Here is a 56,843-nt window from a genome sequence, read left to right on the forward strand (position 1 = left end):
TCGAGCGGCTCCTCGTCGACAAAGTCGCCGAGGTCGAGCGTTTCGAGGGCGCCGAGTTCTTCGAGGAACGGCAGTCCGGTCTCGACGGCGCCGACGAGCTCGTCCTTGATGGTCAGGTCGAAGGTGACCGCGCCGCCCGGTCCGTTGTACAGGTAGACGACCTCTGGCGGCAGGCCGGTGGCTTCGGCGACCGTCATCGCGGCTTCGAGGGGGTGCTCGTAGAGGTATTCGGTGGCCTCTTTCTGTGCGGCCAGGAACGCCTGCAGGACTTCGGGGTGTTCTTCGGTGTAGGCCTCCGACGCGACCACGCCGTGGAAGGTGGGGACGCCGGTGTCGCCGTCGTGGAGGAGGCGGCCCTCGCCGGAGAAGATGACCCGCTGTGGGAAGGGCACGAACTGGGCCAGTGCCGCGACCTGTTCGCTTTCGAGGGCGGTGACGCCGACCGGGGGGTCCTGGCCGAGGATCTCGACGTCCTCGGGCGACATGCCGTCCGCGTCGAGGGCGCTGACCAGGTTGCCGTGTGCGGTAGAGCCGAGGCTGGTCGAAATGATCCCGCCTTCCAGGTCGGCGAGGGTCTTCGCGTCGGACGAGGTCGGGACCACGATCTGGTTGAGCGAGCCGCGGAGGTTGTAGCCGGTGACGCTTACCCAGTCGGTCTTGACGTCGCCGAGTTCGGCGGTCTTCGCGCCGTTGACCGACAGCGGGTAGTCGCCCATCGAGCCGATGTGCACCTTCCCGGCGATCATCTCGGCGGTCAGCGGCGGGCCGGAGGCGAAGTCGTGCCAGGTCAGGTCGTAGGTCTTGCCGGTCTCCTCAGCGGCGGCGGCGAGGTGCTCGTCGAGCAGTCCCAGCTCCCGCATGAGGGTGCCGGCGGTGACGGTGTTGATGGTCTTCGACTGGTAGCCGATGGCGACCGGGACGGTGCCGTCCTCGGCGCCGCCTGCAGCGCTACAGGCGGTGGTGCCGAGCACGGCCGCGGCGGCGAATGCGGCGGCGGCCTTTCGGGTGATGTTCATGTGAGGAGTCCTTCAGCGCAGGAGGTAAGGGATGTTGACGGTCACGGCGTCGACGGGGCAGCGGGCGGCGCAGGGGCCGCAGTACCAGCACTCGTCGACGTGCATGTAGGCCTTGCCGGTCTCGGGGTGGATCGCCAGGGAGTCCAGCGGACACATGTCGACGCAGAGGGTGCAGCCGTCGATGCACTTCTCTTCGTCGACGGTGACGGGTACATCGGCGCGGGAGTTCGCTTGAGCCATGGGGGGTGTCCTCTCGAAGAGTCTCGGTTGGAAATCAGGCGTGATGGTCGGGGTGGTCTTCCAGGGCGATGCGGGCGAAGGCGCGGACGTCGGCGTCCACGTCTCCTTGGGCGCGCAGCAGGGCCTCGCGGACGTGCGGGTGTCCGGCCAGCCGCGGCATGAGCGCCTTCACCGCGGCCTTGCGCACGTCGAGGTTCGGATCGGTGGAGGCCGTGATCAGGGGGTCTACTGTGGCTGAGACGTTCGATGCGGCCAGTGCGGTGGCCGCGGCCTGCCGGACTTCCCAGGAGGGGTCGTCGAGGGCCCGCACCGCGAGTCCGGCCGCGTCGTCGGTGCAGCCGGTCTGTGCCAGGGCGGCCAGCGAGGCGGCTCGGACCAGCGGGTCGTCGTCGTCGTGCATCCGGGTGAGCGTGGCGATCCCGCGCGGGTCGCCGACGGCGCCGATGCCGCGGGCGGCGGCGATCCGCACCCATGGCGAGGGGTCGCCGGAGGCGGCGGCGAGGCCGTCGAGGTCGTCCAGGGAGACCATCCCGAGCACTGCCTCACGGCGCGCGCGCTCGTCGGGGTCGCGCAGGATCGAGCCGAGTTCGGCCGCGCCGGTGAGTCGGTGCCGCCACAGGGCTCCGATGGCCGCGACCCGGATCGCGGCCTCCGAGTGGTCGAGCGCCGCCCTGAGGCCGGACTCGAACTCGGGGCTCGGCTCGATGACCTCCCGCAGTTCGCGCAGCAGATCGGCGGCGCGGTCGCGCACCGCGGCGTCGGCGTCGAGGAGCGCCGCGGCGAAGACCGGTGAGGCCTCCTTCCAGTCGTCGGCGGCCTCGCTGAGCACCGAGAGGGCGGTGCGGCGCACCTCGGGGTCGGGGTCGGCGAGATAGGAGGCCAGCTCCTCGACTTCGGGGGCCTCGTCGACGAGTTCCAGCAGGGCCAGGATCCGGCCGCTCTGCGCCGCGCTCATCGCCATGCCTCCGCGAGCTCGGTGCCGCGCGGTGCGGGCGCGTCGGGGACGCCGTCGGGCCGGACGAAGCCGGGCACCGGGACGATGTACGGCGCGACCGGCCGCCGGTCGAACCGCATCTGCTCGTTCGACGGGTCCTTGCTGAGGTTGAGGTGGCAGAACCAGTTCGCGTCGTCTTGGACCGGCAGGTCGTCGCGGGAGTGGTAGAGGCCCCAGCGGCTCTCGGTGCGAGTGAGCGAGGCGCGGGCGGCCATCTCGGCGCAGTCGCGAATGAAGGTGACCTCGGCGCACCGCATCAGCTCGTGCGGGGTGCGGGCGCCCATCTGGGCGATGTCGACACGCATCCGCTCGAACGCCTCGACTCCGAGTGTCAGGTAGCGCTCGGTCTTGGGCGGCTGGAGGTAGTCGTTGACGAAGCGGCGCAACTTGTACTCCACTTGGGGCTGGGGTGGTCCCTCCGGGTTGGACGCCGGCCGGTAGATCAGGTCGTGAGCGGCCTCGATCTGATCTTCGGGGAGTTCGGGACGGGCCGCGGTCTTGGCGTACGACGCGGCGTCCTCGCCGGCGATGTCGCCGTAAACGAACGCGCCGATCATGTAGTTGTGCGGCACGCAGGCCATGTCGCCGGCGGCGTACAGGCCTGGGACGGTGGTCCGGGCGTGCTCATCGACCCACACGCCGGAGGCGGAGTGGCCGCTGCACAGGCCGATCTCGGAGATGTGCATCTCGATGTCGCGCTCGCGGTAGTCGGTGCCGCGGCCGGCGTGGAAGGTGCCGCGCGTGGGCCGCTCGGTGGTGTGCAGGATCCCCTCGATCTCGCCGATCGTGGTGTCGGGTAGGTGGCTGAGCTTGAGGTAGATCGGCCCGCGGGAGCTGTCGAGCTCACGCTTGACCTCGGCCATCATCTGGCCGGACCAGTAGTCGCAGTCGACGAACCGGTTGCCTTCACCGTTGACCTGGTAGCCGCCGAACGGGTTGGCGACATAGGCGCAGGCCGGTCCGTTGTAGTCCTTGATCAGCGGGTTGATCTGGAAGCATTCGATTCCGCTGAGCTCGGCGCCCGCGTGGTAGGCCATGGCGTAGCCGTCGCCGGCGTTGGTCGGGTTCTCGTAGGTGCCGTAGAGGTAGCCGCTGGCCGGGAGGCCGAGCCGTCCGCAGGCGCCGGCGGCCAGGATGACCGCGCCGGCCGAGACCGTGACGAACTCGCCGGTGCGGGTGTCGAACCCGACCGCGCCGACCGCCCGGCCGTCCTCGGTGAGCACCCGGACCGGCATCACCCGGTTCGTCATCATGACGTTGGCGCGCACCTTGCGCGAGCGGAGCTCGCGGTAGAGGACCTTCTTGACTTCCTTGCCCTCCGGCATCGGCAGCACGTAGCTCCCGGACCGGTGGACCTTGCGGACGGCGTACTCGTCGTGCTCGTCCTTCTCGAACTTCACGCCGTAGGACTCCAGACGCTGCACCATCTCGAAGCCGCGAGTGGCGGTCCGGTGGACGGTCCGCTGGTTGACGATGCCGTCGTTGGCGACGGTGATGTCGGCGACGTAGTCCTCGGGGGTGGCCTTGCCGGGGACGACGGCGTTGTTGACGCCGTCCATGCCCATCGCAAGCGCGCCGGAGTGCCGGACATGGGCCTTCTCCATGATCAGCACCGACGCGCCGTGACGTGCGGCGGTGAGCGCCGCCATCGTGCCGGCGGTGCCGCCGCCGACGACGAGCACGTCGCACTCTAGGCGGCGCCGGTCGTCTACCTGCGGGATCTGCATCTGATCACTCACTTTCTTCCGGGAGTTCAACGGGCTCGGGTAGGAACGGGTTGTGGACGGGGTGGCGGACGAGGAGGGTCGAGAGCGATATCCGGTCGCCGCGGAAGCGGAGGAATTCGAGGTCGACCGGGCGCCCGTCGTCGGTGTGGGCGAGGCGCTCCACATAGAGCAGCGGTGAGCCGACACGGGCTTCGAGGACGCCGGCCACGGTCGGGTCGGCCGCCACCGATTCGATGACGACCCGGGCCTCGCCGAGGGGCAGCCCGAGCTCGGACTCGATCAGCGAGAACACGTCGCGGTGCTCCAGGTCGTGCATGAGCAGCGGCTCTCCCACGTCGGCGGGCAGGTAGCTGGCGTCCAGCGACACGGCCTCGCCGTCGAGCATCCGGAGCCGCTCCAAGGCCATCACCGGTGCGCCCGGCTCGATGCGCAGCCGCTCGGCGACCAGGGGCACGGCGGGGACGAGCTCGGCGAGCAGGATCCGGTTGGTGACCCTCGGGTACCGGGAGTCGAACGTCTCGGCCAGGCCGCGGAGCCGGTCCAGCCCGTGGTCGGCCTTCGCCGAGACCACGAACGTGCCGGAGCCTTGGATTCGGGTGACGAGGCCTTCGTCCCGCAGCAGCGCCAGTACTTCGCGGACGACGTTGCGGCTGGCGTTGAACTCCAGGGCCAGGTCGGTCTCCGACGGCAGCGGCAGGGCGCCGTAGACGCCCTCGAGGATCCGGGTGCGCAGTACGTCCCGGATGCGGCGTACCGGCCCGGAGCGTCGGCCGCGGGCCGCCCTCGGTACCGTCTTGGTGGCTTTCATGGAAGTGATCATTCGTGTGGCGTATTACACATCCGGGTTCCCATCAATTACTCGGCTGTTACGCCACCCTTGCGTGGCCTCAATGACCTGCGTGAACGGTCTGCAGACGGCGAATCCGCCGCGAATTCGCCGGTATACGCCGGGGCATTTCGGGGATGCGGACCGTCCCGGGGCGTCAGGCGAGGGCGAGAACGCCCGCGAGGGAGGCCCCGGCGATGAACAGCGTCGAGACCGAGGCCACCACCAGCGCCGGGCCGCTTCTCGCGGCGAGCGCGCGCAGCCGGACCGCGGTTCCCATCCCGAACAGCGCGGCCGCCAGCGTCACCTGTTGGAGCACCTCGGCGACCGCCAGGAACCATTCGGGCAGCAGCCCGGTCGAGCGCAGGGCGACGCAGAGCACGAACCCGGCGACGAAGACCGGCACCACCGGCGGCACGGCGCCCCCGGTGCGCCGCGCCCTTCGGCGCCGCCAGGCGGCGACCGCCAGCACCACCGGGGCCAGCAGGAGGACCCGGGTCAGCTTGACGACGACCGCGAGCCCCAACGCGAAGGCGCCGGCGCCGCCGGCCGCGCCGACGACCTGCCCGACCTCGTGCACGCTCGCCCCGACCCAGATGCCGAACGACGTCGCCGAGAGCCCCAGCGGCTCCTGCAGCAGGGGCAGCCCGACCATGGCGACGGTCCCGAAGAGGGTCACCATGCCGACGGCGACGGCGACGTCCTCTTCGTCAGCCCCGGCGTGCTCCTCCATCGCGGCGATCGCGGAGGCCCCGCAGATCGCGAACCCGGTCCCCAGGAGCAGGCTCCGCGGACCGCCGAGCCCCAGCCGGAGCCCGAGCAGCGTCGTACCCGCCAGGGTGAGCCCGAGGACCGCGGCCACCAGGCCGAGTACGGGCAGGCCGAGCGAGAGCACCGCGCCCGCCGAGAGGCCGAGGCCGAGGAGTACGACGCCGATGCGGAGCACGCGTTTGGTCAGGGCGGCCAGCGGGACGCGGGTGCCGGTTCGGATCACGGCGATGTTTCCCGCCACGAGGCCGAGCAGGACCGACCAGGTCAGCAGGCCGACCACCGGCACGAGCGAGTGCGCGGTCCAGGCGAGGAGGACGCCGAGCGCCAACCATCCGACCGCGACCGTGGAGCCGCGCGTGACCGTCTGTTTCAGGGGCGCCGTCATGCGCTCAACGTACGGACGGCCCCGGCCATGCGGTAGCCGTCGATTCGGCATCCCTGCCATACACTTCACGCATGGCAAATGTCCCCGACCTTGCGGATCTCCAGTTGCTCGCCGATGTCGTCGCACACGGGAGCATCGGAGCGGCGGCCGCCGCTCACGGGCTGTCCCAGCCCCAGGCGAGCCGCCGGATGACCCGTCTCGAACGGCAGCTCGGCGTGCCTATCCTCGTCCGCTCGAACCGGGGCACGACTCTCACTCCCGCGGGAAAAGTGGTGGTGGACTGGGCGACGCTGCTGCTCAACGCCGCGCAGAACTTCTCGGCGTCGGTCGCCATGCTGCGCACGACGCAGCGGAACGACACGTCGGTGGCGGTGAGCATGACGATCGCGGAGCATCGCGCGCCGAAGTGGCTCGCCGAGATGGCGCGGCGGCACCCCGAGATCCAGGTGACCGTCACCGTCGGGAACTCCACAGAGGTCGCGGCCATGGTCCGCGACGGTAGGGCGGCCCTGGGATTCGTGGAGACCTCGACGCGGCTGCCCGGCCTGCGCAGGCGCCGGATCGGCGGGGACCTGCTGCGGGTGGCGGTCCCTCCCGCGCACCCGTGGGCCGCACGGGAGTCGATCGGGCCCCGTGATCTCGCGGAGGCGGGGGTGCTGGTGCGCGAACCCGGCTCGGGCACAAGGGACACGCTGGAGTCGGCTCTCGGCGCGCACGGCCTGGAGCTGACGCCCGGCACCACGCTCGCCTCGAATGCGGCGTTGAAGGCCGCCGCGGTGGCGGGTGTCGGACCGGTCGTCCTCTCCGAGCTGAGCCTGCGAGAGGAACTCGCCGACGGCCGGCTCGCGGCCGTCGAGGTCACCGGTCTCGACCTCGGCCGGGACTTCTGGGCGGTGACCCGCCCGCACGACACGCCGACGGACGCCGCGCGAGCGGTGCTGCAGGCCGCACTCCACTGAGTCCACAAGAGGCGGCACGTCTTCGAACCGGCGCGTGGCCGAATGCGAAGCGCCCCGCTAGCGCGGGCCGAGCAGCACCGCCGTGGCGTCGTCGTGGCGCTTGGCGAGGTCGCCGAAGCGCCGGTCCGATCGCTCGGCTGCGCGGACGGTCGCGATCAGGCTCGCGGGCCCCTGGGACAGGCCGAGGTCGAGCAGCTGGGTCCAGGTGCGGCCGTAGCGTTCGACCAGGCGGGTCAGGCCGTCGCTCAGGAGCGCGGCCGCTTCGAGGCCCGCGAAGGGCTCGGTTCCGGTGAGCGCCTGGTCGGCGGCGTCGGGGTCGGTCGACGCGACCCAGAAGCCGCCCGGTCGGTTCCGGACCCGGGCGACGTACTCGATCGAATAGCGGCGCAGGCCGCCGACCACGATCGGCCGCGGCGGGTCCGCGAGGCGGGCCAGTCGGTCGTCCGAGCGGGCTTCGACCGGTCGGCCCGGCCGTCTCCAGGCGATCGCGCAGTCGCCGAGGACCAGCCATTCGAACCGGTCCTCGGCGAATCGGGCGATGGCGACCGTGGCGGCGGGCGAGACCGGGTTCTCCAGGTCGCAGGTGGCACGGTGGGCGTCCGCGACCACTTCGATCCCGCGCGCCAGAGCCTCCCGCAGTGCCGGTCCGGTCGCCAGCGCCGATGCCAGAGCGGCGCCCAGACGCGCGACGTACCAAGGCACATCGTGGACGCAGCCGTCGTCTGGATAGCGGGTCACGCCGTCGAGCACGACCGCCCAGGAGTTCGAGGCCAGGAAGTAGTCCTCGTTCGGATGATCGCCGCCAGCGGCGGTGGCCGCCCGGATCTGGAGCGCCATCCCTATCCGATCGCCGCGACCAGGGCTCCGACCTGTGATTTCAGGCCGCTCGTCATGGCCAGCACCGAGGTCGACCCGGCGCCGTACGGCTCGCCGTGCCGGTCGAGGACCATCGCGCCCGCCTCCCGGGCGACCACCACACCGGCCGCGACGTCCCACAGGTTGGCCTGCGGGAGCATGGTGGCGTCCAATCGGCCGACCCCGATCCAGCACAGGTCCAGGGCCGCCGAGCCGATCATCCTGATGCGCTGGACGCGAGGGACGAGTTCGCCGATGAGCCTCAGCCGGTCGGCGTTGTCGCGCTCGGCCCGCTCCCCCACGGCGAAGTCCGGCAGTGAGACCAGGGCCTCCGAGAGCTCGCCGGTGGTCGAGCAGGCGACGGTCGAGCCGTTGAGCACCGCGCCCAGGCCCGTCGCCGCGCTGTACCGCTCGCCCAGACGCGGTGCGGCGACGACCCCGACCGCCGGGTCGCCGTGGCGGGTCAGCGCGAGCGAGACGCAGTACATCGGCAGCCCGTGGACGAAGTTGACGGTCCCGTCGATGGGGTCGAGCACCCATTCGTAGTCGGAACCGGTGTCGCCGGTGACGCCGCGCTCCTCACCGAGCATTGGAATGTCCGGTGTGGCCTCGGCGAGGTGCTCCCGGAGGCGGTCCTCGACCGCCAGGTCGAGATCGGAGGCGAAGTCGCGGTCGCCCTTGCCGCTGAGCGTCCGATCGGTGCCGAGTCCGGCCTCGATGACCTCGACTGCGAGATCCACTGCGCGCTCGGCGATCTCCAGGAATTCGGGAAGCTGACTCAAAGCGGGCCCCTCGGCTGTGTCGTTCACGGTCTCGGGTGCGGGGTGTCCGCCCCCTCGATGAGGATATGCGTCCGCGTCGCCTCAGCGCCTGCCCGACTCGGAATCCGCCGGGCGCCGAGGCGCCCGGCGGTGCCGCATGCTCAGCTCGCTACATGCTCCACTGCTGGTTAGTGCCGCCGTAGCAGTCGTACTGCTGGATCCGGGTGCCGTTCTCTGTCGAGGAGTTGATGACGTCGAGGCACTTGCCGGAGTGCCGTGCGACGATCTCGACGTAGCCGCTGTCGGAGTCGCGCAGCTGCCACTGCTGGTTGGTGCCACCGTTGCACGACCACTGGATGATCCTGGCGTTGTTGGCCGTCGAGGCGGCGTCGACGTCGAGACACCTGCCGGACGACTGGGAGACGATCGTGTAGTAGCCCTCGCCGGCGTCCTGGAGTTCCCACTGCTGGTTGAGCTCGCCGTGGCAGTCCCACTGGATGATCTCGGCCCCGTTCTCGGTCGAGCCGCTCACCACGTCGACGCACTTGTCGGAATTGCGGCTCACGAAGGCCGTGGACTGGGCCTCGCCGTCGCCCCAGGCGTACTGGAGGCGGTCGGCGCCGGTGCTGTTGCGGACGGTCAGGGTCAGGTCGGTGCCGCTGCCGCCGAGCGCGAACATGGAGTACCAGTCATAGCCCCGGTCGGCGGGCTTGCCGCCGAGCGCGGGCCAGTAGGTCCCACCCATGTCGTTGGCGCGCATGACGTCGGTGACCGCGCGGATGTGCCGGACGAAGTTCTCGGTGCTGTTCGGGTCGCTGTAGTCGAGGCCGTTGTCCATCGGCGCGCCGAACTCGGTCACGACCGCGCGGGAGGCGCAGTTCCCCAAGCGGGTCTCGACGTGGCTGCGCCAGCCGGCGTAGTCGTTGTCGCCGTAAAAGAACGCGTAGTGGTGGAAGGACAGCAGAGTGCCGTCCAGGCGGCTGTCGTCGCACACCGGCCTGAGGTCCTGGCTGTAGCCGGTGCCGCCGATGAGGATCCGACCCCTCGGGACCGACGATCGGGCGTCGACCCAGTCGACGGCGACGTTCGTCCACTCGCTCGCGCTGTAGCCGTGGGGTTCGTTCATCGGCTCGAAGTAGACCCGGTCGTTGGAGCCGTACTGGGACACCACGGTGTCCCACATCGAGTTGAAGGCGCCCATATCGGTGATACGGCCGCCGGAGGCCGCCCCGTCCTCCCAGTACGCGAGGATGACCTTGAATCCTCGGTCGGTCGCGGCGTCGATCGTGCCGCGGTAGGCGTTCCACCACGACGAACCGACCGTGTGGGTGTTGATCGGCAGCCGGACGGTGTTGGCGCCGAGGTGGTTCTCGAACCCGTCGTAGACGGCGTCGGCCTTGGCCCGGACGGTCGTGTAGCTGTCGGAGGAGCTCAAGCCGTCGATGACGAGCTGTCCGGTGCTGAAGTTGTCCCCCAGCACGGCCCAGTTGAGACCCCTGAACTGGCTGGTGTCCGCGCTGGCCGGCGCCGCCCCGGCGAGGACGGCCATCGGCACCAGGACAAGTGTGGCCAGGACGCTGACCAGGACGCGACGAAGGGAGCGTCGAGGGGGAGGTGGCGAATGGACGGAACGGGTGGGATCCATGACCTTGACCAATCTCGTGCGAGGGCGCACGCAAAGCGGAAATTTTAATCGATCACCTTCGATGTTTTCATAGGAACGAAGGTTTGTGAAGGCCCTTTGTCTAATGGATCTAAAAAGTAGGCGATGGGAGCGCATCCAATGCTCTTGCCACCGGATCAGCCGTGGAGTCCCCCGGCGAGGAAGTCGAGGGACCGGTCGATCGCGGGCAGTCGCGGCAGGTGGTTCAGGTGTCCGTGGGTCATGCCGGGGGCCAGGTACGACTCGACCGGGACGCCGAGTTCGCGCAACTGGCGTTCCAGCAGTTCGGCCGACGAGCGCAAGTCGTCGTACTCGGAGACCACGATCCTGGTGGGCGCAAGCGCGTCCAACCGGGCCGCTCCCGGCAGCGCGTCGGGCGGCAGATCGCTGATGCGGCCCACATAGTTCCTCACCATGTGCTCGATGCCGGCCGAATCGAACCGCATCGGCACGGCCGCCATCTCATCGCCCACCGCCGGGTCGAGCGCCGGATTCGGGAAGTGCGCGAACGGGTAGGCGAGCAGCAGCGCGTCCGCCGGCCGGGGCCCGAAGTCCCTGGCGCGCAGCGCCGTCGCGAGCGCCAGGGCCGCCCCGGCACTCGCGCCGCCCAACGCCACCGGCATCTGGGCCACATCCTGTCCGCACAGCCAGGTCCACGCCGCGTGGACGTCGTCGATCGGCACGGGGTAGCGGACGCCGCCCTGGGCGAGCCGGTAGTCCACCGAGACCACGAACGCGCCCGCGCGCCGCGCCAGTTCGAGGCTCACCACGTGGGCCTCGGGCATGTCGAGGTCGCCGGCCAGGAATCCGCCGCCGTGGGCCCACAGCACCGCGCCGGTGACCGGGCCCTGAGGACGGTAGGTTCGCAGCGGGACGGGGCCGTGCGGGCCGGAGACGGCGGTATCCTCCACGCTGATCCCTCCGGCGTCCCAAGACTCGGCGAGTCCCTGGTAGTCGCGCGTGAACGCTTCCGCCAGCGCCTCCCCCTCCTGTTCGGTCCGGCCCGCCGCGCGCGCCTCCTCCAGGCCTCGGAACATCTCGGCGAAGTACTCGTGGACCGGCATGGGTGACTCCAGAGGGTAGGGGGAACCAACGACCCTCATTGTCCAGCAAGCGGTATCAGCACCGGGAGGCCGGGGCCTCGGAACGGCGGGAGACGCCTACGCTCAGTTCGCGACGGTGAGCCGGAAACCCGAGACCACTTGCGGCTTGATGACGATCACGGTGTTCATGGGGTGGTCGATCCACGTCCGCACCTGCCGTGCGAGCGGTTCGGCGCGACGGCGATCGGTCATCTCCGAGGCGATGCCGGAGACGACGACGCTCCAGCCCAGCCTGTGGTGTGGTTCGATCTCGTCAGCCTGGAAGGCCACTTCAAGGCCCGCGCTCTCGATGACGGCCTGCGCGAACGCCGTGGACTGTCGAGTGTGAACGATGATCTCGCCGTCGACCACGACGTGGTTGTAGGGCCTGATGGTGGGGAAGCCCTCGGAGATGAAGGCGACGCGTCCGAACGGGGCGCGTTCGAGCAGTCCGAGCGCCTGCGCTCGGTCGAGTTCGACTAGGTTTCGCTGTGTCTTCACCATGGCCCTCCAAGGCGACTCGCCTCTCATCGCACGGTAGCAGGCGGCCGGGGATCCGGCCGGTCAAACGGATGCAGTGGCCTGCGGAGCGGGTGCGATCCCCGGTTCCTCCAGGTGCTCGGCCACGTCCGCCGAAATGCGCTCGGCGATGCGGTCGGCCGCCTCGGCCACCGGAGACGACATGCCCCTGCCGAAGGAGTACTCGCCGATCTCGACGGAGTAGGCGACGAGCCGCCCGGGCATCCGGTCGAGTTCGCACGCCAACCGCATCGCGGCGCCCAGTCCGAGCCCGTGCGAGCCGGTCGATCCCCGGTCCGCCTCTCGAACGAGTCGACATCGAGCCGGTGGATCGTCCCGGGCCGCGGACGGCGCAGCGCCAGGGCGTCGATCACGATCGCGAGTTCGGACTGCGCCCACAGCTCCACCAGTCTGGCCGGCTCGGCTTCTGAGGTCGCCAAGGTGATCGAACCGGGAAGAGGGGCCTCGCCGAGCCGGTGCACCACCTCGATGCCCACGGCGTCGTCCTGCCGGTAGACGTTGCCGACTCCGATGATCGTCACTGGCAGCAGCATGGCGGCCTCCTCTTTCTCCTCCGTACCGCCAACCTAGACCGCCCGGGCCGCCGCCGGCGGGGCCGAAGATCCCAGGCGGTCGGGCTCCGGGGCCCTCCCTGGCGAGACTTCACTACACGAGGCTGGACCCGAGAGCGAAGGGAGCGGCCATGAGGACCATCAGCGTTCCGGACACCGCCGCGCGGCGGATCGAGTCGCGCGGCGTCACCCCCGACCTGGCGACTTGCGACGAATGCCTGGCCGAACTGTTCGACCGCGCCGGTCGGCGCTACCGGTACCCGTTCCTCGACTGCTCCTCGTGCGGCCCCAGGGCCAGCGTCATCGAGGACCTCCCGTACGACCGTGAACGCACCACGATGCGGCGCTTCGCGATGTGCCCGGCGTGCCGCGAGGAGTACGAGGACCCCGCCGACCGGCGCTTCCACGCGGAGACCATCGCCTGCCCGGCCTGCGGGCCCCGGCTCTCGTGGCGCGGCGGCGAGCTCGAGGGCGAACAAGCCCTCGCCGCCGCCGTCCGCGCGATCGAGATCGGCGGTCTGGTGGCCGTGAAGGGCATCGGCGGCTACCAGCTGGTGTGCGACGCCACGAACGAGCAGGTCATCTCGCGGCTGCGCGGCCTCAAAGCGCGCCCGGCCAAGCCGATGGCCGTCATGGTCGGGGACATCGGCGACGCCAAGGCCGCCGCCTGCCTCACCGCGACCGAGCGGGACCTGCTGCTCGATTCGGCCCGTCCCATAGTCTTGGCCGACTCGCGCCGCACCCTCAGCGGCAGCCTGGCGCCCGGCTCGGACCGCGTCGGCCTGTTCCTGCCCTGCAGCCCCCTCCACCATCTCCTCGTGAACGACCTCGACCGGCCCCTGGTGGTCACCGGCGCGCACCTGAAGGGTGAGCCGATGGTCATCGACGACACCGAGGCGGCCTCCGAGTTCGGCCTGTCGGTGGACGGGATCCTCGCACACGACAGGCCGATCGCGGCACGCTTCGAGGAGTCCGTGGCCCAGGTCGTCGACGGCCGGCCGCGGCTGCTGCGCCGCGCCCGCGGGTACGCCCCGGCGCCGCCCGCGATTCGGGAGACCGCGGCGGCGCACGACCCCCACCCCGACCACCTGCCGACGCAGTACGCCGGGGAAACGGACGGGACCGGAGGCTTCGGCGTGCAGCACCACCACGCCCACGTGGTCGCCTGCGCCGCCGAGCACGGCGTGCGGGCCCCGTTCGTCGGAGTCGCCTACGACGGACTCGGCTACGGCGCCGACGGATCCATGTGCGGTGGGGAGATCATGGTCGCCGACTACACCGGATTCCAGCGCACCGGGCGCATCGCGCGCGTTCCCATGCCCGGCGGCGAGCGTGCCGTCGAACGGCCCGCCCGTATGGCCATGGGCTACCTGTTCGGCCCCGAACCGGGGCTCGGTTCGGTAGACACCGCCTATGCCGCACCGTTCCTCAACCGCATCGGCGCCTGGGAGGTCGCGGCGGTGCGCCGCATGATCGAACGGGACGTCAACTGCCCCAAGATCTCCAGCACGGGCCGCCTGTTCGACGCCGCGGCGAGCCTGCTGGGCCTGTGCGACGACAACACGTTCGAGGGCGAGGCCGCGATGCGCCTTGAGGCCGCCGCCGGCGATCGCGGCGGCAGGCCGCTGCCGTGGCAGATCACCGAGCGCGAAGGCGTGTGGGTGCTCGATCCGTCGGTGACGTTGCAGGCCATGCTCGCGGACGCCCGGACTCAGCCGATCAGCCTGGTGGCCGCCCGCTTCCACGCTTCCATAGTGGAGTCGACTGCGGCACTGGTGAAGATCGCCGCCTATCGGGCCGACACCGACCGGGTGTGCCTCGGCGGCGGCGTGTTCGCCAACCGCATCCTCGCCCAGGGCCTGATCGACGAGCTGCGCTCCGACGGCTTCGAGGTCCACCTCGGCGAGCAGGTCCCCCCGGGCAATGACGGCCTCGCCTACGGGCAGGCCGCGGTCCTGGCCGCCCGCCTCGCGCCCGGAGGCGAGCGGTGATCTCGGCGTTCCGCTGAGGTCGTCGCCGTCGGGCGCCATCCGTGCCCCATGGGGACCGTCGACTTCGGCGGTCACCGGGCGCGGGGTCCCCGGGGAAAGCCGCGAGTTCCGAACTTCGACATATCGCCCGCGACTTGGGCCTACCGTTCGCATTACGTGACCGACCGGGGAGAAGCCGTGAATACGACACCGTCGCCTCTTGGAGCGGCCGATGAAGGACAAGGCACCGGCGGCGGCGCCGACGCCACGCCGGTGCTGGAGGCATCGGGCATTCGGAAGGCCTACCGACGTGGAGTGTGGCCGCTGCGGCGCGGTCTGCCGGTGCTGCGCGGCGCCGACCTCTCGGTGAGGGCCGGTGAGGTCGTGGGCCTCGTCGGTGAAAACGGCTCGGGCAAGTCGACGTTCATGAAGATCCTGGTGGGCGGTTTGGCGGCGGACGTCGGCACAGTGTCGATCTCGGGCCGGGCGGGCTACTGCCCGCAGGAACCCGTAGTCTACGAACGGCTTACCTGTGACGAGCACTTCGAGCTGTTCGGCCGCGCGTACCGGATGTCCGTGGACGCGGAGCGCCGCGCCCGCAGCGGTCTCTACAAGGCGCTCGGCTTCGAGCAGTACGCGACCACCCGCGCCGATCGGCTCTCCGGAGGCACGCTCGCAAAGCTGAATCTCGGACTGGCGCTGCTGGCCGACCCCGACGTGCTGCTGCTCGACGAGCCCTACGCCGGGTTCGACTGGGACACCTACGTGAAGTTCTGGCAGCTGGTCGCAAGCCGGCGCGCCATCGGCAGAGCCGTGGTGATCATCAGCCACTTCGTCGCCGACGAGGAACGCTTCGACCGCATCATCGAACTGCGCGACGGGCGAGCGGTCCCGCGATGACGATCCTGCTGTTCGCGCGCCGATTCCTGTCCGAATACGCCCGCAACCCGGTCAACCTCATCGTGCTGGTGCTCGTGCCGATCGTGTTCGTGGTCGTGGCGTCCGGATCCATGGCCGACACCGCGCGCCTGCTGGGCGGGCCAGGCGGACTGGAGGTGCAGACTGCCACCGCGGGCTGGGCCGCGGCCTTCCTGGCAGCGGTTGCTATGTACTTCCAGACCCGCGCGGCTCGGGCAGTCGACCGCCGACTGGTGTTGGCCGGCCTGCGCCCCATCCGGCTGGTGTCCGCCCGCCTTGGCGCCGGACTCGCCCTGGCGCTGCTGGTCTCGGCAGCCGCGCTACTGGCGTTGGAGATCCGCGGCGCGGCGGAGCCCTCGTGGCGAGTGCTCGCGGGCACACTGATGTTCGCGGGTGTCTACCTGGCCATCGGTGCACTGGTCGGCGCGCTGGTGCGCAACCCGGTGAACGGCACTGTGCTCATCTTGTTCGTGTGGATCGTCGACGTGTTCTTCGGTCCGGCCATAGCCTCACCCGACCGGCTCGTCACCCGCTGGCTCCCCACCCATTTCGTGACGCTGTGGATGGTCGACCTGCCGTCCCGCCACGGCGGCAGGCTCGGCGACCTGGGCTGGGCGCTGACCTGGACGATCGGCTCCCTCGCCGTCGGGTGGCTGGTCATCGTCGCGACCACTCGCGTCACGCGCCGCCGCTCGCGGTTCCTCCGCACCGACTCCCGGTGGCCTCGGTTTGCGACCGGCGTGCGGATGGGACTGCGGGATTACGGGCGCAATCCGGTGCTGTGGGCGCTGCTGATCATCGTGCCGGGCGTGTTCATCCTGATGGCCGAGGCCGCAACCCCGGAAGAGTCGACCACAATGGCCCTTGTTGACGATGGCGGCAGGGTCGAGCTGACCTTCTGGCTGCCCGATGTTCACGCAGGGACCATGGCTCCGATCGCGATCGCCTCCCTGGCGGCCCTCGCCGGACTGTTCGTGGTACTCGATTCGCGCTCCGGCGACCAGCGCCTCGTCCAGGCCGGATTCCGCGCGATCCCGCTCTTCTCGGCGCGTCTGGCGGTGATCATCTTCGCGGTCCTGCTGGTCACCGGCGTGTCGCTGGCGGTCACCGCAACCGTGTTCGACGCACGTCAGTGGCCGGTCTACGCCGGCGGAAGCGTATTGCTCGGCCTCACCTACGGCCTGCTCGGGGTCTGCCTCGGCCCGGTCTTCGGTCGGGTCAGCGGCGTGTTCATCGCATTCCTCGTGCCGTTCCTGGACGTCGGCATCGGTCAGAGCCCGATGCTCCGCGCAGAACCACCGGCGTGGGCCCGCCCGCTTCCCGGATACGGCGCGAGCCGAGTCCTGCTGGACGGCGGCCTGACCGCCGACTTCAACGAGATCGGTTCGCTGCTGCTCGCACTGGCCTGGCTGCTCGTGCTCGGCGTCGCCGCCGCAATCGTCTGGCGCCACGCACCGGCCGCCCCGGTCCGCCGCACCAGCGGAAGTTGAGAAGAGCCGGTTCCGCGAGGGTCACGCGGACGAGGATCGTCCCTCGCTCAGCTGCGTGCGGAAGGCCCGCAAGGTGAAGACTCCGACGCCGACCGCCGCGGCGGCCAGCAGCGCCAACCCGATCGCGTAGCTGCCGGTCAGCTCGAAGACCACCCCCATCACCAGCGGCGGGAAGTAGCCGCCGAGTCCTCCGGCCGCCCCGACGACGCCGGTGACAGCGCCGACCCTGGACGGTTCGATGAGCTTCGCCAGGAGCGCGAACACCCCGCCGGTGCCGAGACCGAGCGCGGTCGCCATGAGCACGAAGGAGACCCCGGCAGGCAACTCGGCGGGCGGGTGGAAGGCCAGCACGACCGCCGTTGCCGCGGAGGCGAAGAACGAGATCAGGCACACCTTCACCGGGCCTATCCGGTCGGACAGGATGCCGCCGAGCGGCCGGGCGACGACGGCGGCCAGGGAGAACCCGGCCGCGCGCATCCCCGCCTCGGTCTGCGCGAAGTCGTAGGCGGTGGTCAGCATCGTCGGCAAGTAGGTGGAGAACGCGACGAAGCCGCCGAACGCCAGCGCGTACAACATGGACATCTGCCAAGTGACCTTCAGCCTCAGCACCGCGGCGAACCTCGGCAGCGCCGGTTCGTTGTTGGGACGCCAGCCGGGAGCGTTGCGGGCGCACGTCCAGGCGATCGCGCCCATCGCCGCCAGCGCGGCGCACATCGCGAAGTGCGCACCTTGCAGGCCGATCCAGTCGACCAGTCTGGGGGTCAGCATCGCCGACAGCGCGGTGCCTCCCATGCCCGCGCCGTACACGCCGGTGGCGAAGCCGCGCCGCCGCGGTTCGTACCAGGAGTTGACGAACGGGATGCCGACGGCGAACGAGGTCCCGGCGACGCCGAGCAGGAAGCCCGAGACGAGCAGGGCCGCAAAGGAACCGCCCGACAGTCCTACCAGTGCGGTGGGGATGACGCTGACGAGGCTGATCACGGTGAACATGAGCCGGCCGCCGTAGCGGTCGGTCAGGATGCCGACCGGGATGCGGCCCACCGCGCCGACGAGGACCGGGAACGCCACCAGGATCGCCGTCTGGGTCGGCGACAGATCAAGCCGCTCGGAGTAGGTCTTCGAAAGCGGCCCAACGAGGTTCCACGCCCAGAAGGTGAGTGCGAACGTCGCTGTCGCCAATGCCAGGTTGGTGCCGGGCCCGGTGCGCCTGGCGGTGGTCGTCGCTGCTGCCGCAGTGGTCGCTCGCATCGGCGGTCCTCCTATTTATTGGGTGCCTGTCGGAGAGTGCGAACGCAAGCATCCCAACGGCGGCGCGGCATCGCGTCGGGACAGGGCCCCGGGTCAGTATGACGAACGGTTGCACTTCGTGGGACCAAAGACCCTAATCTGTGGAGGCGATCCCTGGTTGCATTCGTTGTCGGCCGTCGCGAACGCGTCCGGTCGCACCTAGACCTGAAGGGGGCGAGCGGTGTGGCTCGACCAGGCAAGTCCGCGCAGAGAGCGGGAGACCTGCTGCTTCGCACGGGAGTGTTCCTCACCCGCGCGGAGAGCACTCCGGACCGGCACACCGTGTTCAAAGAGGGCGGTCGCCACGGCGACGTGTTCTACCGGGACCGCTGGAGCCACGACAAGGTCGTGCGCTCGACCCACGGGGTGAACTGCACCGGGTCGTGCTCGTGGAACGTGTACGTCAAGGACGGCATCATCACCTGGGAGACGCAGGCGACCGACTACCCGTCGGTGGGACCCGACCGTCCCGAGTACGAGCCGCGCGGCTGCCCGAGAGGCGCCGCGTTCTCCTGGTACACATACTCCCCCACCAGGGTTCGCTACCCGTACGGGCGCGGCGTCCTGATCGAGATGTACCGGGAGGCGAAGGCCCGGCTCGGCGATCCGGTGGCGGCGTGGGCCGAGGTCACCACCGACCCCGAGAAGCGCCGGCGGTACCAGTCGGCCCGCGGCAAGGGCGGCCTGGTCCGCATCACCTGGGATGAGGCGGTGGAGATCGCCGCGGCGGCGCACGTCCACACCATCGGCGCCTACGGCCCCGACCGCATCGCCGGGTTCTCGCCGATCCCGGCCATGTCGCAGGTCTCGCACGGCGTCGGCGCCAGGTTCGTCAACCTGCTGGGCGGGTCGATGCTGTCGTTCTACGACTGGTACGCCGACCTCCCGATCGCCTCGCCTCAGGTGTTCGGCGACCAGACCGACGTGCCCGAGTCCGGCGACTGGTGGGACGCGGCTTACCTGATGCTGTGGGGCTCGAACGTCCCGGTGACGCGGACTCCCGACGCGCACTGGATGACCGAGGCCCGCTACCGCGGCCAGAAGGTCGTGGTCGTCTCTCCCGACTACAGCGACGCCACCAAGTTCGCCGACGAATGGCTCGCTCCGCATCCGGGCACCGACGGCGCGCTGGCCATGGCGATGGGGCACGTGATCCTCAATGAGTACTTCGGGGAGGGGAAGCGGGAGGGCTTCGAATCGTATGTCCGCAAGTTCACCGATCTGCCGTTCCTGGTGGAGCTCTCGGAGCAGGACGGGTTCCTCGTGCCGGGCAAGTTCGCCACGCGCGCGGACCTGCCGGGCGAGGAGCCGTACGCCGAGTGGAAACCGGTGTTCATGGACGAGGACACCGGCGAGGTGGTGGCGCCGGACGGCACGATCGGGCACCGCTGGGACTCCGAGCACCCCGGACGGTGGAACCTGGACCTCGGCGACCGGCGACCGAGGCTGAGCCTGTACGGCGAGGGCTCCGAGACCGCCGAGATCCGGCTGCCGCGCTTCGACGGCGAGGGCGACCACCTCGTGCGGGGCGTGCCGGTCCGGCAGGTCGGCGGACGGCCGGTGACCACAGTGTTCGACCTGCTCATGGCCCAGTACGGGGTGTACCGTCCGGGTCTTCCTGGCACCTGGCCGAGCGGCTACGACGACGCGTCCGAGCCGTACACGCCCGCGTGGCAGGAGTCCGTCACGTCGGTGCCGGCCGAGAAGGCGGTGCGCATCGCCCGCGAGTTCGCCGACACGGCCGCGGCCACCGGCGGGCGCTCCATGATCATCCTCGGCGCCGGCACCAACCAGTGGTTCCACGGCGACACCATGTACCGGGCGTTCTTCACGCTGCTGCTGCTCACCGGCTGCCAGGGCGTCAACGGCGGCGGCTGGGCGCACTACGTCGGCCAGGAGAAGTGCCGCACCCAGACCGGTTGGGCCACTTATGCCTCGGCGATGGACTGGACCCGTCCGGCCAGGTTCATGGCCGGGACCGCCTACTGGTACCTGCACACCGACCAGTGGCGTTACGACACCTACGACGCGGGCGCGCTCACCTCCGCGACCGGGCCGGGGCGCCTGTCCGGGCGGCACACCGCCGACTTGGTGGCCGCGTCGGCGCGCATGGGCTGGATGCCGTCCTATCCGACCTTCGACCGCAACCCGCTCGCGCTGGGCCGCGAAGCCGCCGAATCGGGCCAGAGCCCGGGCGAGTACGTCGCCGAGCGGCTCGCCTCCGGCGAACTGCGTTTCGCCGCCGAGGACCCCGACGCCCCCGAGAACTGGCCCCGGGTGCTGACGATTTGGCGCGCGAACCTGCTGGGCTCCTCCGCCAAGGGCAACGAGTACTTCCTGCGGCACCTGCTGGGCACCGCCGCGGCCGTCCAGGGCGCCGAGGCCGGTCCGGAGCACCGCCCGGGCGAGGTGACCTGGCGCGAGGACGCGCCCGAGGGCAAGCTCGACCTGCTGCTGTCGCTCGACTTCAGGATGACCAGCACGACACTCATGTCAGACATCGTGCTGCCCGCGGCGACCTGGTACGAGAAGCACGACCTGTCCACCACGGACATGCACCCGTTCGTGCACGCCTTCTCGCCCGCGATCGACCCGCCCTGGCAGGCCCGCACCGATTTCGAGGCGTTCCACTCGATCGCCGAGCGGTTCAGCGAACTGGCCGAGACCCACCTGGGCACCGGCACCGACCTGGTGGCCGCACCCCACCAGCACGACACGCCCGGCGAGCTCGCCCAGCCGGGCGGGCACGCACCCGACTGGAAGAGCGACGGGACGGTGCCGGTCCCGGGCACGACCATGCCGAACATCATCGCCGTCGAACGCGACTACACCGCCGTCGCCGCGAAGATGTCCGCTGTCGGGCCGCTCGCCGAGTCGGCCGGACTGCCCGTCAAAGGCGTCTCGTTCACACCCGACGCCGAGATCCGGTGGCTCGCCGAACGCAACGGCGTGGCCGAGGACGGCCCGGCGGAGGGAAGGCCCGTCATCGACACCGACGTGAAAGTGTGCGAGATGATCCTGGCGCTCTCGGGAACCAGCAACGGACGGCTCGCAGCGCAGGGCTTCGAGCGGCTCGCCGAGCGCACCGGCACCGACTTCGACGAGCTCGTCCACGGCTCGGCCGAACGGCGCGTCGTCTTCAGCGACACCCAGCGCGGCCCGACCCCGGTCGGCGCCAGCCCCGAATGGTCCGGCAAGGAGGCCCACGACCGGCGGTACTCGCCGTTCACCATCAACGTCGAGCACGACAAGCCCTGGCACACCCTCACTGGAAGAATGCACTTCTACGTCGACCACGACTGGATGCACGAGTTCGGGGAGGCGCTGCCGGTCTACCGGCCCCCGCTGAACATGCGGGACCTGTTCGCCGAGCCCGCGATCGGCCCCACCGGGGAGCGCGAGGTGGCCGTCCGCTTCCTCACGCCCCACTCGAAATGGTCGATCCACTCCGAGTACCAGGACAACCTGCTCATGCTCACCCTCTCGCGGGGCGGGCCGACGATCTGGATGAGCCCGGCCGACGCCGAGGCGATCGGCGCGGCCGACAACGACTGGGTGGAGGCGCTCAACCGCAACGGCGTCGTGGCCGCCCGGCTCGTCGTCTCCCACCGGATGCCGACCGGCACCGTGTACATGTACCACGCGCAAGAGCGCATCATCGACGTGCCGAAGACCGAGACGACCGGCAAGCGCGGCGGCATCCACAACTCGCTGACCAGGCTTCTCATCAAGCCGACCCACCTCATCGGCGGCTACGCCCAGTTCAGCTACGCGTTCAACTACACAGGACCCACCGGCAACCAGCGCGACGAGGTCACGGTCGTGCGCAAGCGGACCACGGAGGTGCGCTACTGATGGCGAAGCAGCGGACAGGCCGGGTCATGGCCCAGGTGGCCATGGTCATGAACCTCGACAAATGCATCGGCTGCCACACCTGCTCGGTCACCTGCAAGCAGGCGTGGACGAACCGCAGCGGCGTCGAATACGTGTGGTTCAACAACGTCGAGACCCGCCCCGGGCAGGGCTACCCGCGCCGCTACGAGGACCAGGAGCGATGGCAGGGCGGGTGGAGGCGCACCGCGACCGGCAGGCTGAAGCCGCGCGCGGGCGGCCGGCTCAAGAAGCTCGCGACGATCTTCGCCAACCCGAAGATGCCGTCCATCCAGGACTACTACGAGCCGTGGACGTACGACTACGAGAACCTCATCACCGCGCCGCTCGGCGACGACGTCCCGGTCGCCAGGCCGCGCTCGCTCATCAGCGGTGAGCCGATGGACATCTCATGGAGCGCCAACTGGGACGACGACCTCGCCGGCGGCGAGGAGCTCGGTTCGTTCGACCCGCTGGTGCAGAAGCTCGGCGAGCGGGTGAAGTTCTCCTTCGAAGAGACCTTCATGTTCTATCTGCCGCGCATCTGCGAGCACTGCCTCAACCCGTCGTGCGTGGCGAGCTGCCCCTCCGGCGCGATGTACAAGCGGGCCGAGGACGGCATCGTCCTGGTCGATCAGGACCGGTGCCGCGGCTGGCGGATGTGCGTCACCGGCTGCCCCTATAAGAAGGTGTACTTCAACCACAAGACCGGCAAGGCCGAGAAGTGCACGCTGTGCTACCCGCGCATCGAGGTCGGCATGCCCACGGTGTGCTCCGAGACGTGCGTGGGCCGGCTCCGCTACCTGGGTGTGGTCCTGTACGACGCCGACCGGGTGAGCAGCGCCGCCGCCGTCAAGGACGAGAAGGACCTCTACCCGGCCCAACTCGACCTGCTCCTCGACCCCGACGATCCGGAGGTTCAGGAGGCGGCCCGCCGCGACGGCATCCCCGACCGGTGGATCGAATCGGCCCAACGTTCACCGGTCTACCTGCTGGCCAAGCGGTTCAAAGTGGCGCTGCCGCTGCACCCGGAGTACCGGACCATGCCGATGGTCTGGTACATCCCGCCGCTCTCACCAGTGGTGGACACCTTGACCTCCACCGGGAACGACGGCGAGGACGCCGGCAACCTGTTCGGCGCCATCGACACCCTCCGCATCCCCGTGGAGTACCTCGCCGAGCTGTTCACCGCCGGCGACCCCGAACCGGTCACCAGGACTCTGCGGCGGCTCGCCGCGATGCGCTCCTACATGCGCCGCATCAACCTCGGCGACGATCCCGACGAATCGATCGCCGAGGCCGTCGGCATGAGCGGCAACGACATCGAGCGGATGTACCGGCTGCTGGCACTCGCCAAGTACGACGAACGCTACGTCATCCCCACCGCCTACGGCGTCGACGAGGCCGACAAGGGCGTCATCGACGAGATCGGGTGCAGCCTCGACTTCGACGGCGGACCGGGCATGGGCGGCATGGGCGGAGCGGCGCCGTTCGGCGAAGCGTCCGGGCGGCAGCAGCCGGCCACCGTGGAGAACTTCCACGCGCTTCGGGACCGGCAGACCAGCGACGAGCGCAGCGGACCGCCGCGCCGATTCAACCTGCTCAACTGGGACGGCAACGGCCGCCCGCCCGGACTGTTCCCGCAGCGGTCCGACACCGAAGGAGAGGAGCGACAGTGACCGCCCCCGACCACCACGCGATCGCGAGACAAGCAGCCGCGATGCTGCTGTGCTACCCCGAGCCGGCGTTCTACGACCGGCTCGGCCCGGTGCGCCGGGCCGTCGCCGAACTCCCGTCCGGACGCGAGCGCCGTGCGCTGGCCCGCTTCTGCGACCACGTCATTGCGACACCGGAACTCGACCTGGGCGCCCACTACGTGCAGACCTTCGACCTCAAACGACGCCGAGCCCTGCACATGACCTACTACACCGACGGGGACACCAGGCGGCGCGGCCACGCACTCGCACGGATCAAGGAGGTCTACACCGGCTGCGGTTGGCAGATCGACTCCGCCGAGCTTCCCGACCACCTGTGCGTCCTCCTCGAATTCGCCGCACGCGGCGACCTCGAGTGGGGCGAGCGGCTGCTCGCCACGTTCCGTCCCGGCATCGAACTGCTGCGCAGTGCCCTGCACGACTACGGGACGCCGTACGCCGACGTGCTCGACGCGGTGACGGCGACGCTCCCGCCGCCCGGCGACGAGGCCCGACTCCAGGCGATCCGCCTGGCCGAGACCGGCCCGCCGTCCGAAGACGTCGGGCTCGACCCCTACGGCGCGGTTCCGCTCGGCATGCCGACGGTCCGACCCGCCCCGACCGGAGGCGCGCGATGACCCCATCCCCACTGGACTACCTGCTCTGGGGCGCATTGCCCTACGTGGTGAACGCGGTGCTCGTGGGCGGCACGGTCTGGCGCCACCGCTACGACCGCTTCGGCTGGACCACACGCTCCTCGCAGCTGTACGAGTCGCGACTGCTGCGCATCGCCAGCCCGATGTTCCACTTCGGATTGCTCGTGGTGATCATCGGTCACGTCATCGGCCTGCTCATCCCCGAGTCGTGGACCCACGCGGTCGGAGTCGGCGACGAGCTGTACCACATCACGGCACTGTCGCTGGGCGTGGTCGCCGGAGTGACCACGCTCGGCGGCATCGCGCTGCTCATCTGGCGGCGGCGCACCACCGGGCCCGTGTTCAGCGCCACCACGGTGAACGACAAGACCATGTACCTGGTCCTGACCGCCGCGATCGTCTCCGGGCTGACGGTGACGCTGCTGTCCGCGTACACGGGCTTCAGCGGCGGCGAGGAGGTCGACTACCGCCAGACGGTGTCGGTGTGGTTCCGCAGCATCTGGATACTGCAGCCCGACGTGGCCGCCATGTCGGCGGCCACCCTCGGTTTCAAGATCCACGTCCTGATCGGTCTGGGCCTGTTCTCGCTGTTCCCGTTCAGCCGACTGGTTCACGCCTTCAGCGCACCGATCGGATACCTGTTCCGGCCGTACGTCGTCTACCGGTCGCGGGACCGCCGGACTGCCGGGACGACACGGCCGATCCGCCGCGGCTGGGGCTGAGGCGGCCCGGTCCGAGCCGGCCGAGCAGGTCGGCGACGCGCGTGAAGCCGACCGTGCGGCGCATCGCCGGGTTCCGCTGCCCGGCCATAGGCGACCTGTCTCGGCCGCTCCGGCCGTTCCGCTTCGGGGTTCTCGGACCCGAGAATTCAGGACGAATGTCCCTGACCCCGACGGTGTCCACCTGGCATCTTCGGAACCGATGGCGCCAACGACACCGGTCGTGAAGACCACATCCTGTCACTGACTCTCGAAAGGACGGTCCCGGTGAACGCACGAACTGCGGAGATGTCCTACCCGATGAAGGCGGCCGGCAAACCCTCCGCCCGGAGGCGTGGGCGGGTCGATTGGCATCGCGTCGCCAATATCGTCGTCCTGTTCTACCTGGTCGCGACCGCCGCACTCATGCCGCTGCACGCCGCCGGGATCATCCAGCGATGGACCGTCGTCCATGTGCTGCTGCTCGGCGCGGTCACCAACGCCATCGTCACCTGGACCGCGCACTTCTCCACCGCCATGCTGCACGCCCCGCGCTCCAATCCGCACTTCGCGGCCCTGCGACTGATCGGCCTCAATATCGGCGTCCTCGGCATCCTCACCGGCATCGGCCACGGCCTCCCGGCGGTCACCGTCGCATCCGCCGCCGCGTTCGCCTCCGTCGTCATCGCCCACCTGGTCGACCTGATGCGCATGAGCCGCCGCGGCATCGGCGGCAGGTTCACCGCCACCGTCCGGTTCTACCGGGCGGCCTCGCTCGCCCTCATCGCCGGCATGACCGCCGGGGTCGTCATGGGCATCGGCGCCGACGGCGACTGGCACGAACGCGTCTACGCCGCCCACCTGAACCTCAACCTGTTCGGCTGGGTCGGCCTGGCCGTGCTCGGGACGCTCTATCTGCTCTGGCCGACCGTGCTCGGCACCCGCATGGCCGACGGCGCGATGCGCGCCGCCCGCCGGTCCCTGCCCCTATGCGCCGTCGGGCTCGCGCTCGCGGTCACCGGGCTGCTCGCGGCTTCCAGCCTGGTCGCCGTCACCGGACTCACCCTCTACCTGGCCGGCACCGTGGTCGGCCTCGTCCCGGCCGTCCAGGCCTGGCGGCGGCGAGCCCCCGAACGGCCCGCCGCACTCATGCTCGCCGCCGCGATCGCCTGGCTCCTCATCGCACTCGGCGTCGAAATCGCGGCCGTCCTCACGGCGAACCCGGCCGAGCGCATCGCTGAGATGCTCCCGTGGTTCCTGGCCGGTTTCGTCGCCCAGATCCTGATCGGCTCGCTGACGCACCTGCTCCCCATGGTGCTCGGCGGCGGCCCCAGCGGCGGCAAAGGCGCCGCACTGCTGATCAACCGATTCGGCCGCACCCGGGTGCTCGCCGCCAATATCGGCGTCGCCCTCGTGGCGCTGCCGGTCCCGGATGCGTTCGAGCTCCTCGGCTGGGCGCTCATCGCCGCGAGCTTCACCGGCTTCCTCGTGCTGGCCCTCGCCGCCGCCGTCACCACCCGCAGAGGGTCCCCCGAGCCGGGCACCGAATCAGCACCTCGTCTCGGCCGCGGCCACCGCACGCTCATCGCCGCACTGGGGATGGCGGCACTGCTGGCGGCGATCACGATCACCGTCGTCAACCTCGGGCCCGCACCGGAAGCGGACGATGAACCGCTGGTACTCACCGAGGGCGGCACCCAGACCGTCGAGGTGTCCCTGGAGTCGCTGTCGGTCGACCCCTCCTCGATCACCGTCGCCCCCGGCACCCGTCTCATCCTGGAAGTCACCAACCACGGCCGGATGCGACACGACCTGGCCTTCGGCGACGAGCTCGCCACGAGAATGCTCTCCCCCGGAGAGAGCGCCGAACTCGACCTGGGCGATATCGTCGGCGACCTGGACGGCTGGTGCACCGTCATGGGCCACAAGGAAGCCGGGATGACCATGCGCATCGGTGTGGACGACGGCAGACCGAACGAAGCCGACGCCCCTGAAGCTCCCGTCGGCGCCGCCGTCGACCCTGGAGCCGAACCTCCGACGGGGTTCGAACCGTATGATGCGGCGCTGCCGCCCGCCGAGGACGGCGACGTCCACGAGGTGACCATGCGCGTGTCCGACGAGACCCTCGAGGTCGCCCCCGGCGTCACCCAGGAAATGTGGACCTTCAACGGCTCCGTGCCAGGACCCACCCTGCGCGGCGAGGTCGGAGACAAGTTCATCGTCACCCTCGTCAACGACGGGGCCATGGCCCACTCGATCGATTTCCACGCCAGCGCGCTCGCCCCGGACGGGCCGATGCGCACGATCGAACCAGGCGAGGAGCTGGTCTACGAGTTCACCGCCGACGCGGCCGGAGCCTGGATGTACCACTGCGGCACTGCTCCGATGGTCCAGCACATCGGCAACGGCATGTACGGTGCGGTGATCATCGACCCGCCCGACCTGCCCGAAGTGGATCGGGAGTACGTAGTCGTGCAGTCCGAGCTGTACTTCGGTGAGGAAGGCGAGCACGGCGACTTCGAGGCCATGGCCGCAGGTGAACCGGATGCGGTGGTGTTCAACGGCTACTACGAGCAGTACCGGCACGCTCCGCTGAGCGCCGCCGCCGACGACCGGGTCCGGATCTGGCTGGTCAACGCCGGCATCGAGCGACCGAGTTCGTTCCACGTGGTAGGCGCCCGATTCGACACCGTGTTCTCAGAAGGCGCCTACCTCTTGCGGCCTGGCGACGGCGTAGGCGGTGCGGCCCAAGTGCTGTCCGCGTTCCCGGGACAGGGCGGATTCGCCGATTTCACCGTTCCGGAGGCGGGCCACTACCCGTTCATCACCCACACCATCGTCGACGCCGGCCGAGGTGCCGTCGGAGTCATCGCCGCCGCGGAATAGGAGATCCACGATGTTCGAGAGCCGGTCCTCAGTGCGGTTCGCTCACAAGGCGTCGGCGGTGGCCTGGGGCGGCCTCCCTCCGCACGTCGCCCGACAGGTCGGGCCGACATGAGCGCAACCGAGCGGCTCGGCCGCCGCGCCCGCGCGCTGCGGGGCCTCCACACCGTGATCGCCGCCGCTGAGCTGGCGAGTCTGGTGCATGTCTGGGCGTGCGCGCTGAGCGGGCGCCGGGACCGGGCGCTGCCCGTATCGATCACGGCTCTCTCGCTCGAAGGCGTCGGACTGCTGATCGGCCGGGGCGACTGTCCCTTGGCTCCGCTGCAGCGCCAGGTGGGAGACCCGGTGCCGCTGTTCGAGTTGGCGCTCCCGCCGAGAGCCGCGAAGGCAGCCGTGCCGGTGCTGGCCGCGGTCGCAGTCGGCGGCATGGTCACTCTCGCACTGCGTTCCACCGGAGTTCGCAGTGTCCTGAATCTCCGCGGTGGGGCGGACCGGACACGTTCGGCGCTCGCGGCGCATGCGGCGCGTGCTCGGGAAGACTAGCCTTCCCGAGAGTCACTCCCGGCGCCGATCGCTCACAGCTCGAATCCGGCGGGGAACGGGTCGTCGGGGTCCAGCATGTACTGGGCGGTGCCGGTGATCCACGCTCTGCCCGTGATCGTCGGCACGACGGCCTCGACGCCGCCGATCTCGGTCTTCTCCACCAGCCTTCCGGTGAATGTCGTGCCGATGAAGGACTCGTTGACGAAGTCGGTGCCGAGCGGCAGCTCGCCGCGGGCGTGCAGCTGCGCCATCCTCGCGCTCGTGCCGGTGCCGCACGGCGACCGGTCGAACCAGCCCGGATGGATCACCATGGCGTGCCGCGAGTGCCGCGCCGTCGAGCCCGGCGCCTTCAGGTACACGTGGTGGCAGCCGGAGATGTCGGGGCGGGTCGGGTGCAGCGGCCGGTTCTGATCGTTGACGGCGTCCATGATGCTCAGCCCGGCGTCGAGCAGCCGCCGCCCTGCGGAGCGCTCGAACGGCAGGGCCAGTCTCTCCAGGTCGACGACGGCGTAGAAGTTGCCTCCGAAGGCCATGTCGTAGTCCACGGTCCCGAAGCCGGGCACCTCCACGGTCTGGTCGAGGGCCAGGACGAACGAGGGCACGTTGCGGATGGTCACCGACCTGGCGCGCCCGTCCTCGACCGCGACCTCGGCCGCGACCAGGCCGGCGGGCGTGTCGAGCCTGATCGTGGTCACCGGCTCGACCACCGGCACCATGCCGGTCTCCACCAGTACCGTCGCGGTGCCGATCGTGCCGTGTCCGCACATCGGGAGCAGCCCGGAGACCTCGATGAAGAGCACCCCGAAGTCCGCGTCGGGCCGGGTCGGCGGCTGCAGGATGCTGCCGCTCATCGACGCGTGGCCCCTCGGCTCGCACATGAGGAAGGTGCGCAGGTCGTCGTTGTTCTCGATGAACCACTGCCGGCGCTCGGCCATGGAAGCGCCGGGGAAGACCCCTACTCCCCCGGTGACCACCCTGGTCGGCATCCCCTCCGTGTGGGAGTCGACGACGTGGATGACGCGGTCGGTTCTCATCCCTCGCTCCCGGTGACGAAGCGGCCGTCCACCGGCCGCGGGACCTCGTACGACGGCGCTCCGCGGGGCTCGGGGCGAACCGCGCGATCGCGACCGCGCCGGTGCCCGGTGCCGTGATCGCCGGGTACGGACCGCCGTACCGTCGAGCGTAGGTCACCGAGACGCCGGTCGGTCGCCGATTCCACAGGAGACGACCGGCCTCGCGTGCCAGGACGGTCGTCGGCGGGGGCGCGATCTCGTCGTCCGCCTCGGCGACCGGGGACGCCGGCCTCGCGCGGGGCAGTGGGGACGAACGCGGCGGTCGCGTCCGACGGGGGATGGCGTCGCGTCATCTGATCACTTGTAGCCCTTGGCGAGTGCGGCCGTGGTATCGACGGCCACGCGCTCGGCGACCTCGGAGGGCAGCGGGCGGCGCGGCGGGCGGCACGCGCCGCCCTTGCGACCGGCCACGTCCATGGACAGCTTGATCGCCTGGACGAACTCTGTCTTGGAGTCCCATCGCAGCAGCGAGTGCAGGTCACGGTAGATCGGGAGCGCCTTCTCGATGTCCTCGGCCCGCCCGGAGGTCGCCAGGTCGTACAGTTCCTTGGTCGCGACCGGCAACGCGTTGGGGTAGCCGGCGATCCAGCCGACCGCGCCGGCGAGGCCGAGTTCGAGCAGCACGTCGTCGCTGCCGACGAGGAGGTCCAGGCCGGGGGCCAGCTCGGCGACCTCGTAGGCGCGGCGCACGTCACCGGTGAACTCCTTGACGGCCACGATCAGGCCTTCCGCGTACAGCTCGGCGAGCAGCCCGGGAGTCAGATCGACCTTGGTGTCGTAGGGGTTGTTGTACGCCACGATGGGCAGGCCGACCCGGGCAGCGGCCCGATAGTGCTCGACCACCGCCTCGCTGTCGGCTCGGTATGCGTTCGGAGGGAGCAGCAGCACGGAGCGGGCCCCGGCCTCGGCGGCCTGCTCGATCCATCGGCAGGTCTCCTGCGAGCCGTAGGCGGCGACACCGGGCATCACGCCGAAACCTTCGGGCGCGGCGTCGACGGCGACCTCGACGACGCGGGCGCGCTCCTCGTCGGTGAGGGTCTGGTACTCCCCCAGCGATCCGTTCGGGGTGACCCCGTCCATCCCGTTCTCGGCGAGCCAACGAACGTGCTCGCCGAAACCGTCGTAGTCGACCGACAGGTCGTCGTCGAACGGCAACGCGGTGGCGACGTGGATTCCGTGCCACGACTTCGCCTGCTCACTCATATGTCTCTCCTGACATCCCATGCAGGTGCATGACAGTAGGTGACATCGCACCCGATCGCAAGAGCAGTCTCGCCCCCTTTCGCGGCCCGCGCAGTCGGTCTTGTCGCCGGGGGTGAGACGGCGCCGCGATCACATCGAGGAGGAGACCGCCTCCTCGGATCTGGTGTTCGCGCCCTCCTGATGGGGGTGGCGGCGCTCCAGTGAGGCGCCCTCGACGTCGACGTCCGGGATGATCCTGTCCAGCCACTTGGGCAGCCACCAGGCCTTGTCTCCGAACAGGTGCATCAGCGCGGGGATGATGAGCATGCGCACCAGGAACGCGTCGACGAGCACGCCGAAGGCGAGGGCGAATCCGATGGGCCGGATCATCGCCGAGTGCGAGAACACGAACCCGCCGAAGACGGAGATCATGATGATCGCCGCGGCGGTGACGACCGACCGCCCGGCGCGCATGCCGTGGACGACCGCCTCGCGGGCCGGGACGCCGTGGGCGTAAGCCTCGCGCATCCCGGTGCCGAGGAAGAGCATGTAGTCCATCGCCAGTCCGAACAGGATGCCCACCAGGATGGTCGGCAGGAAGTTCAGGATCGGCCCCGGAGAGTCGACGCCGAACACGTCGGCCAGCCAGCCCCACTGGTAGATCGCCACCACGCCGCCGAGGGCGGCGTAGTAGCTGAGGATGAACCCGAGCGTGGCGACCACCGGCACGAAGATCGATCGGAACACGACGATCAGGATGATCAGCGACAGTCCCACGACGACCGCCAGGTAGGTGGGGAGGGCGTCGGCGAGCTTCTCGGAGATGTCGATGTTGCCGGAGGCGCTGCCGGCGATCCCGAGATCGTCGACGCCGTCGACGGACAGTTCGCGCAGCGCGTGCACGAGATCCTCAGTGGCCTCGCTGGTCGGCCCCGATTCGGGCACCAGCTGGAAGGCCGCGATGGTGCGGTCGTCGGAGGATCCGATGGGAGCCACGGCCGACACATCGTCCTGATCGGCCAGGGCCTGGGCGATCTTGACCTGCATCGCCTGCAGCCCGGCCTCGTCGGGGCTGCCCGGCAGCTCCGCGACCACGAGCAGCGGCCCGTTCTGGCCCTCACCGAACTTGTCTGCGATGGCGGCGTACGCCTGGTACTGGGTCGTGTCGTGCGCCTCGGACGAGCCGTCGGGCAGGTTGAGACGCAGGTCCATGGACGGGATGGCGACTGCCAGCAGCGCGCCGACGCCGACCAGGACGCGGACGGCGGCCCGCCCGGTGCCCATCGTCTTCGTCGCGCGCTCCTCCTCGCCGCGGGGGTGGAAGCCCTCAGCCTCGCAGGCGGCGCGTTCGGACTTGCGGAGGATGCGCATGCCGACCAGGGAGAGCATCGCCGGAATGAAGGTGACGGCGACCAGCACCGCGGTCGCGATGCTGAGAGCGCCGACCGAGCCCATCAGGCCGAGGAAGGGGATCCCTGTGAGGTTCAGCGCCACCAGCGCGATGACCACGGTGAAGCCGGCGAACACGACGGCGTTGCCGGAGGTGCCGGTCGCCAAGGCGATCGACTCTTCGAGGTCGTAACCCTCCTTGATCTGGCGGCGGTGGCGGTTGACGATGAACAGCGAGTAGTCGATGCCGACGGCGAGCCCGAGCATCAGGCCGAGGATCGGCGTCACCGAGGCCATGTCGATCACGCCCGAGAGCGACAACGCGACCATCGCGCCCACGCCGACGCCCACGAGCGCGGTCAGCATCGGCAGTGCCGCACCGATGACGGTGCCGAGCAGGACGAGCAGGACGATCGCGGCCACGACCAGACCCACGATCTCGCCCGCGCCGAGCAGGGCCGGCGCGGATTCGAACATGTCCGAGGAGTAGTCGACCTCGACGCCGTCGACCGGGGACCCGTCGAACACGTCGGTCACGCCGGACTTGGCCTCCGGAGTGATCTCCATCTGCGGCTCGCTGAACGCGACGTTGACGACCGCGGTGGTGCCGTCGTCGGAGACGGTGGTGATGCCGTCGGCCAGTTCGAGCAGGATCGCCCCCTGTTCGAGCGGCGCGGCCTGCTCCTCCAGGTCGGCCTCCTGTGACTCGAGCTCTGCCAGGCCCAGGTCTATCTGGTCTTGCTGGCTCCCGAACTCCCCGGCCGACGCGTCGGCGGTGCCGGCCGCCTCGGCCTGCTCACGGGCCGCGTCCAGCTGTTCCTGCGCGGAAGTCAGCTCCGTGCGAGCCTCGTCGATCTGGCTCCGGCCCGCCTCGATCTGCCGGCGTCCCTGCTCGATCGCCTGCTCCCGCTCGGCGCGTTCGGCTTCGGTCGCGAACGGATCGATGACGGTCTCCACGCCGTCGGCGTCGGCGGCTTCGGCGACAAGGGCGCTGATCGCGCTCTGCTGGCCGTCGGTGAGCGGCTCGCCGTCGGTCGTGCTCAACACGATGCGGCCGCTGCCACCCGCCGCCGCGGGGAGCGCCTCCCGCAGCTGCTCCGTCACCCGGTCGGTTTCAGTGCCGGGGATCGAGACCGTGTTGTTCAACGTCCCGCCGAACAGGGCGAACGCACCCGCGGCGGCCGCGAGTACCACGACCCATGCGGCGATGACCGACTTGGCTCGGCGGGAGCACCAGCGCCCGACCCGGTAGAGGAACTCAGCCATGAATGACTCCTAATAATGATTCGTTGCGCGCAGTGGACGCGAGTCCGACCGCACGACGGAGGGAACAGAGACGGTTAGGCGCCCGGCTCGCGCAGCACGTCGGTCAGGCTCGACACGAGGTCGTCCCAGACTCTGCGGGAGTGGGGAGTGTCCGTCGCGCCGGTCGCCGCGATCCACCGGTCGACGAGACCGAGGAGGCCACCGCTGAAGGCCGCCACCAGCAAGTCGACTTTGAGGACGTCGACTTCGGGGTGCCGGCGGGCGATCGCGCCGGACATCTGCTGTGTGAACAGCGACAGGGCCCGCTGCATCAGCACGGCCCCGCGGACCGCCTGCCGCTGGTCCTCGCCGTCGAAGATCTGGATCAGGTAGGCCATCGTCGGTACCAGGTGGAGGCCCGAGGCCGTGGCCGCCAGATCCTCCAGAACGGTCCCGACCTCGCGCGACTCGCTCGTCGCCCACGCCTCCATCCGGTCGACGACCTCGCCGAGCAACTCCCCCGCCACCGTGGTCACCACGTCCTCCAGGGAGTCGAAGTGGTTGAACACGGTCCTGCGGGAGACGTCGGCGGCCGCGGCCAGCTCGTCCACGGAGAAGTCCGCGCTGCCGCGCTGCCGCATGAGGTCGGCGGCGGCGTCGAGGATCGCCCGGTGGCTCTTCGCCTTGAGCGCCGCCCGGCGGTCGCCGGAAGGAGGTTGCACTGGCATGATCACTACACTAGATGCAACGATGCACTCAGTGCATTAATTTTTGATGTGTGACGCAACACAGCCAGAAGGCTCCGACCTCGAGGTCGGAGCCTTCTGGGAATGGTTCGCCTATGAAGCGCTCGGCACGGTGCTCGGCGCGCCGAGCAGGCGCGGGGCGATCACGATGCGGTCGATGTCGGGCGCCCAGGAGTTCGGATTGCCAAGACGCAGCGGCTCATTCGCTGTGGAGAGTGTCAGCGGGACGCTCCGCTGCCAGAAGCTCTCCCACGAGTAGGTGTAGCGGAAGTACGCGCGCCCGACCTGCGTCGATCCCTCTTGGATCTCCAGGAGGCGGTCGACCACCTGCGGGTTGTAGTCGTGGGAGCCGGAGAGCTCGGCGTTCGCGTAGTACACGGTCAGGTCGTAGTCGCCCGGAGCCGCGAAGCCGTCGCGGGGGATCTCGATGGCATTGCCCGCCCCGTTGCCGATCCAGCCCACGTAGGCGCTTCCGGAGGCATTGGTGCCGGTGCTGTCCTCGAGGGTCCCGACGGACGCTTCACCGTGGAGGACGGCGTCCTCGGCCTCGATCGAGACCGCGTTGCCGTCGGCGGCGCGGGCGCGGACGGTCGTGAGCGACTGGACGGTCGCCCCCTCCGGCGACCGCAGCTCGATCTCGTTGATGCCCTCTTGGAGGTGGACCCTGGCGGTCGATTTCCAGTGCCCGGCCCCTTCTGCGCTCACGGTGGCGGTCGGCATTCCGTTGACGGTCAGCTCGACCGACGCCGCGTGGTCGGAGGCCCAGTCCACGACCAGATCGTGGTAGCCGGTCTCCATCGCGTTGGCGTACAGGTCGGCCCGGCCGTATTCGAGCGAGACGCCGCCTCGGACCGCCTCGTCGTCCCAGTCGAGCTCCGCGCCGTCGACGAGGCGGAACGTGGAGGCCGGGTACTGCGTCGGCTCGCCCTCCCCCACCGACGTCAGCAAGACCTTGTCGAGGGTGATGTCGGAGTTCGGCAGCGCGCTCTCCCCGTCCTCACTGGCGCGCAACGACAGCACGCGGCTGCCGGCGGTCAGGTCGACCAGGGTCTCGGCGCTGCCGCGGTACTGCCACCGGCTCCTGTCATTGAGCGCGAGGTCGGCGGTGTACTGGACGGTCCCCGCCGCCGCGTCGTCGACGAACAGCGCGTGACGGCCCGGGACGCCGGGGGCGCCGCCGATGATCTGAAGGCGGTAAGTACCGTCCTCGGGCACTTCGACGGTCCACTCGGCGCGGGAGCCGACCTGGTTGAACGAGCCCACATCCCGGCCCCCGGAGGCGAGGAACTTCCAGCCGCCGTTCGCCTGCGGGTCCTGAGCGTAGATCTGGGCGTCGGTGAGGTCCATGTCCTCGGCCTCGATCGACGCCTGCCACGGCTGCGCGGCGGCCGCGGCCTCGACATCGCGGGACTGGGACGGGGTGGCAACCAGCTGATAGGCCGCGTAGCGGTCGTAAGTCGGGACGTCGAACCTCAGGGCCCCGTCCACGAGTTCGGCGCCGTTCACAGCGGTGACGACACGCGGCGTGTCGGCCAGGCCCTCGGCGCCGTGGAGCGCGATCTCACGGACCTCGACGTCGACGCGGTCACCGAAGATCCCGGCGTCGAGTCCGCTCAGGTCCAGTGAGACGTCGCCGTCGGTGCCGCCCCACAGGACGGTCGCGCGGCGGTTGTCGTCGTCGATCGCGCCGATGCCCTGGAGGGTGTCGACGGCGTTCAGCTCCGGCGGGGTGACCCGGACCGTCTCGGAGCCTTCGAGATCGCCGTACCACTTGAACATCCACCAGCCGGCGTTCGCGCCGTTGGGGCGGGCGCTGTTGTCGGAGAAGTTCCCGGCGTAGTTCCAGTAGGCGGTCTGGGCGTCGACCTTCGTGTCCTCGAACATCGCGAACCACTGGACGAGCTGCCCGGGCACACCCATGTCCCGCAGCATCCCGTACTCGTTGATGTTCACCGGGACCGGATCGAGGCCGAGGGAGGCTTCGAGTTCGCGGAAGTCGGCGAAGTGCCCCCGGTAGCGGGCGAGGTTGTCGATGCCCAGCTCGTGCCAGATGACTACGTCCGGAAGCGAGTCGTTCGCCTTGGCGAACGCCAGGATGTCGGCGCTGCGCTCGGGCTGCCAGCGGGTGTCGGCGGGACTGGCGATCCGGGCGTGGCCGAGGCCGTGGCGGTCCCAGACCTCCTGGACCTTCTCGTAGGAGGCCTGCCAGTCCGCGAGGAACTGGTCCTTCTGGTTCGGCCAGTCGGTGTACCAGTTGCCGTCCGGCTCGTTGAAGGGGATGAAGATGTAGTCCTCGGGGCGGTCGGAGTCGGTCGCGACGGCTTCGACGACGAACTCGACGACCTCGAGGTAGTCCCAGAGTCCGTTGGGCTCTTCGGTGTAGGAGCCGTCCGACTGGTCGTAGCCGCGGGTGTCGCCGGGGCGCCTGCCGCCGCTGTAGGGCCAGTCGGGGTAGTAGTCCTGGATGTAGATGTACATGTCCTCGCCGTGCTTGTCGAAGAACCCGTCCTCGACCTTGATCGCGTCGCCGGAGGGGTGTTGCGTGCCGTAGGGCGCCTTCTGCGACGAGTTCGTGATGTGGGCGCCGTTGATCAGCGACTGCGTCGGAGCGCCCTCGTCCCCGAATCCGTAGAGCGTGCCGGTCGCGCCGCCGCGGAACTCGCCGGTGCGGTCTGCGAAGTCCACCGCGAGCACTTCGGGCTCGGCGGCGGACGCGGACGAGCCCGCCAGACCGGTCGCGGCCACCGCCGCCGCTACGACTGCTGCCATCGTTCTCCTCATCTATCGGCCCTCTCATCATTGAGACATGGATTTTCGTCTTTATAGAGGTTTGACCATACCGAGATTTGATAACGGTTTCAAGAACAAACTTGATATCGTTTTCAGATAAGGCTAGGGTTCCGCCTGAAATCGATATCAAGCCGAAGTTGCAGGCAAGGAGCATCGTGACCGATCAGTTGTCTTGGGGCGGTAAGGAACTCGGTTTTCGACTCGAGTGGGACGCCGATACGCCCGTGCGTCTCGCCCGGATCCGGCGCACCGGACTCCATCTGCGGAACCGGCATCTGAGCCTCGCCTATATCATCCGTGTGGGCCTGCCGCTGCCGATCACTTTCGTGGTCGCCCGGCGCAGGATCATCTCCGGTATCACCGGCGGATCGGTGAGGCGACCATCAGGGACATGACGAGCAGGGCGGGCGTGAACTCGAGGAATCCGACGATCAGCGACGTGGCCGAGCGGGCCGGGGTATCGGTCCCGACGGTGTCGCGGGTGCTGACCGGTGCGGCCCGGGTGAGCCCGGCAAAGCGGGAGGCCGTCGAGGCGGCCATCGCGGAGTTGAACTTCCGTCCCAGCGCGGCGGCGCGCGTGCTCGTGTCGCGGCGGCCGCAGACGATCGCGGTCGTCGCGGGGAACACCTCCCGGTACGGCTACGCCGAGACGATCCGCGGCATCGAGATGGCCGCCCGCGCCGAGGGGTACACGGTGATGATCACCGTCGTCGAGAGCGCCGACGAGGTCGAGGTGGACCGCGCGATCGGGGCGACGCTGTCGCAGGCGCTCGCGGGCGTCGTGGTCCTCAAGTTCGACCCGCCCGGGGTCGCGGCGCTGCGGAGGCTTTCGACGGACCTGCCTGTCGTCGCATTGTCCGGCACGCGGGAGACCGGTGTCAGACAGGCGGTCCTGGACGAGACCGGCGCGGCAGAGGAGCTGACGGACTACCTGCTGGGTCTGGGTCACCGGACCGTCCATCATGTCCGGGTTCCGCCGTCGCGGCGGGTGGACGGGCGGACTACGGGTTGGCGGCGGGCGCTCCTCAAGGCCGGGGCTCCGGTCCCGCCTCTGCTCGACGGAACCTGGGCCCCGAACAGCGGCATCGCGATCGGTCGGGTGCTCGCCGAGGACCCGGAGGTCACGGCCGTCTTCTGCGGCAACGACGAGCTCGCCATGGGGGTGATGCGGGGAATCGCCGACAAGGGGCTTCGCATCCCGGCGGACATCTCCGTCGCGGGGTTCGACGACCATCCGCTCGCGGAGCTGTGGTCGCCGCCGCTGACGACCGTGGAACAGGACTTCGAAGGTCTCGGTCGGCGGGGCTTCGAGCTTCTCCTCCAGGTCGTCGAGGGCTCTGGCGGCCGTCGGTTCTCGTCCGAGCTGCCGCGGCTCGTCGTCAGGGAGAGCACCGCGGCCCCTCGGGGGCGCGGCACCTGAGGCCCTGCGTCCGGCGCTTCGCCGGTCAATTCGCCGAACCCGAACTTCGTGTTCGGCTCTCGCGGACGGTGACCGTGGTCCTCGGGCGGGGACCGGCGTTCGCGTCGCGGGGGTGCCCGTACAGTCCCTTGCCGCTGAGCACCACCCAGCACGACCGCAGCAGGATGGCGAGGTCCAAGCGGAGGCTCTGCGTCGCCACATAGACCAGATCGTGCTCGGTGCGGGTGTCCCAGTCGAGACGGTTTCGCCCTATGGTCTGCGCCAATCCGGTCAGTCCCGGAAGGGCGGCGAGCCGCATCGTCTCTCGGGACCGGTACCGCCGCGCGCGATCGGGCAGGTGCGGACGCGGGCCCACCAGGCTCATCTCTCCCTTGGCGACGTTCAGCAACTGCGGCAGCTCGTCGACCGACAGCCGACGCAGCACTCGGCCGACCCTGGTGATGCAGGCGGCGTCGGGAATCTCCGAATCCGGTGCCGCGGAGGTGGTCATGGTGCGCAGTTTCAGCAGGGCGAACGGTCGCCCCCGCAGCCCTATGCGCACTTGGCGGAACAGGACCGGTCTGCCGTCCTCGCAGAGGATCGCCAATGCGGCGACTGCGACCACCAGGAGCGCCGGAATCGCGACGAGGGCCAGCACCGTCCAGTCCACTGCTCGCTTTCCCCTGTAGGACAGCCGATTCGACGGAACGAGTGTCCCACCGTCGGAGGTGTGGTCAGAGCGTTCTGCACCCGGATTCGCAATTCCCCCGTTAGATGGATTCATCGCGTCGCTCCCCCTAAGTTGACCGTTATAGCAACTTGAGACTTTTTACGACTTTATAGTGCTAATCAGTCACTGCACTACAAATATCGCAGCAGTTGGGCGTTAGGGGGTCGATACGGTGCCTGATCTAGCAGAGATCGCCGCAGGACCGTCCAGAAGGACAGTGCGGCGACTCGGCGTCATCAGCCCCTGTTACGACCCGGAGACCGGTTCGGCGGCGGTGGCCGGAGCCATCTCCCGCTCCCTGGCGCGGCTCGGGCACGACGTGCACGTCCTCACTGGATTCCCGAACTACCCCGAGGGGACGATCTACCCCGGGTACCGGTTGAGGAACTATCTCTACGAGCACCGCGACGGCGTACACGTCCACCGGGTCCCGCTGCTGCCGAGCCACGACCGCTCGGCGGTGCGGCGGGCGCTCACCTACTTGTCCTACGCGGCATCGGCGTCGGCCAAATGGCGCATCCTCCGTTCGGTGGACGCCTGGCTGGTGATCTCCTCGCAAGCCACCGTGGCCATGCCGGCCATCGTCGCCCGGACGCTCTTCGGCAGGCCGTTCGTGCTCCACATCCAGGACCTGTGGCCCGAGACGGTCGTCGAGAGCGGGTTCGTCCGTCCGGGCCGACTGCTCGACCTGATGGCGCGCGTCATCGGGGCGTTCTGCGACGCCTCGTACCGGCGGGCCTCGGCCGTCGCCGTGACCGCACCGGGGATGGCACGCGCGCTGCATCAGCGGGGCGTCCCCTCGGACAAGATCTCGGTGGTGCCCAACTGGGTCGACGAACTGGTCTACCGTCCGCTCCCCCGGGACGAAGGACTGGCGTCCGAGTTCGGTCTCGACGGGTTCGTCGTCATGTACGCGGGCAACATGGGCGACCTGCAGGGGCTCGACACCGCCGTGAGAGCGCTCAGGATGCTCCCCGACCTGCCGGACCTGCGCCTGGCGTTCGTCGGCGGCGGCATCGCCGAAGAGCGGCTCCGCGAACTGGCCGAAGGCGACGATCGAGTTCGCTTCCTCGGCTCCCAACCGGTCGAGCGCACGGCGCGGTTGATGGCGCTCGGCGACGTCCAGCTGGTGAGCCTGAAAGACCGTCCGCTGTTCCGGCACACGTTCCCCAGCAAGCTCCAGGCCGCGATGGCCTGCGCGAGGCCCGTCATCGTCTCCGCCCCCGGCGACGCCGCCCACATCGTCCTCGAATCGCGCGCGGGCCTGGTCACTGCGCCCGGGGACCCCGCAGAGCTGTCATCTGCCATGCGATCGCTGCACGGCTTCGATCCCCGGACCCGCGAGGCGATGGGGCGAATCGGAAGGGAGTTCTACATGGACAGGATGTCTGCCCGGGTCGGCAGCTCGACGCTGTCGGAGTTGGTGGCCCGAGCGCTCGGAGGTGACGCGTGATGATGGAGGATGTGGCAGGCAAGTCGGTGCTCATCACCGGCGGGACGGGCACGTTCGGCAGGACCATGATCAGCCGCCTGCTCGCCACCGACTGCGCCGAGATCAGGGTGCTGAGCCGCGACGAGGCCAAGCAGGACGATCTGCGGCGGCGGCTCCGAGACGAGCGGCTGCGCTTCTACATCGGTGACGTCCGCGACCACGACGGCGTCATGCGCGCCTGCACCGGCGTCGACCACGTCTTCCACGCGGCGGCGTTGAAACAGGTGCCCTCCAGTGAGTTCTTTCCGCTGGAGGCGGTGCGCACCAACATTCTCGGCAGCGCCAACGTCATCGACGCCGCGCGGGTCAACGGCGTGCGCAGCGTGGTCTGCCTGAGCACCGACAAGGCCGTGTACCCGATCAACGCGATGGGGATGTCAAAGGCGCTCATGGAGAAGGTCGCGCAGGCCTACGCCCGCACGGCAGTCTCCGGCGACACCGTCGTCTCGCTGGTGCGCTATGGCAACGTGCTGTGCTCACGCGGGTCGGTGGTGCCGTTGTTCGTGCGGCTCATAAAGGAAGGGGCACCGCTGACCATCACCAACCCGGAAATGACGCGGTTCCTCATGTCGATCGACGACGCGATCCGGCTGGTGGAACACGCGTTCACCGCATTGATCCCGGGCGACCTGTACATCCACAAGGCGCCCGCGGCCACCGTCGACGTCATCGCCAGGGCGGTCGCGCGCGTCTTCGACGTCGAACTCAAGGCGGACGTCATCGGCACCCGCCACGGCGAGAAGCTATTCGAGACGCTCGTGAGCGACGAAGAGGCCGCCCGTGCGGTGGACGAGGGCGAGTTCTTCCGCATCCCGCTCGACGGCCGGGACCTGAACTACGAGTCGGCCCGCGACGGGGCCCGCGGCTCCCAGGGCGGACCGGCAGTGGGCTACACCTCTCACAACGCCGAGCGGCTCGACGAGGTCGCCGTGGCCGAGCTGTTGATGAAGACCTCGGAGATCCAAGCCGAACTGCCCTCCCAACGCGTAAAGGAGCCCGCATGAAGATCGCCGTCACCGGTTCCGAAGGATTCCTCGGTTGGCATGTGCGCTGTCAGGCGTTCGCGCGGGGCATCGGCTGCGTGCCCGTCGACCGGTCGCTGCTCGGCGACGCCCGTCGGCTGGACGCCGCGCTCGACGGCGTCGACGCGGTGATCCACTGCGCGGGCGTCAATCGCGGCACCGACGCAGAGATCGCCTCCGGCAACGCCGAGACCGCCGGCCGCCTCGCCGAGGCGCTCCGGCGCATCGATCGTCCGGTGAGGACGGTCTATGCCGATTCGGTGCGCCGCGAAGACGACACCGCCTACGGGCGGGCCAAGCGCAGTGCCGCCGCGGTCCTGGGCGGGTCCGAGCGGTCGGCGCCGGAGTTCTCGGACGTCGTCCTGCCCAACCTCTACGGCGAGCACGGACGGCCCCATTACAACTCGTTCGTCGCCACCTTCTGCCACGAGATCGCACACGGGCGCCTCCCGTCGGTGCGCTCCGAGAAGGAGGTCCCGCTGCTCCACGCCCAGGAGGCCGCGGCGGTGCTCCTCTACGAGGCGGGCGAGTCGGGCCGACGGCAGGTCGAGCCGAAGGCCGAACCGAGATCGGTGACCGAGGTGGCGGAGCTGTTGGCGGAGCTCGACACCGAATACCGCGACGGCGCGCTGCCCGACCTCACCGGCCGCTGGCGGACCACGATGTTCAACACCTATCGTTCGCACCTGTTCCCCGTCCGCTACCCGATCGCGCTCACCCCGCACACCGACGACCGCGGTGTCCTCTTCGAGTACGTCCGCCTCCGGACCGCCGGAGGCCAGGCCTTCGCCTCGACGACCATGCCTGGAGCGGTGCGCGGCGAACACGTGCACCTGCGCAAGTTCGAGCGCTTCGTGATCGTGTCGGGGCGCGCCGAGATCGCCGCGCGCAGGCTCTTCTCAGACCGCACGGTGCGGTTCCGAGTCGACGGCGACGATCCCGTGGCGGTGGACATGCCGACGATGTGGGCGCACCGCCTGACGGCCCTCGGCGACCGACCGGCCGTGGGGGTCTTCTGGACCAACGAGCTGTACTCCCCGGACGACGCGGACACCTACGCCTGCCCGGTAGAGGCCGAGGAGGAGTCGCCGTGACGAAAGTGCTCACCTTCGCCGGGACGCGGCCCGAGCTCATCCGCCTGTCGCGAGTGATCGACCGGCTGTCGACCACGCTCGACCACGTGCTCGTCCACACCGGGCAGAACTGGGATCCGGGACTGCGCGACGTCTTCTTCGCCGAGCTGGGGCTGCCGGCTCCCGACCACCAGTTCACCGTGGACGCCTCCAGCCTCGGACGCACGCTCGCGGGCATCCTGGTCGACGCCGAGCGGGCCGTCGCCGCCGAGCGACCCGACGCCGTGCTCGTGCTCGGCGACACCAACAGCTGCATCGCGGCTCTGATGGCCCGCAGGATGCGCGTCCCGGTCTACCACATGGAGGCGGGCAACCGTTGCTTCGACCTGAACGTGCCCGAAGAGACCAACCGGAGCCTCATCGACCACATCGCCGACTTCAACCTCGTCTACACCGAGCACGCCAGGCGCAACCTGCTCGCCGAGGGAATCCATCCCCGTCGGATCCTCCTGACCGGCTCCCCGATGCGCGAGGTCCTGGACCACCACCGGGACTCCATCACCCGCTCGGACGCGCTGCACCGGCTCGGCCTCGACCGCGGGCGGTACTTCATGGCCAGCGCGCACCGGGAGGAGAACGTCGACGATCCGCGCCGGCTGCTGCGCCTCGTCGCCTGCCTGCGGTCGGTGCGCGACCGGTGGGGCCTGCCGGTGCTGGTGTCGACCCATCCTCGGACCCGCAAACGCATGCAGGGTCTGGTCGCCGACGCCGAGCTCGACGGCGTGACGTTCGCCGAGCCGTTCGGTTTCTTCGACTACATACGACTGCAGCAGGAGTCGCGCTGCGTGCTCTCCGACAGCGGCACCGTCAGCGAGGAGTCCGCGATCCTCGGCTTCCCGGCGGTGACCCTCCGCGAGTCGATCGAGCGTCCCGAATCGCTCGACGCGGGGTCGATCATCGCCACCGGGCTCGAACCGGCCGGGGTCGTCGAAGCCGTGGCGACCGTGCTCGCTCAGCGCTCGCGCGGAGCCGTCGGATGCGCCGCGGAGTACCGCGTCGAGGACACCTCGCTGCGCGTCGTCAACTTCATCCTGTCGACGGTGCGCAGGCACCGTGAGTGGGCGGGTATTCGAACCTTCGCGGAGAAGGAGGCGATGTGACGCAGGTGGTACTGGACACCGCCGGAGGCAGCGTCGGCGGAGCCGCCCGCTGGCGGTACGAACTGGACGCCTACCTCGCCACCGGCGCGAGCCGGCCGGCCGTCATCGGCCGTTCCCGGCGCCTGACCCCGGCCTGGCTGATCCGCCGCGAGTCCAAGGCCAGGGGCGCCGGCCTGGTCGTGGCCGCCAATTCGGCCTCGTTCGCCTTCGGCGGTTCAGAACGCCGCGTGCTGCTGCGCAACGCCCTGCATTTCCTCTATCCGGATGAGAGCCACCTGCTGCGGACGCTGCCGCGCGGCTTCAGCGCTCAGATTCCGGTGGTGCGCGGACTGCTCTCCAGGGCGGATCTCATCGTCGCACCGAGCTCGGCCATGGCCGAGCGGGTGCGATTCCACGCGCCAGCCGTGCGGGACCGGATCACGGTGCGCGCGCATCCGGCGAGCCCCGCCGGGCCGCGCCGCCTCGCCGAGCGGCCCTTCGTGCTGATGCCCGTCGTGCCGGCGCCGTACAAGGATCTGGGCTGGCCTCTCCTGGCGCTGCTGGACGCGATCGCGCGCACCGGCCTGGACCTGCAGGTCGTGGTCACCGCCGCTCGCGAGCAGCTGCCGCCGGCCCTCGCCGCCCACCCGGCGGTCGAGGCGCGCGGGACGATCTCGACGGCCGCGACGGCCGAACTGTGGCGGTCGGCCGCGGCGGCGTTCTTCCCGTGCACTGTGGAGGCGTTCGGCTATCCGCTCGCGGAGGCCCGCATCCACGGCGTCCCGGTGCTGTCGCCGGACGGCGAGCTGGCCCGCGAGATCGCCGGGCGCGCCCTGGTTCCGTATCGGCGGGGCGATCGGGACGATCTCGCCGCCGCGTTGGAACGCTGCTCCGAGCCGGTCTCGCCCGAGCCTCACGTCTTCGACGCCGGCGACTACTTCCAGTGGCTGCTCGGGGAGCGGTCGACGGGCGGCGGGCCATGAGCGCTACGGCGGGCGTCCTGGGGGGATTCGCGAGATCGGTCGCGACCACCGCGGCGTGCAATGTGGCCGCCGCGGCGGCTTCCGGCATCGCGGGGGTCGTCGTCGCCCGGGCGCTCGGCCCGTCCCTGCGCGGCGAGTACGCGGCGATCATGGCCTGGTTCGCCGTCGTCCTGGTCGTCGGCCAGCTCGGCCAGACGGCCGCGACCACCTACTTCGTGGCCCGGGTTCCCGAACGCGGCCGCGACTACCTCGCCACGTCGCGCAACCTCATGGTGGCCTGCGGCCTCGTCGCGCTCACAGCGGGTGTCGCCGTCGCGCCGCTCCTGGCGCCGGACGACGAGACCGTGGTGCTGGCTCACCGGCTGATGTTCGCCACCTGCCTGGCGGCCTTCGCTGGGGCGGGCTACGTGTTCGCGCTGCACGCGGTTCGGCTGCGCCGCTGGAACCTGGTGCGGACCGCGCAGCCGGTCGCGTTCCTCGCGGCGGTCGGCGGGCTGCACCTGGCCGGCGAGCTGACCCTTCTGACAGCCGTGGCGGCGCTGTCGGCGACGGTGGCGGCGCAGTCGGTCCTGGCGTATCTGCTGTGCCGCGGCAGCGGCCTGACCGGCGGCCGGGCTGAAGCGGCGCTTGCCGGTCCGATGTGCCGCTACGGGCTCGCCCAGCTCGCCGGGAGCGTCCCCGCGGTCATCACCGCCCGCCTCGACCAGCTGGTGCTCTCCTTCCTGGTGGCCTCAGCGGTGCTCGGCAACTACGCCGTGGCCGCCTCGCTCACCGCCGTGGCGGTGCCGCTCGTCGCCGCGTTCGGCAACGTCGCGTTCCCCCGGATGGCCTCACGAGTCGGGTCGGCTTCGAATCTCGCGGCGTTGCAGCGGTGGACGCTGCTGGCAAGCGCCGCGGTCGGAGTCTGCCTGACAGTGCCCCTGGCCGTGCTTGCTCCGAGACTGATCCCGTGGGTGTTCGGTCCCGGCTACGCCGACGCGGTCGCGCTGGTGTGGCTGCTCGCGCCGGGCGGGATCCTGTTCGCCTGCGCCCATGTCGGCGCTGACCTGCTGCGCGGTCACGGCCGACCGTTGGCGGTGGCACGGGCGCAGTGGGTGGCCGCGGGCGTCATGATCGTTCTGCTCGCGGTTCTGGTGCCGCCGTTGGGCGCCGTGGGGGCGGCGATCGCGTCCTCCGCGGCCGCCGCGGCGGCGATGCTGCTCATATTCCGTTCCCTGGTCCGGACGGCGCCGACGGGCGGCCTCCAACCGGCCGCGGTCGAACTCGCCGGGAGGATGCGATGAGACGTTCGCGGCAGGTGGCGGCCTGGACTGTCGACGCGCTGGGCGGGCTGATCGGCCGGGGGCGGGTGGTACGCGGCGCACGGTTCGCGTTGCACCGCGCCCGGCTCGACGTGCCGAACGACCCGGTCCGCAACGGCGAGTATGCGTTGCAGCGCTGGATGTTGGAGTCGGCTCCGGGCGGCGACCCGATCACCGTTCTGGACGTGGGTGCCAACGTCGGCGCCTGGTCACGAAGTCTGCTGCACCTGGCCTCGCGGGCCGGACGGCTGGACGAGGTGCGCCTGCACGCCTTCGAACCCGCCGCCCACACCCACCGGCTGCTCGCCGCTCGGCTGGGCGACCGGGCGCGGGTCAACCGCTTGGCGGTGTCCGATAGCTGCGGGACCGCGACGCTGCACGTGGTGGCTCCCGGGTCCGGGACAAATTCGCTCCACGGAGACTCGGACGAGCCCCTGGAGACGGAGCAGGTCGAGACCACCACCGTGGACGACTACCTCGATCGCCGGAGCATCCGGCGCGTCGAAATGATCAAAGTGGATACAGAGGGGAACGACTTCGCGGTGCTCTCCGGTGCTCGGCACGCGCTGGGCGCCCAGGCCGTGTCGCTCGTGCAGTTCGAGTACAACCACCGCTGGGTCGGCGCGCGCCGCTACCTCAAAGACGCCTTCGATCTGCTTGAGCCGCTCGGGTACCGCATCGGGAAGCTCACCCCGCGCGGCATGGAGTCCTACCCGGGCTGGGATCCCGAGCTGGAGACCTTCGTCGAAGGCAACTACCTCGCCGCCACCGCCGAGACCGCCGATCGGCTTCCGCGGGTCGCGTGGTGGAAACGAACTTGAGAAGGGCACATCATGCACATCGGATTGATCGGTCGTCGCGGGCCCGACACGTTCCAGGCCAACATCGGCGACGGCTTGTTGCGCCTGGGCCACCGCGTCACCTACCTCGGCCTCGGCCGTGCCCAGTACCGCAGCCACGTCGCCAACCGGGTCGCAGACCTCGCGGCGTCGGCCGTCCACGGACTGGAGGACCTGCGACAGCACAGCCTGGTCAGGGCCGCCCTCGAATCAGAGTGCGACGCGGTGTTGAACACCTACGGCGGCCTGACACCCCGGACCGTGGCCTCGCTGCGCCGGAACGGACTGCCGGTGGCCCTGTGGTTCCCCGACGCCGTGTCCAACCTCGGACGGCAGCTGATGCTCATGGCGCCCTATTCGGCGATCTTCTTCAAAGACCCGCTGCTGGTCAGGCGGCTGCGCGACACGCTCGGTCTTCCGGTGCGGTACCTCCCGCAAGGGTGCAACCCGCACTGGCACCGGCCGATCGGCCGGCCGGGGACCAGGCGCGTCATCGCTGTGGTCGGCAACTGCTACCCGAGCCGCGCGGTGCTGCTGCGGCGGCTGCATGAAGCGGGCCTGCCACTGGTGATCTACGGCGCGGCGCCGAGGTGGGTCCGCGGCATCCTCCCTCCCCGATCGCACACAGGGCACCCGGTGTTCGCCGAAGACAAGGCGAAGGTCTTCCGTGAGGCGGCCGCGGTGCTGAACAACCTGCATCCCGCAGAGATCCACGGCGTCAACGCCCGCCTGTTCGAGGCCGCCGGCTCGGGGGCCGCCGTGCTGTGCGAACGGCGCGCCGTCCTCGGCGACCTGTTCGACCTCGATAGCGAGGTCGTACCGTTCACCGACTTCGACGAGCTGACGCACCAGGCGAAGCGCCTGCTCGACGACCCCGACATGACGCAGAGGATCGGCGACGCTGCGAGCAGAAGGGCACATGCCGATCACACCTATGAGAAGCGTCTCCCCGAAGTCCTGGAGCGACTGTCATGACCACGGCGGCCGCTCGACATGGTGGCGGACGGGTGCGGGCCGCCGTCGTCATCGACCATCCCGTCCAGTACTTCGCGCCCGCGTTCAGACTCCTGGCGGCTGACGCCAGGCTGCGCACCAGCGTGTACTACTGGAACGAGATCCCCGGCGGCACCTACGACCCCGGATTCGACCGCCACGTCCGGTGGAGTACCGACCTGCACGGCGGATACGACTGGTGGACACCCCGCCGTCAGGCACCGGCCTGGAACCGCGGCGCGGAGCTGCTGCGCCGCCTTGTCCGCGACCGGCCTTCGGCCATGCTGTGCTTCGGATGGGCGAGTCCGGCTGCACGCCTGGGCATCCTCCACGCCTCGACCACCCGGACGCCGCTGCTCTACTACGGCGACACCAATCCCCGGTCCACGGTCACCAGGCGCCACCCACGCCTGCGATCCTTGGGGCTGCGCGGCATGTTCCGCCTCGCGGCCGGCGCGGTCGCGACCGGTGCGTTCAACCGTGAGTTCTACCTCGCCCACGGCATGGGGCCGGGCCGTGTCCATCCAGGTGTCCTCCCCTCCGACGTCGAACAGTTCGCGGCGGCCGCCAGACGCGGCGACGACAGTAGGCCGCTCGTCATCGGATTCGCGGGCAAGTTCATCCGGATCAAAGCGGCCGACGACCTCGTTGCCGCCGCCGCACGGCTCCCCCGCGACACGCCGTGGGAGCTTCGGCTCATCGGAGACGGCCCACTGCGGCCGGAGCTCGAATCACTTGTGGGCGAGTGCGGCCTGCGCGACCGGGTCCGTTTCCTCGGCTTCAAGAACACCGACGAGCTTCCCGCGCTGTTCGCCGACGTCGACATCATGGTCGTGCCCTCGCACCTCGAAGCCCGTGGGATCGTGGCGGTCGAGGCCATGGCCGCCGGAGCGGCGGTGGTCGTCAGCTCGGCCACCGGCGTCTGGGGGCCCGGGGACGTCCTCGAACACGAGCGGTCCGGACTCGTGTTCCCCGCCGCCGACACCGGCGCGCTCACAGCGTGCCTGCAGCGCCTCATGCGAGACGGGGACCTGCGAGCCCGACTGGCACGCGAGGCGCGCGTGCGGGTCGCCGGCGAGGGGCCCGAAGGCTTCGCGTCCACCGCGGCCGCCGCTCTCCTCGCCGTCGCGCGGAGGGGGCGCCGATGACGCTCGCGAAGTCGCCCCCTACGACGACCACCGGAGCGGACCGGTCCAGACAGCTCACCGTCCTCGCGTTGGCGGTGCTCGCTCTGGCGATGCTGCTGCCCGTGGGCTTCTGGCCGTCGGACGTCCGCGACCAGCTGGTGTTCAGGGCCCTGTCGGTCACGCTGCTGGCGTTCGCCGCGCTGCGGTTGATCACCCTGCTGCCCGGCAACGAGCACGGCATCGGACGCTGGCGGCTCGGCCCCTGGTATCTGTTGTGGACGGGCCTGGCCTTCGGGCTGGCGTCGCTGACGTGGCTGGGTCCGCAGACCGGCTCGGCGACGCGCATCGCGCTGCCCAGCGTCGTGACGGGCCTCGGGGTGCTGGGCCTTGCCGTGGTGGCGTGGACCGTCGGCTACCTGCTCGGTCCGCCGCGCGGCCTCCGCAATGCGGCGGGAAAGGGGCTGTCGCTGTTGCTGAGGGGGACGGGCGCCACCGTTCGCGGCGGCCTGCTGCCCTGGGTGTTCTATGCCGTCGCCACGGGTGCGCGGATCGTCGCCGTGCTGCTCACCGGCAGGTTCGGATACGTCGGCGACCCTAGCGAACTGGTCAGCACCGCACAGCCGTACAACCAGCTGCTGCATCTGCTGTCCACCTTCGCGCTCTTCGCCATCGCGGCGGCGTCGTACCGCGCGTTCAATCCCGCGATCGGCGGCAGCAAGATCGCATTGTGGACGCTAGTGGTCACCGAGGCCTTCGTCGGCTCCGTCGCCGGAAGCAAGAGCACGCTCCTGCTCGCCCTGGCCGCCGTCCTCATCCCTTACGGCGCGCTGCGGCGCAGGCTTCCACTCCGACTGCTCCTGATCGGCGCCGTGCTCTTCCTGTGGATCGCCGTCCCGTTCAACACCGCCTACCGCGACGTCGTCCGCGGCGACGACGCGAACCTGACGCCGTCGGAGGCCGTCGCGGCGGCGCCGCAGGTCCTGACCGACACCGTGACCGCCCAGTCGCCGGTCGACACCGTGAGCGATTCGGCGGACGCCATGCTCCGGCGCATCCGCGAGATCGACAGCATCGCGATCATCACCCAGATGACGCCCGACCCCATCGCCTACCGCAGTCCGTGGGAGTTCGCCCTCGCTCCGACCGTGGGGCTCGTGCCGCGCGCGATCTGGCCGGAGAAGCCGATCTATGCCAACGGATACGAGTTCAGCCAGGAGTACTACGGGATTCCCAGCACCACGTACACATCGACCGCGATCACCGGGCTCGGCGACCTGTACCGGCACGGGGGGCTGTGGACGGTCGCGGTCGGAATGGTCGTGATCGGGGCCGGATGCAGGCTCTTCGACCTCCTGTTCCAGCCCGAGTCCGATCCGCGGGCACTGTGCTTCGTCGTCGGCCTCCTGCCGGTCGTCGTCAAGTCCGAAATAGATATCAGTCTGCTGCTCACCGGCATTCCCGGCGGCGTCGCCGTCGCCGTGGTCGGCGCCAGGCTGATGTGCCGCCCCGACCCGAATCCAACCGAGGAGCGCCCATGAACCGCAAAGTCCTGCTGCTCGCCCCGTCTCGCGGTCTCGGCGGCGGCATCGAACGCTACGCCGCCGCCATCGAGGCGTCACTGCACACCAGTGAAATACCATGCGGCAGAATCGATCTGCGCGCCCCCGGCCGTCCCGGCGGGCTGAGAGGCAAGATCCGGTTCATCGGCGAGGTCGGCCGGGCGGTCCGCTCCAGCGGCGCCCCGACCCGCCTCATCGTGGCCCACCGCAACCTGCTGCCCGCCGTCTACGCCGCGGCCCGCCAGCGCCACTACAGCGGAACGACCGTGATCCTCCACGGGCACGAGACCTGGTCGGCCCAGCGGCGCCGAGCGAGCCGCATCATGCGACGCGAGGACGTGCGCATCGTCGCCGGAAGCAGCTTCACAGCCGGTGCCGTCGCCCCGGTCTGCCGGGCGGGCGTCCTGCACCCCGGCATCGCCGCCGACTGGTACCGCACCCTCGTCGACGCCTCCCGGCCCCGTCGCGGGAGCGCCGACCGCTTCGAGCTGATCACCGCGTTCCGGCTCCCGGACTGGAAGACCAAGGGCCTTCCCACCGTCATCGAAGCGGTCGAGCTGCTGGGCGAGCCCAGGATCCGGCTCACCGTCTGCGGGACCGGTCGAGCGCCGAGCGAGCTGCGCGAGGCGATCGACCGCCGCCCTTGGGCCACGCTCGCGCCGAACCTCACCGACGGCGAACTCGCGGAGCGGCTCGGCCGAGCGGACCTGTTCGTTCTGGCCACCCGCACCCGGGCCGGAGCGCGCGCGAGCGGCGAAGGGTTCGGGTTGGCCATGTTGGAAGCCCAGCTCGCGGGCACACCCGTCATCGCCCCCGCCTACGGGGGCGGCCACGACGCTTTCCAGCACGGCCTCACCGGCCTGTCCCCCGTCGACGAGACGCCGCAGGCGCTCAGCTCTTCTCTAGCGGCGATGCTCGGGGACGACCGGCTGCGAGAGCGGATGGCGCGTGCCGCGGCCGATTGGTCGCGGCACCGGTTCGACCCGGCGCACTACACCGAGCACCTGGTTCGGGCCCTGCTCGGTGACCACGTGGGCGACTTCGGAGGGATTCGATGAATCCCGGCCGAGTCCTCAAACACCGAGTGCGCGCGATCCCGGTGCTCGGACCGGCTCTCTCGCTGACCGTCCGAACGGTCCGCGACGGCCGATTCCCGGGATCGGCCCCGTACTGGGAGCGCCGCTACGCTCGCGGCGGCGACTCCGGAGCGGGGTCGCGCGGGGTACTCGCCGAGTTCAAGGCGAAGGTGCTCAACGAGATCGTCGCCGAGCACCGCATCGACTCCGTCATCGAGTTCGGCTGCGGCGACGGCTCGCAGCTCGCACTCGCCGACTACCCGCGTTACCTGGGATTCGACGTGTCACCGACGACGTTGCGGCAGGCCATCGCCAGATTCGCGGACGATCGGACGAAGAGCTTCGCGCTCTATGACCCGGAGTGCTTCGCCGACCGCGCCCGAATCGTCACCGCCGACCTGGCCCTGTCGCTCGACGTGATCTACCACCTCGTCGAGGACCACGTCTACGAGCTGCACCTGAGACACGTCTTCACCGCCGCCCGACGACAGGTGGTCCTGTTCACCAGCGACACCGACGACCCCTACCTGTCGGGGACCTTCGCTCCCCACGTCCGCCATCGCCCGGTGACGCGGGATGTCGCCGAACGCTTCCCCGATTGGCGACTGCGCGAACGCGTGAGGAACCCTCACACCTACCGCGAAGGCGATCCGTCGGGCTCGTTCGCCGACTTCCTCGTCTACGAGCGGGCCGACGGTTCAGCGCAGGCGGCCCGGAGCGACGGCGAACAGGTCGGTCGCCGACTCCTCGGGCGGTAGGAGCGGATGCAGCCTTCCGCGAGCGTCGGGCCGCATGAACGTGTACCCGTACTCGCGAAGCAGCTCGGCCACCGGCGCGCGGGTCTCGGAGAGCACCTTACGGCTCATGGTGTTCCATTCCAGTTGCAGGACACCGATCCGGTGCTCGCTCAACGCCCGCCGGGCGCCTTCGAGGACGAGCCGCTCGGCTCCCTCCACATCGATCTTGACGCCGGCGGCGCGCCGGTCGGCGAGCACGTTGTCGAGCGTGTCGACCGCGACCCGCTCCCCCGGCCCGTCGGCGTCGAACACCAGATGATTCATGGTGTCCTTGTCTCCGGTGAGTCGCAGCAGGCCCGGACGTTCGGCCAATGCGCACTGCACCACCGAGATCGGGAAGTCGTTGAGCGCGACATTGCGCCGCAGCCGCCGCACGGAGGCCGAGCCGGGCTCGACGGCGATGACGGTCGCACCGAGATCACCGGCCCACAGCGCGTAGGCCCCTACGTTGCTGCCGACATCGACGAACAGGTCGCCGGGGCGAAGCAGAGGTTCCCATGCCCGCATCTCGTTCCAGTCCGGCGGATTCGCATAGCGGACCTTCGAGGCCGCCGTCACGTGCAGCTCGGCCCACATTAGGCCCCGCTCACCGATGGCGGTGAGCACCGGCCTGCCCATGCGCGCCCGGAGCTGGAAGCCGATCGCCCGGCGGACCGCCGCCATGCGCCGACCGCTGTTGGCCGGATGGCTCCAGACGAATCCGAGCACCCCTCGGGCCTGAGCGAACACGGTCATGAGGTCCCTCCTCCGCCGCCACGACGGCAAGTCCTGGAACCAAATCGACGCATGTCATTCCTTCTGATGAATAGCACCATATGGCGATCAATAGAACGATAAGTCCATATCATACTGATACATATCCATCGTTCGGGAGGATTCAACAGTGGAGTTGCGTTCAGGCCTACGACTGCTGCGCGAGCATTGGCTGCTGATCACCATGGTCACCGCCATGGCCGTCGCCGCGAGCGGCTTCGCCACTTGGAGCCAGACGCCGCAGTACGCCTCCCGGGTCACCTTCTTCATCTCGGCGTGGACCGATCCGAACGACACCGCCTCGGCCTACCAGGGAAGCCTGCTGTCCGAGCAGAAGGTCAAGTCCTACGCCGAACTCCTGCGCACCCGGAGCGTGATGGACAACGTCGTCGACGACCTGGACCTCGACCTCACTCCGCAGCAGCTGGCGGACAAGGTCACCACCTCCGTCGTCCCCGACACCGCACTGCTCAACGCCACTGTTACCGACCCCTCCCCCGAGGCAGCCCGGCGGATCGCCCGGTCGATCGGCCGCGAATTCGCCACACTGGTCCCGTCCCTGGAGAACTCCTCCGAGTCGCGGCAGGCGGCCGTCGAGGTCACGGTCGTCAACCAGGCCGAGCTGCCGACGCACCCGGTGACCCCCAAGCCGGTGAGGAACCTGGTGCTGGCGGCGATCATCGGCCTGCTCGCCGGGTTCGGCATCGCCGTCGCCAGGCGGTCGCTCGACACCACGATCAAGTCCGCCGAGCAGTTGGAGCATTTCACCGGCGTGCCGACCCTCGGCACCATCGCCGCCGACCGGAAGATGGCGAAGACACCGCTGATCGTGCACGACCCGCACGGCTTCAGGGCCGAGGACGTCCGCAAGATCCGCACCAACCTCCAGTTCGTCGACGTCGACCGGCCGCACAAGGTGATCCTGGTGTCCGGTTCGCTCCCCAGCGAAGGCAAGACCACCATGGCGTGCAACCTCGCGATCGCGCTGGCTGAGGCCGGCAAGCGAGTCATACTCGTCGACGCGGACCTGCGGAAGCCCAGGGCCGCAGGCTTCCTCGGCCTCCCGAACGGCACCGGTCTGACCGATGTCCTGGTGGGCACCGTGCCACTCGACGCGGCGGCGCAGTCATGGGGCAAGGACCTCCTCACGGTCCTCTCGACCGGTTCCACCCCGCCCAATCCCAGCGAGCTGCTCGGCTCCCGCCAGATGGGCGAGCTCCTCGACAAGCTGCGGGCGTCCTACGACATGGTCCTCATCGACGGGCCGCCGATCCTCCACGTCGCGGACGCGGTGGCCACGGCGGCCTCATGCGACGGCGTGCTCATGGTGGTGCGGCAGGGAAGCACGCGCCGCGAGCAACTGCAGGAGGCGCTCGACTCGCTCCGAAACGTCAAGGCTCCGGTGCTCGGAACCGTGCTCAACTTCGCCCCGGCGTCGAACCGCAAGGCTTACGCCTACGGGTACCTCGCGCCGCAGCAGCCGCGGAGGTCGGAGGCGAAGTCCCATTAGACCGGACATCGTGACCGAGGACGATCCAGGTCGTACCCGGCCGTTCGGCATCCTCTACGTCTGCACCGCGAACCTCTGCCGGTCCGTGCTCGCCGAGCGGCTGACCCGCCGGGGCATCGAGGACCGGCTCGGTCAGGGCGCCGACCGATTCGATGTCTCCAGTGCCGGCATCCGTGCCACGCCGGGCCTCGGCATGCCGCCCCAGGTCGCCCGCTATCTGCTGCGGCACGGGGCCGACGCCGGATCGTTCGCCTCCCGGCGATTGAGCCCGGCGATCGTGGAGCGGGCCGACCTGGTGCTCACCGCTGCACGCGCCGAGCGCGACAGCGTCATCGCCGCGTTGCCGGCGGCGCTCGCGCGCACCTTCACCATCAACGAGTTCGCCCGCCTGGCGACACGGACGACCGAATTCGCGGCCGGAACGGCCGCCGAGACCGAGACGCGAGTCAGGTCCATCATGGAGGAGGTCTTGACACTGCGCGGACAGGTGGCAAGAGACCCATGCGACGACGACGTGCCCGACCCCACCAGAGGCCGGAGGTCCCTCCAGCGATGCACCCAGAGCATCGACTCGGCGGTGACCGCGATCCTGGACGTCCTAGCAGACGGAGCCGATACCCCAGTACGATGACGCGGCTGGATCTACCGCCGCTTCGCGTCCATCCGTTCGAGGACCTGCTCCGACAGCCGGCCGAGCTCGGCCAGTTCGTCGGGACCGAGGGCGTCGATCACCAGGCTCCGGACTGCGGCCACGTGCTTGGGCGCGGCGGCCTCGATGACCTCGCGACCGTGCGAGGTGATGACCACGAAAGCGCCGCGGCCGTCCTCGGCGCATTCTTCGCGGGCCACCAGCTCCCGCTTGGCCATCCTGCGGATCTGGTGGGACAGGCGACTCTGCTCCCATTCGAGCTCTCTGGCGAGCTCCTGGAATCGCACGCGCCCCTCGGGGACGTCGGTGAGCGCGACGAGTATCTCGAAATCGGCGCCCGACAGCTTCGAATGCGCCTGAAGGTCGGAGACCAGGCGCGCGGAGAGCTTCTGGTGCAGCCGGATGAAGGCGCGCCAGGCCCGCTGCTCCTCCGCACTCAACCACTGGACGTCGTCGTTCACGAGACCAATACTACCTGACACTTGACACATCATCTATTGCTCGCTATCGTAAATGACACGTCATGTAACACCGGCCGGTGAGTGACGAATCAACCAACTCATTTCGATAGGCATGCACCATGAACCTCATTCTTTGGATCCTGGCGGGCCTGCTCGCCGCATTCTTCCTGTTCGCCGGTGCCTCGAAGCTGGCCCAACCCAAGGAGAAGCTCACCGCCACGCCCAATATGGCCTGGGCGCAGGACTTCTCCCCCGGCTCGATCAACCTCATCGGCGCCCTCGAAGTGCTGGCCGCGGTCGGACTGATCCTGCCCGCCGTGTTCGACCTCGCCACGGTCCTGGTGCCGTTGGCAGCCACCGGCCTGGTGCTGCTGATGATCGGTGCGGCGATCACCCACGCCCGGCGCAGCGAAGGCCAGGCGGTCGTGATGAACCTCGTCCTGCTGGCAGTCGCCACCACCGTGCTCTGGGGCCGCTTCGGCTCGTACGCCTTCTAGCATCCGCCAGACCGCCCTCGGTTCAGCGAGACTGCGACAGACCGGCCCGCGGCGAGCGCCCCGGGCCGGTCGCGTCCGATCCGGTTTCATCCGGCGATCATGCGGACGAATACGAATCGGCATGCGCTCCATACATCTCGGCGTAGGCACCGTCGGCTTCCATCAGCTCCTCGTGGCCGCCGGATTCGATCAAACGGCCGTCCTCCATCACCAGGATCAGATCTGCCCCGGCCACCGTCGAGAAGCGGTGAGAGACGATCACTGTGATCGATCCGGTGGTGGCGGCGATCTGCTTGGACCGGGCCATGTACGAGTCGAAGACGGCCTGTTCGCTGGGAGCGTCGAGCGACGCTGTCGGCTCGTCGAGCAGGAACAGCAACGGCCTCGGTCGCATGCACGACCGAGCCAGCGCCACCTTCTGCCATTGCCCTTCCGAGAGTTCCACTCCGCCGAAACGACTGCCGAGTTGTGTCTCGTCGCCGTCCGGCAGACGCGCCCGGAGGCTCTCCGCGTCGGCCGCCGCGACGGCCGCATCCAAAGCGGCCGCGTTGCCGTTCGGCAGATCGCCTATGGAGATCGCCTCCGCGAAGCTCGCCTGTTGACATCCTTCTCGCTCTAAAGGGACGAGGATTCCCGGCT

General features: G+C 69.8%; 47 protein-coding genes and 1 pseudogene (1 of these 48 only partly in view). 27 read left to right on the forward strand and 21 right to left on the reverse strand.

Features of this window, described 5'->3' with window-relative positions:
* From L0U85_RS06765 to L0U85_RS06790, 5 genes and pseudogenes are all read right to left on the reverse strand, one after another.
* Positions 1-1,016 carry the 5' portion of an ABC transporter substrate-binding protein gene (locus L0U85_RS06765; protein ID WP_241376994.1) on the reverse strand. 397 nt of this gene lie to the left of the window's left edge, so 1,016 of the gene's 1,413 nt are visible here — the first part of the coding sequence; its start codon is at positions 1,014-1,016; the stop codon falls past the left edge of the window.
* A 12-nt stretch (positions 1,017-1,028) separates the two neighbouring features.
* Positions 1,029-1,256, reverse strand: a complete 228-nt coding sequence (locus L0U85_RS06770) for a ferredoxin family protein (protein ID WP_241376995.1) — start codon at positions 1,254-1,256, stop codon at positions 1,029-1,031.
* Between the two features lie 34 nt (positions 1,257-1,290).
* Positions 1,291-3,977: pseudogene (locus tag L0U85_RS06780) on the reverse strand (fumarate reductase/succinate dehydrogenase flavoprotein subunit).
* A gap of 4 nt (positions 3,978-3,981) precedes the next feature.
* Positions 3,982-4,785, reverse strand: coding sequence for a GntR family transcriptional regulator (locus tag L0U85_RS06785; protein ID WP_241376998.1), 804 nt, complete (start codon positions 4,783-4,785; stop codon positions 3,982-3,984).
* 175 nt (positions 4,786-4,960) lie between these two features.
* A complete protein-coding gene (locus tag L0U85_RS06790; protein WP_241376999.1) occupies positions 4,961-5,959 on the reverse strand; it encodes a putative sulfate exporter family transporter in 999 nt (332 codons plus the stop codon).
* A 71-nt stretch (positions 5,960-6,030) separates the two neighbouring features.
* On the opposite strand from L0U85_RS06790, the gene L0U85_RS06795 reads away from it, so the two are divergent.
* Positions 6,031-6,918, forward strand: coding sequence for a LysR family transcriptional regulator (locus L0U85_RS06795; protein ID WP_241377000.1), 888 nt, complete (start codon positions 6,031-6,033; stop codon positions 6,916-6,918).
* Between the two features lie 57 nt (positions 6,919-6,975).
* Here the strand turns inward: L0U85_RS06795 and L0U85_RS06800 are convergent, their stop codons facing one another.
* The 6 genes from L0U85_RS06800 to L0U85_RS06825 form a co-directional block, all read right to left on the reverse strand.
* The gene (locus L0U85_RS06800) at positions 6,976-7,755 is read right to left on the reverse strand and encodes a protein phosphatase 2C domain-containing protein (RefSeq protein WP_241377001.1); all 780 of its coding nucleotides are present in this window, start codon (positions 7,753-7,755) and stop codon (positions 6,976-6,978) included.
* A gap of 2 nt (positions 7,756-7,757) precedes the next feature.
* The gene (locus L0U85_RS06805) at positions 7,758-8,555 is read right to left on the reverse strand and encodes an inositol monophosphatase (protein ID WP_241377002.1); all 798 of its coding nucleotides are present in this window, start codon (positions 8,553-8,555) and stop codon (positions 7,758-7,760) included.
* A gap of 148 nt (positions 8,556-8,703) precedes the next feature.
* Positions 8,704-10,083, reverse strand: coding sequence for an RICIN domain-containing protein (locus L0U85_RS06810; protein ID WP_241377043.1), 1,380 nt, complete (start codon positions 10,081-10,083; stop codon positions 8,704-8,706).
* 251 nt (positions 10,084-10,334) lie between these two features.
* Positions 10,335-11,261: an alpha/beta hydrolase gene (locus tag L0U85_RS06815; RefSeq protein ID WP_241377003.1), complete on the reverse strand. Its 927-nt coding sequence runs from the start codon at positions 11,259-11,261 to the stop codon at positions 10,335-10,337.
* A gap of 102 nt (positions 11,262-11,363) precedes the next feature.
* Positions 11,364-11,783: a pyridoxamine 5'-phosphate oxidase family protein gene (locus tag L0U85_RS06820; RefSeq protein ID WP_241377004.1), complete on the reverse strand. Its 420-nt coding sequence runs from the start codon at positions 11,781-11,783 to the stop codon at positions 11,364-11,366.
* A 60-nt stretch (positions 11,784-11,843) separates the two neighbouring features.
* Positions 11,844-12,050: a hypothetical protein gene (locus tag L0U85_RS06825; protein ID WP_241377005.1), complete on the reverse strand. Its 207-nt coding sequence runs from the start codon at positions 12,048-12,050 to the stop codon at positions 11,844-11,846.
* A gap of 451 nt (positions 12,051-12,501) precedes the next feature.
* On the opposite strand from L0U85_RS06825, the gene L0U85_RS06830 reads away from it, so the two are divergent.
* The 3 genes from L0U85_RS06830 (at position 12,502) to L0U85_RS06840 (ending at position 16,748) form a co-directional block, all read left to right on the forward strand.
* The gene (locus tag L0U85_RS06830) at positions 12,502-14,361 is read left to right on the forward strand and encodes a carbamoyltransferase HypF (RefSeq protein WP_241377006.1); all 1,860 of its coding nucleotides are present in this window, start codon (positions 12,502-12,504) and stop codon (positions 14,359-14,361) included.
* A gap of 252 nt (positions 14,362-14,613) precedes the next feature.
* Positions 14,614-15,240 carry an ABC transporter ATP-binding protein gene (locus L0U85_RS06835; RefSeq protein WP_347177378.1) on the forward strand — a complete coding sequence of 209 codons (627 nt, stop codon included), beginning with the start codon at positions 14,614-14,616 and terminating at the stop codon, positions 15,238-15,240.
* Positions 15,237-16,748, forward strand: a complete 1,512-nt coding sequence (locus L0U85_RS06840; RefSeq protein WP_241377008.1) for an ABC transporter permease — start codon at positions 15,237-15,239, stop codon at positions 16,746-16,748. Before L0U85_RS06835 ends, L0U85_RS06840 begins: the two co-directional genes overlap by 4 nt.
* A gap of 21 nt (positions 16,749-16,769) precedes the next feature.
* Here the strand turns inward: L0U85_RS06840 and L0U85_RS06845 are convergent, their stop codons facing one another.
* Positions 16,770-17,996, reverse strand: a complete 1,227-nt coding sequence (locus tag L0U85_RS06845; protein WP_241377009.1) for an MFS transporter — start codon at positions 17,994-17,996, stop codon at positions 16,770-16,772.
* 222 nt (positions 17,997-18,218) lie between these two features.
* On the opposite strand from L0U85_RS06845, the gene L0U85_RS06850 reads away from it, so the two are divergent.
* From L0U85_RS06850 to L0U85_RS06875, 6 genes are all read left to right on the forward strand, one after another.
* The gene (locus L0U85_RS06850; protein WP_241377010.1) at positions 18,219-21,890 is read left to right on the forward strand and encodes a nitrate reductase subunit alpha; all 3,672 of its coding nucleotides are present in this window, start codon (positions 18,219-18,221) and stop codon (positions 21,888-21,890) included.
* Entirely contained in the window at positions 21,890-23,584 is a 1,695-nt protein-coding gene (narH, locus tag L0U85_RS06855; RefSeq protein WP_241377011.1) for a nitrate reductase subunit beta, read from the forward strand. Before L0U85_RS06850 ends, narH begins: the two co-directional genes overlap by 1 nt.
* A 41-nt stretch (positions 23,585-23,625) precedes the next feature.
* Positions 23,626-24,237 carry a nitrate reductase molybdenum cofactor assembly chaperone gene (narJ, locus tag L0U85_RS06860; RefSeq protein ID WP_277605497.1) on the forward strand — a complete coding sequence of 204 codons (612 nt, stop codon included), beginning with the start codon at positions 23,626-23,628 and terminating at the stop codon, positions 24,235-24,237.
* Positions 24,234-24,977: a respiratory nitrate reductase subunit gamma gene (gene narI / locus L0U85_RS06865; RefSeq protein ID WP_241377013.1), complete on the forward strand. Its 744-nt coding sequence runs from the start codon at positions 24,234-24,236 to the stop codon at positions 24,975-24,977. Before narJ ends, narI begins: the two co-directional genes overlap by 4 nt.
* A gap of 264 nt (positions 24,978-25,241) precedes the next feature.
* Complete coding sequence (locus L0U85_RS21170; protein WP_241377014.1) at positions 25,242-27,839, forward strand: multicopper oxidase domain-containing protein; 2,598 nt, start codon at positions 25,242-25,244, stop codon at positions 27,837-27,839.
* Positions 27,840-27,947: 108 nt separating this feature from the next.
* Positions 27,948-28,379 carry a hypothetical protein gene (locus L0U85_RS06875; protein ID WP_241377015.1) on the forward strand — a complete coding sequence of 144 codons (432 nt, stop codon included), beginning with the start codon at positions 27,948-27,950 and terminating at the stop codon, positions 28,377-28,379.
* A 32-nt stretch (positions 28,380-28,411) separates the two neighbouring features.
* Here the strand turns inward: L0U85_RS06875 and L0U85_RS06880 are convergent, their stop codons facing one another.
* The 5 genes from L0U85_RS06880 to L0U85_RS06900 all read right to left on the reverse strand — a co-directional run bounded on the left by L0U85_RS06880 (position 28,412) and on the right by L0U85_RS06900 (position 36,783).
* On the reverse strand, positions 28,412-29,413 hold the full coding sequence (locus tag L0U85_RS06880) for a proline racemase family protein (protein WP_241377016.1): 1,002 nt from the start codon (positions 29,411-29,413) through the stop codon (positions 28,412-28,414).
* Between the two features lie 336 nt (positions 29,414-29,749).
* On the reverse strand, positions 29,750-30,655 hold the full coding sequence (locus tag L0U85_RS06885; RefSeq protein WP_241377017.1) for a dihydrodipicolinate synthase family protein: 906 nt from the start codon (positions 30,653-30,655) through the stop codon (positions 29,750-29,752).
* Between the two features lie 129 nt (positions 30,656-30,784).
* Positions 30,785-33,289, reverse strand: a complete 2,505-nt coding sequence (locus tag L0U85_RS06890) for an MMPL family transporter (protein ID WP_241377018.1) — start codon at positions 33,287-33,289, stop codon at positions 30,785-30,787.
* A gap of 74 nt (positions 33,290-33,363) precedes the next feature.
* A complete protein-coding gene (locus tag L0U85_RS06895) occupies positions 33,364-33,996 on the reverse strand; it encodes a TetR/AcrR family transcriptional regulator (RefSeq protein ID WP_241377019.1) in 633 nt (210 codons plus the stop codon).
* A 111-nt stretch (positions 33,997-34,107) separates the two neighbouring features.
* Positions 34,108-36,783, reverse strand: coding sequence for a hypothetical protein (locus L0U85_RS06900; protein WP_241377020.1), 2,676 nt, complete (start codon positions 36,781-36,783; stop codon positions 34,108-34,110).
* A gap of 176 nt (positions 36,784-36,959) precedes the next feature.
* Between L0U85_RS06900 and L0U85_RS06905 the strand changes: the two genes are divergently transcribed.
* Positions 36,960-37,199 carry a hypothetical protein gene (locus tag L0U85_RS06905; RefSeq protein WP_241377021.1) on the forward strand — a complete coding sequence of 80 codons (240 nt, stop codon included), beginning with the start codon at positions 36,960-36,962 and terminating at the stop codon, positions 37,197-37,199.
* A complete protein-coding gene (locus L0U85_RS06910; protein ID WP_241377022.1) occupies positions 37,196-38,224 on the forward strand; it encodes a LacI family DNA-binding transcriptional regulator in 1,029 nt (342 codons plus the stop codon). Before L0U85_RS06905 ends, L0U85_RS06910 begins: the two co-directional genes overlap by 4 nt.
* A 25-nt stretch (positions 38,225-38,249) precedes the next feature.
* Here the strand turns inward: L0U85_RS06910 and L0U85_RS06915 are convergent, their stop codons facing one another.
* Positions 38,250-38,873 carry a sugar transferase gene (locus L0U85_RS06915; RefSeq protein WP_241377023.1) on the reverse strand — a complete coding sequence of 208 codons (624 nt, stop codon included), beginning with the start codon at positions 38,871-38,873 and terminating at the stop codon, positions 38,250-38,252.
* A gap of 232 nt (positions 38,874-39,105) precedes the next feature.
* On the opposite strand from L0U85_RS06915, the gene L0U85_RS21175 reads away from it, so the two are divergent.
* The 12 genes from L0U85_RS21175 to L0U85_RS06975 are packed head-to-tail and all read left to right on the forward strand — an operon-like array spanning position 39,106 to position 52,295.
* A complete protein-coding gene (locus L0U85_RS21175; RefSeq protein WP_241377024.1) occupies positions 39,106-40,386 on the forward strand; it encodes a glycosyltransferase family 4 protein in 1,281 nt (426 codons plus the stop codon).
* A gap of 2 nt (positions 40,387-40,388) precedes the next feature.
* Positions 40,389-41,429 carry a polysaccharide biosynthesis protein gene (locus tag L0U85_RS06925; protein ID WP_241377025.1) on the forward strand — a complete coding sequence of 347 codons (1,041 nt, stop codon included), beginning with the start codon at positions 40,389-40,391 and terminating at the stop codon, positions 41,427-41,429.
* Positions 41,426-42,541: an NAD-dependent epimerase/dehydratase family protein gene (locus L0U85_RS06930; RefSeq protein WP_241377026.1), complete on the forward strand. Its 1,116-nt coding sequence runs from the start codon at positions 41,426-41,428 to the stop codon at positions 42,539-42,541. Before L0U85_RS06925 ends, L0U85_RS06930 begins: the two co-directional genes overlap by 4 nt.
* Positions 42,538-43,680 carry a UDP-N-acetylglucosamine 2-epimerase (non-hydrolyzing) gene (gene wecB, locus L0U85_RS06935; protein WP_241377027.1) on the forward strand — a complete coding sequence of 381 codons (1,143 nt, stop codon included), beginning with the start codon at positions 42,538-42,540 and terminating at the stop codon, positions 43,678-43,680. Before L0U85_RS06930 ends, wecB begins: the two co-directional genes overlap by 4 nt.
* Positions 43,677-44,642 carry a glycosyltransferase gene (locus tag L0U85_RS21180; protein ID WP_241377028.1) on the forward strand — a complete coding sequence of 322 codons (966 nt, stop codon included), beginning with the start codon at positions 43,677-43,679 and terminating at the stop codon, positions 44,640-44,642. The genes wecB and L0U85_RS21180 overlap by 4 nt, the downstream gene beginning before the upstream one ends.
* Positions 44,639-45,925: an oligosaccharide flippase family protein gene (locus L0U85_RS06945; RefSeq protein ID WP_241377029.1), complete on the forward strand. Its 1,287-nt coding sequence runs from the start codon at positions 44,639-44,641 to the stop codon at positions 45,923-45,925. Before L0U85_RS21180 ends, L0U85_RS06945 begins: the two co-directional genes overlap by 4 nt.
* On the forward strand, positions 45,922-46,764 hold the full coding sequence (locus L0U85_RS06950) for an FkbM family methyltransferase (protein ID WP_241377030.1): 843 nt from the start codon (positions 45,922-45,924) through the stop codon (positions 46,762-46,764). The genes L0U85_RS06945 and L0U85_RS06950 overlap by 4 nt, the downstream gene beginning before the upstream one ends.
* Positions 46,765-46,776: 12 nt before the next feature.
* Positions 46,777-47,757, forward strand: a complete 981-nt coding sequence (locus tag L0U85_RS06955) for a glycosyltransferase (RefSeq protein ID WP_241377031.1) — start codon at positions 46,777-46,779, stop codon at positions 47,755-47,757.
* On the forward strand, positions 47,754-48,923 hold the full coding sequence (locus tag L0U85_RS06960) for a glycosyltransferase family 4 protein (RefSeq protein WP_241377032.1): 1,170 nt from the start codon (positions 47,754-47,756) through the stop codon (positions 48,921-48,923). Before L0U85_RS06955 ends, L0U85_RS06960 begins: the two co-directional genes overlap by 4 nt.
* Positions 48,920-50,440, forward strand: a complete 1,521-nt coding sequence (locus L0U85_RS06965; protein WP_241377033.1) for a hypothetical protein — start codon at positions 48,920-48,922, stop codon at positions 50,438-50,440. The genes L0U85_RS06960 and L0U85_RS06965 overlap by 4 nt, the downstream gene beginning before the upstream one ends.
* Positions 50,437-51,519 carry a glycosyltransferase family 4 protein gene (locus L0U85_RS06970; protein WP_241377034.1) on the forward strand — a complete coding sequence of 361 codons (1,083 nt, stop codon included), beginning with the start codon at positions 50,437-50,439 and terminating at the stop codon, positions 51,517-51,519. The genes L0U85_RS06965 and L0U85_RS06970 overlap by 4 nt, the downstream gene beginning before the upstream one ends.
* A complete protein-coding gene (locus L0U85_RS06975; protein ID WP_241377035.1) occupies positions 51,516-52,295 on the forward strand; it encodes a class I SAM-dependent methyltransferase in 780 nt (259 codons plus the stop codon). Before L0U85_RS06970 ends, L0U85_RS06975 begins: the two co-directional genes overlap by 4 nt.
* Here the strand turns inward: L0U85_RS06975 and L0U85_RS06980 are convergent.
* Positions 52,236-53,069 (reverse strand): FkbM family methyltransferase, encoded by an 834-nt coding sequence (locus L0U85_RS06980; RefSeq protein ID WP_241377036.1) that lies wholly within the window; start codon positions 53,067-53,069, stop codon positions 52,236-52,238. The two genes, L0U85_RS06975 and L0U85_RS06980, sit on opposite strands and share 60 nt — an antisense overlap.
* A gap of 148 nt (positions 53,070-53,217) precedes the next feature.
* Between L0U85_RS06980 and L0U85_RS06985 the strand changes: the two genes are divergently transcribed.
* Positions 53,218-54,597 carry a polysaccharide biosynthesis tyrosine autokinase gene (locus tag L0U85_RS06985; RefSeq protein ID WP_241377037.1) on the forward strand — a complete coding sequence of 460 codons (1,380 nt, stop codon included), beginning with the start codon at positions 53,218-53,220 and terminating at the stop codon, positions 54,595-54,597.
* Between the two features lie 10 nt (positions 54,598-54,607).
* Complete coding sequence (locus L0U85_RS06990) at positions 54,608-55,228, forward strand: hypothetical protein (protein ID WP_241377038.1); 621 nt, start codon at positions 54,608-54,610, stop codon at positions 55,226-55,228.
* A gap of 11 nt (positions 55,229-55,239) precedes the next feature.
* Here the strand turns inward: L0U85_RS06990 and L0U85_RS06995 are convergent, their stop codons facing one another.
* Positions 55,240-55,707: a MarR family transcriptional regulator gene (locus L0U85_RS06995; protein WP_241377039.1), complete on the reverse strand. Its 468-nt coding sequence runs from the start codon at positions 55,705-55,707 to the stop codon at positions 55,240-55,242.
* 119 nt (positions 55,708-55,826) lie between these two features.
* Between L0U85_RS06995 and L0U85_RS07000 the strand changes: the two genes are divergently transcribed.
* The gene (locus L0U85_RS07000; RefSeq protein ID WP_241377040.1) at positions 55,827-56,204 is read left to right on the forward strand and encodes a DoxX family protein; all 378 of its coding nucleotides are present in this window, start codon (positions 55,827-55,829) and stop codon (positions 56,202-56,204) included.
* A 97-nt stretch (positions 56,205-56,301) separates the two neighbouring features.
* Here the strand turns inward: L0U85_RS07000 and L0U85_RS07005 are convergent.
* A partial coding sequence (locus L0U85_RS07005; protein ID WP_241377041.1) for an ATP-binding cassette domain-containing protein occupies positions 56,302-56,843 on the reverse strand: 542 nt, incomplete at its 5' end.

Origin of the sequence: Glycomyces sp. L485, assembly GCF_022548875.1 — a bacterium.
In the GTDB taxonomy this organism is placed as follows: Bacteria; Actinomycetota; Actinomycetes; order Mycobacteriales; family Micromonosporaceae; genus Glycomyces.

Coding starts and splice junctions, on each gene's coding strand:
- L0U85_RS06795 (WP_241377000.1), top strand. CDS start 6,031: ATGGCAAATGTCCCCGACCTTGCGGATCTCCAGTTGCTCGCCGATGTC.
- L0U85_RS06970 (WP_241377034.1), top strand. CDS start 50,437: ATGAACCGCAAAGTCCTGCTGCTCGCCCCGTCTCGCGGTCTCGGCGGC.
- L0U85_RS06790 (WP_241376999.1), bottom strand. CDS start 5,959: ATGACGGCGCCCCTGAAACAGACGGTCACGCGCGGCTCCACGGTCGCG.
- L0U85_RS06875 (WP_241377015.1), top strand. CDS start 27,948: ATGAGCGCAACCGAGCGGCTCGGCCGCCGCGCCCGCGCGCTGCGGGGC.
- narH (WP_241377011.1), top strand. CDS start 21,890: ATGGCGAAGCAGCGGACAGGCCGGGTCATGGCCCAGGTGGCCATGGTC.
- L0U85_RS06945 (WP_241377029.1), top strand. CDS start 44,639: ATGAGCGCTACGGCGGGCGTCCTGGGGGGATTCGCGAGATCGGTCGCG.
- L0U85_RS06895 (WP_241377019.1), bottom strand. CDS start 33,996: ATGCCAGTGCAACCTCCTTCCGGCGACCGCCGGGCGGCGCTCAAGGCG.
- L0U85_RS06975 (WP_241377035.1), top strand. CDS start 51,516: ATGAATCCCGGCCGAGTCCTCAAACACCGAGTGCGCGCGATCCCGGTG.
- narI (WP_241377013.1), top strand. CDS start 24,234: ATGACCCCATCCCCACTGGACTACCTGCTCTGGGGCGCATTGCCCTAC.
- L0U85_RS06885 (WP_241377017.1), bottom strand. CDS start 30,655: ATGAGTGAGCAGGCGAAGTCGTGGCACGGAATCCACGTCGCCACCGCG.
- L0U85_RS06825 (WP_241377005.1), bottom strand. CDS start 12,050: ATGCGGTTGGCGTGCGAACTCGACCGGATGCCCGGGCGGCTCGTCGCC.
- L0U85_RS06900 (WP_241377020.1), bottom strand. CDS start 36,783: ATGGCAGCAGTCGTAGCGGCGGCGGTGGCCGCGACCGGTCTGGCGGGC.
- L0U85_RS06810 (WP_241377043.1), bottom strand. CDS start 10,083: ATGGCCGTCCTCGCCGGGGCGGCGCCGGCCAGCGCGGACACCAGCCAG.
- L0U85_RS06830 (WP_241377006.1), top strand. CDS start 12,502: ATGAGGACCATCAGCGTTCCGGACACCGCCGCGCGGCGGATCGAGTCG.
- L0U85_RS06910 (WP_241377022.1), top strand. CDS start 37,196: ATGACGAGCAGGGCGGGCGTGAACTCGAGGAATCCGACGATCAGCGAC.
- L0U85_RS06960 (WP_241377032.1), top strand. CDS start 47,754: ATGACCACGGCGGCCGCTCGACATGGTGGCGGACGGGTGCGGGCCGCC.
- L0U85_RS06890 (WP_241377018.1), bottom strand. CDS start 33,289: ATGGCTGAGTTCCTCTACCGGGTCGGGCGCTGGTGCTCCCGCCGAGCC.
- L0U85_RS06930 (WP_241377026.1), top strand. CDS start 41,426: ATGAAGATCGCCGTCACCGGTTCCGAAGGATTCCTCGGTTGGCATGTG.
- L0U85_RS06770 (WP_241376995.1), bottom strand. CDS start 1,256: ATGGCTCAAGCGAACTCCCGCGCCGATGTACCCGTCACCGTCGACGAA.
- L0U85_RS06950 (WP_241377030.1), top strand. CDS start 45,922: ATGAGACGTTCGCGGCAGGTGGCGGCCTGGACTGTCGACGCGCTGGGC.
- L0U85_RS06880 (WP_241377016.1), bottom strand. CDS start 29,413: ATGAGAACCGACCGCGTCATCCACGTCGTCGACTCCCACACGGAGGGG.
- L0U85_RS06820 (WP_241377004.1), bottom strand. CDS start 11,783: ATGGTGAAGACACAGCGAAACCTAGTCGAACTCGACCGAGCGCAGGCG.
- L0U85_RS06965 (WP_241377033.1), top strand. CDS start 48,920: ATGACGCTCGCGAAGTCGCCCCCTACGACGACCACCGGAGCGGACCGG.
- L0U85_RS06840 (WP_241377008.1), top strand. CDS start 15,237: ATGACGATCCTGCTGTTCGCGCGCCGATTCCTGTCCGAATACGCCCGC.
- L0U85_RS06815 (WP_241377003.1), bottom strand. CDS start 11,261: ATGCCGGTCCACGAGTACTTCGCCGAGATGTTCCGAGGCCTGGAGGAG.
- L0U85_RS06925 (WP_241377025.1), top strand. CDS start 40,389: ATGGAGGATGTGGCAGGCAAGTCGGTGCTCATCACCGGCGGGACGGGC.
- L0U85_RS06955 (WP_241377031.1), top strand. CDS start 46,777: ATGCACATCGGATTGATCGGTCGTCGCGGGCCCGACACGTTCCAGGCC.
- L0U85_RS06800 (WP_241377001.1), bottom strand. CDS start 7,755: ATGGCGCTCCAGATCCGGGCGGCCACCGCCGCTGGCGGCGATCATCCG.
- L0U85_RS06785 (WP_241376998.1), bottom strand. CDS start 4,785: ATGAAAGCCACCAAGACGGTACCGAGGGCGGCCCGCGGCCGACGCTCC.
- narJ (WP_277605497.1), top strand. CDS start 23,626: ATGCTGCTGTGCTACCCCGAGCCGGCGTTCTACGACCGGCTCGGCCCG.
- L0U85_RS06980 (WP_241377036.1), bottom strand. CDS start 53,069: ATGACCGTGTTCGCTCAGGCCCGAGGGGTGCTCGGATTCGTCTGGAGC.
- L0U85_RS06845 (WP_241377009.1), bottom strand. CDS start 17,996: ATGCGAGCGACCACTGCGGCAGCAGCGACGACCACCGCCAGGCGCACC.
- L0U85_RS07000 (WP_241377040.1), top strand. CDS start 55,827: ATGAACCTCATTCTTTGGATCCTGGCGGGCCTGCTCGCCGCATTCTTC.